At 62.2% G+C, this 57,671-nt stretch carries 50 protein-coding genes, 3 tRNA genes and 4 pseudogenes (2 of these 57 only partly in view); 23 read left to right on the top strand and 34 right to left on the bottom strand.

The features are described from left to right. The 6 genes from aceE to ABH922_RS12905 all read left to right on the top strand — a co-directional run. Positions 1-1,219 carry the end of a pyruvate dehydrogenase (acetyl-transferring), homodimeric type gene (gene aceE, locus ABH922_RS12880; protein ID WP_424807290.1) on the top strand. It extends 1,637 nt beyond the left edge of the window, so only the last 1,219 of its 2,856 coding nucleotides appear in the window; its start codon lies off the left edge, out of view; its stop codon occupies positions 1,217-1,219. An 87-nt stretch (positions 1,220-1,306) separates the two neighbouring features. After that, a complete protein-coding gene (locus ABH922_RS12885) occupies positions 1,307-2,596 on the top strand; it encodes a PucR family transcriptional regulator (protein ID WP_424807291.1) in 1,290 nt (429 codons plus the stop codon). A 163-nt stretch (positions 2,597-2,759) separates the two neighbouring features. Continuing rightward, a complete protein-coding gene (locus ABH922_RS12890; protein ID WP_424807292.1) occupies positions 2,760-3,671 on the top strand; it encodes an ACP S-malonyltransferase in 912 nt (303 codons plus the stop codon). Positions 3,672-3,756: 85 nt separating this feature from the next. Next, positions 3,757-4,032 (top strand): meromycolate extension acyl carrier protein AcpM, encoded by a 276-nt coding sequence (acpM, locus tag ABH922_RS12895; RefSeq protein ID WP_003941649.1) that lies wholly within the window; start codon positions 3,757-3,759, stop codon positions 4,030-4,032. Between the two features lie 7 nt (positions 4,033-4,039). After that, positions 4,040-5,290 (top strand): KasA/KasB family beta-ketoacyl-ACP synthase, encoded by a 1,251-nt coding sequence (locus tag ABH922_RS12900; protein WP_424807293.1) that lies wholly within the window; start codon positions 4,040-4,042, stop codon positions 5,288-5,290. A 111-nt stretch (positions 5,291-5,401) separates the two neighbouring features. Beyond that, complete coding sequence (locus ABH922_RS12905) at positions 5,402-6,835, top strand: acyl-CoA carboxylase subunit beta (protein ID WP_424807294.1); 1,434 nt, start codon at positions 5,402-5,404, stop codon at positions 6,833-6,835. Between the two features lie 75 nt (positions 6,836-6,910). Here the strand turns inward: ABH922_RS12905 and ABH922_RS12910 are convergent, their stop codons facing one another. From ABH922_RS12910 to ABH922_RS12930, 5 genes are all read right to left on the bottom strand, one after another. Further along, positions 6,911-8,290: a condensation domain-containing protein gene (locus ABH922_RS12910; protein ID WP_424807295.1), complete on the bottom strand. Its 1,380-nt coding sequence runs from the start codon at positions 8,288-8,290 to the stop codon at positions 6,911-6,913. Further along, positions 8,290-9,735 carry a condensation domain-containing protein gene (locus ABH922_RS12915; protein ID WP_424807296.1) on the bottom strand — a complete coding sequence of 482 codons (1,446 nt, stop codon included), beginning with the start codon at positions 9,733-9,735 and terminating at the stop codon, positions 8,290-8,292. The genes ABH922_RS12910 and ABH922_RS12915 overlap by 1 nt, the downstream gene beginning before the upstream one ends. Positions 9,736-10,066: 331 nt before the next feature. Further along, positions 10,067-11,293 (bottom strand): hypothetical protein, encoded by a 1,227-nt coding sequence (locus ABH922_RS12920; RefSeq protein ID WP_424807297.1) that lies wholly within the window; start codon positions 11,291-11,293, stop codon positions 10,067-10,069. A gap of 151 nt (positions 11,294-11,444) precedes the next feature. Continuing rightward, the gene (locus ABH922_RS12925; protein ID WP_424807298.1) at positions 11,445-12,794 is read right to left on the bottom strand and encodes a hypothetical protein; all 1,350 of its coding nucleotides are present in this window, start codon (positions 12,792-12,794) and stop codon (positions 11,445-11,447) included. Next, positions 12,791-14,104, bottom strand: coding sequence for a glycosyltransferase (locus tag ABH922_RS12930; protein WP_424807299.1), 1,314 nt, complete (start codon positions 14,102-14,104; stop codon positions 12,791-12,793). The genes ABH922_RS12925 and ABH922_RS12930 overlap by 4 nt, the downstream gene beginning before the upstream one ends. Positions 14,105-14,236: 132 nt before the next feature. Between ABH922_RS12930 and ABH922_RS12935 the strand changes: the two are divergent. Next, positions 14,237-14,431: pseudogene (locus tag ABH922_RS12935) on the top strand (glycosyltransferase); the annotation flags it as partial. A 273-nt stretch (positions 14,432-14,704) separates the two neighbouring features. After that, complete coding sequence (locus tag ABH922_RS12940; protein ID WP_424809662.1) at positions 14,705-15,520, top strand: glycosyltransferase; 816 nt, start codon at positions 14,705-14,707, stop codon at positions 15,518-15,520. On the opposite strand, the gene ABH922_RS12945 is transcribed toward ABH922_RS12940, so the two are convergent. Continuing rightward, on the bottom strand, positions 15,510-16,385 hold the full coding sequence (locus tag ABH922_RS12945; protein WP_424807300.1) for a glycosyltransferase family 2 protein: 876 nt from the start codon (positions 16,383-16,385) through the stop codon (positions 15,510-15,512). The genes ABH922_RS12940 and ABH922_RS12945 overlap by 11 nt on opposite strands. A 14-nt stretch (positions 16,386-16,399) precedes the next feature. After that, positions 16,400-17,233 carry an ABC transporter permease gene (locus tag ABH922_RS12950; protein ID WP_424807301.1) on the bottom strand — a complete coding sequence of 278 codons (834 nt, stop codon included), beginning with the start codon at positions 17,231-17,233 and terminating at the stop codon, positions 16,400-16,402. A 579-nt stretch (positions 17,234-17,812) separates the two neighbouring features. Between ABH922_RS12950 and ABH922_RS12955 the strand changes: the two genes are divergently transcribed. Then, positions 17,813-19,288 (top strand): condensation domain-containing protein, encoded by a 1,476-nt coding sequence (locus tag ABH922_RS12955; RefSeq protein WP_424807302.1) that lies wholly within the window; start codon positions 17,813-17,815, stop codon positions 19,286-19,288. A gap of 42 nt (positions 19,289-19,330) precedes the next feature. Here the strand turns inward: ABH922_RS12955 and ABH922_RS12960 are convergent, their stop codons facing one another. From ABH922_RS12960 to ABH922_RS13015, 12 genes and pseudogenes are all read right to left on the bottom strand, one after another. Next, entirely contained in the window at positions 19,331-19,840 is a 510-nt protein-coding gene (locus tag ABH922_RS12960) for a DUF3145 domain-containing protein (RefSeq protein ID WP_424807303.1), read from the bottom strand. Between the two features lie 129 nt (positions 19,841-19,969). Next, positions 19,970-20,800 (bottom strand): serine hydrolase domain-containing protein, encoded by an 831-nt coding sequence (locus ABH922_RS12965; RefSeq protein ID WP_424807304.1) that lies wholly within the window; start codon positions 20,798-20,800, stop codon positions 19,970-19,972. Between the two features lie 37 nt (positions 20,801-20,837). Continuing rightward, positions 20,838-21,266: a hypothetical protein gene (locus ABH922_RS12970; RefSeq protein ID WP_424807305.1), complete on the bottom strand. Its 429-nt coding sequence runs from the start codon at positions 21,264-21,266 to the stop codon at positions 20,838-20,840. 255 nt (positions 21,267-21,521) lie between these two features. After that, a complete protein-coding gene (locus tag ABH922_RS12975) occupies positions 21,522-22,193 on the bottom strand; it encodes a response regulator transcription factor (RefSeq protein WP_424807306.1) in 672 nt (223 codons plus the stop codon). Further along, positions 22,190-23,383 carry a sensor histidine kinase gene (locus ABH922_RS12980; RefSeq protein WP_424807307.1) on the bottom strand — a complete coding sequence of 398 codons (1,194 nt, stop codon included), beginning with the start codon at positions 23,381-23,383 and terminating at the stop codon, positions 22,190-22,192. Before ABH922_RS12980 ends, ABH922_RS12975 begins: the two co-directional genes overlap by 4 nt. A gap of 19 nt (positions 23,384-23,402) precedes the next feature. Continuing rightward, a pseudogene (locus ABH922_RS12985) lies at positions 23,403-25,620 on the bottom strand (MMPL family transporter). A 100-nt stretch (positions 25,621-25,720) separates the two neighbouring features. Beyond that, positions 25,721-26,699: pseudogene (locus ABH922_RS12990) on the bottom strand (carbohydrate kinase family protein). Between the two features lie 132 nt (positions 26,700-26,831). Continuing rightward, positions 26,832-27,926, bottom strand: coding sequence for an ABC transporter ATP-binding protein (locus ABH922_RS12995; protein ID WP_424807308.1), 1,095 nt, complete (start codon positions 27,924-27,926; stop codon positions 26,832-26,834). Between the two features lie 31 nt (positions 27,927-27,957). Further along, positions 27,958-28,824 (bottom strand): carbohydrate ABC transporter permease, encoded by an 867-nt coding sequence (locus ABH922_RS13000; protein WP_424807309.1) that lies wholly within the window; start codon positions 28,822-28,824, stop codon positions 27,958-27,960. Then, positions 28,824-29,775, bottom strand: a pseudogene (locus ABH922_RS13005) (carbohydrate ABC transporter permease). The gene ABH922_RS13000 and the pseudogene ABH922_RS13005 overlap by 1 nt, the downstream one beginning before the upstream one ends. Further along, complete coding sequence (locus tag ABH922_RS13010; protein ID WP_424807310.1) at positions 29,772-31,124, bottom strand: ABC transporter substrate-binding protein; 1,353 nt, start codon at positions 31,122-31,124, stop codon at positions 29,772-29,774. Before ABH922_RS13010 ends, ABH922_RS13005 begins: the two are co-directional and overlap by 4 nt. A gap of 34 nt (positions 31,125-31,158) precedes the next feature. Further along, positions 31,159-32,172, bottom strand: coding sequence for a sugar-binding transcriptional regulator (locus ABH922_RS13015; RefSeq protein ID WP_424807311.1), 1,014 nt, complete (start codon positions 32,170-32,172; stop codon positions 31,159-31,161). Between the two features lie 172 nt (positions 32,173-32,344). On the opposite strand from ABH922_RS13015, the gene ABH922_RS13020 reads away from it, so the two are divergent. Both ABH922_RS13020 and ABH922_RS13025 read left to right on the top strand, forming a co-directional pair. After that, positions 32,345-33,355, top strand: a complete 1,011-nt coding sequence (locus ABH922_RS13020; protein ID WP_424809663.1) for an NAD(P)-dependent alcohol dehydrogenase — start codon at positions 32,345-32,347, stop codon at positions 33,353-33,355. A 7-nt stretch (positions 33,356-33,362) separates the two neighbouring features. Next, complete coding sequence (locus ABH922_RS13025) at positions 33,363-34,835, top strand: mannitol dehydrogenase family protein (protein ID WP_424807312.1); 1,473 nt, start codon at positions 33,363-33,365, stop codon at positions 34,833-34,835. 208 nt (positions 34,836-35,043) lie between these two features. Here the strand turns inward: ABH922_RS13025 and ABH922_RS13030 are convergent, their stop codons facing one another. Beyond that, positions 35,044-35,553 (bottom strand): cutinase family protein, encoded by a 510-nt coding sequence (locus tag ABH922_RS13030; protein WP_424807313.1) that lies wholly within the window; start codon positions 35,551-35,553, stop codon positions 35,044-35,046. Between the two features lie 716 nt (positions 35,554-36,269). Here ABH922_RS13030 and ABH922_RS13035 point away from each other — a divergent pair. Then, positions 36,270-36,635: a VOC family protein gene (locus ABH922_RS13035; protein ID WP_424809664.1), complete on the top strand. Its 366-nt coding sequence runs from the start codon at positions 36,270-36,272 to the stop codon at positions 36,633-36,635. Positions 36,636-37,130: 495 nt separating this feature from the next. On the opposite strand, the gene ABH922_RS13040 is transcribed toward ABH922_RS13035, so the two are convergent. Next, positions 37,131-37,204, bottom strand: a tRNA-Ile gene (locus ABH922_RS13040). Between the two features lie 178 nt (positions 37,205-37,382). Between ABH922_RS13040 and ABH922_RS13045 the strand changes: the two genes are divergently transcribed. Both ABH922_RS13045 and ABH922_RS13050 read left to right on the top strand, forming a co-directional pair. Next, positions 37,383-37,580 carry a hypothetical protein gene (locus ABH922_RS13045; protein ID WP_424807314.1) on the top strand — a complete coding sequence of 66 codons (198 nt, stop codon included), beginning with the start codon at positions 37,383-37,385 and terminating at the stop codon, positions 37,578-37,580. A gap of 251 nt (positions 37,581-37,831) precedes the next feature. Further along, positions 37,832-38,797 carry a helix-turn-helix domain-containing protein gene (locus ABH922_RS13050; RefSeq protein ID WP_424807315.1) on the top strand — a complete coding sequence of 322 codons (966 nt, stop codon included), beginning with the start codon at positions 37,832-37,834 and terminating at the stop codon, positions 38,795-38,797. Positions 38,798-38,833: 36 nt separating this feature from the next. Here the strand turns inward: ABH922_RS13050 and styD are convergent, their stop codons facing one another. The 3 genes from styD to ABH922_RS13065 all read right to left on the bottom strand — a co-directional run bounded on the left by styD (position 38,834) and on the right by ABH922_RS13065 (position 41,999). Next, positions 38,834-40,318 carry a phenylacetaldehyde dehydrogenase StyD gene (styD, locus tag ABH922_RS13055; RefSeq protein ID WP_424807316.1) on the bottom strand — a complete coding sequence of 495 codons (1,485 nt, stop codon included), beginning with the start codon at positions 40,316-40,318 and terminating at the stop codon, positions 38,834-38,836. A gap of 25 nt (positions 40,319-40,343) precedes the next feature. Continuing rightward, positions 40,344-41,456, bottom strand: coding sequence for an NDMA-dependent alcohol dehydrogenase (locus ABH922_RS13060; protein ID WP_424807317.1), 1,113 nt, complete (start codon positions 41,454-41,456; stop codon positions 40,344-40,346). Between the two features lie 366 nt (positions 41,457-41,822). After that, positions 41,823-41,999 (bottom strand): hypothetical protein, encoded by a 177-nt coding sequence (locus ABH922_RS13065; RefSeq protein ID WP_424807318.1) that lies wholly within the window; start codon positions 41,997-41,999, stop codon positions 41,823-41,825. Between the two features lie 47 nt (positions 42,000-42,046). On the opposite strand from ABH922_RS13065, the gene ABH922_RS13070 reads away from it, so the two are divergent. Continuing rightward, the gene (locus ABH922_RS13070; RefSeq protein ID WP_424807319.1) at positions 42,047-42,544 is read left to right on the top strand and encodes a nucleoside deaminase; all 498 of its coding nucleotides are present in this window, start codon (positions 42,047-42,049) and stop codon (positions 42,542-42,544) included. Positions 42,545-42,694: 150 nt separating this feature from the next. Beyond that, the gene (locus tag ABH922_RS13075) at positions 42,695-43,882 is read left to right on the top strand and encodes a serine hydrolase domain-containing protein (protein ID WP_424807320.1); all 1,188 of its coding nucleotides are present in this window, start codon (positions 42,695-42,697) and stop codon (positions 43,880-43,882) included. A 75-nt stretch (positions 43,883-43,957) separates the two neighbouring features. On the opposite strand, the gene ABH922_RS13080 is transcribed toward ABH922_RS13075, so the two are convergent. Together ABH922_RS13080 and ABH922_RS13085 are read right to left on the bottom strand one after the other, a co-directional pair. Beyond that, positions 43,958-44,030, bottom strand: a tRNA-Asn gene (locus ABH922_RS13080). A 170-nt stretch (positions 44,031-44,200) separates the two neighbouring features. After that, positions 44,201-44,273: transfer RNA gene (locus tag ABH922_RS13085), tRNA-Asn, on the bottom strand. 136 nt (positions 44,274-44,409) lie between these two features. On the opposite strand from ABH922_RS13085, the gene ABH922_RS13090 reads away from it, so the two are divergent. Then, entirely contained in the window at positions 44,410-44,664 is a 255-nt protein-coding gene (locus ABH922_RS13090) for a hypothetical protein (protein WP_424807321.1), read from the top strand. Here the strand turns inward: ABH922_RS13090 and dnaG are convergent. From dnaG to ABH922_RS13105, 3 genes are read right to left on the bottom strand one after another with little or no spacing between them, the layout of a single operon-like run. Further along, positions 44,661-46,574: a DNA primase gene (gene dnaG / locus ABH922_RS13095; protein ID WP_424807322.1), complete on the bottom strand. Its 1,914-nt coding sequence runs from the start codon at positions 46,572-46,574 to the stop codon at positions 44,661-44,663. The two genes, ABH922_RS13090 and dnaG, sit on opposite strands and share 4 nt — an antisense overlap. Positions 46,575-46,615: 41 nt before the next feature. Continuing rightward, entirely contained in the window at positions 46,616-47,911 is a 1,296-nt protein-coding gene (locus ABH922_RS13100) for a deoxyguanosinetriphosphate triphosphohydrolase (protein ID WP_424807323.1), read from the bottom strand. Positions 47,912-47,920: 9 nt separating this feature from the next. After that, positions 47,921-48,613 (bottom strand): YdcF family protein, encoded by a 693-nt coding sequence (locus ABH922_RS13105; protein WP_424807324.1) that lies wholly within the window; start codon positions 48,611-48,613, stop codon positions 47,921-47,923. Positions 48,614-48,682: 69 nt separating this feature from the next. On the opposite strand from ABH922_RS13105, the gene ABH922_RS13110 reads away from it, so the two are divergent. Together ABH922_RS13110 and ABH922_RS13115 are read left to right on the top strand one after the other, a co-directional pair. Beyond that, positions 48,683-50,737: a TPM domain-containing protein gene (locus tag ABH922_RS13110; RefSeq protein WP_424807325.1), complete on the top strand. Its 2,055-nt coding sequence runs from the start codon at positions 48,683-48,685 to the stop codon at positions 50,735-50,737. Between the two features lie 99 nt (positions 50,738-50,836). Continuing rightward, on the top strand, positions 50,837-51,574 hold the full coding sequence (locus ABH922_RS13115; protein WP_424807326.1) for a polyprenol monophosphomannose synthase: 738 nt from the start codon (positions 50,837-50,839) through the stop codon (positions 51,572-51,574). On the opposite strand, the gene ABH922_RS13120 is transcribed toward ABH922_RS13115, so the two are convergent. Further along, positions 51,549-52,355, bottom strand: coding sequence for a helix-turn-helix domain-containing protein (locus ABH922_RS13120; protein ID WP_424807327.1), 807 nt, complete (start codon positions 52,353-52,355; stop codon positions 51,549-51,551). The two genes, ABH922_RS13115 and ABH922_RS13120, sit on opposite strands and share 26 nt — an antisense overlap. A gap of 138 nt (positions 52,356-52,493) precedes the next feature. On the opposite strand from ABH922_RS13120, the gene ABH922_RS13125 reads away from it, so the two are divergent. Next, complete coding sequence (locus ABH922_RS13125) at positions 52,494-52,859, top strand: nuclear transport factor 2 family protein (RefSeq protein WP_166811486.1); 366 nt, start codon at positions 52,494-52,496, stop codon at positions 52,857-52,859. Positions 52,860-52,907: 48 nt separating this feature from the next. After that, the gene (locus ABH922_RS13130) at positions 52,908-53,372 is read left to right on the top strand and encodes a MepB family protein (RefSeq protein ID WP_424807328.1); all 465 of its coding nucleotides are present in this window, start codon (positions 52,908-52,910) and stop codon (positions 53,370-53,372) included. Here ABH922_RS13130 and ABH922_RS13135 read toward each other — a convergent pair. Both ABH922_RS13135 and ABH922_RS13140 read right to left on the bottom strand, forming a co-directional pair. Continuing rightward, positions 53,360-53,941 (bottom strand): dihydrofolate reductase family protein, encoded by a 582-nt coding sequence (locus ABH922_RS13135; RefSeq protein ID WP_424807329.1) that lies wholly within the window; start codon positions 53,939-53,941, stop codon positions 53,360-53,362. The genes ABH922_RS13130 and ABH922_RS13135 overlap by 13 nt on opposite strands. Positions 53,942-54,033: 92 nt before the next feature. Continuing rightward, positions 54,034-55,425, bottom strand: coding sequence for a glycine--tRNA ligase (locus tag ABH922_RS13140; protein ID WP_424809665.1), 1,392 nt, complete (start codon positions 55,423-55,425; stop codon positions 54,034-54,036). A 197-nt stretch (positions 55,426-55,622) separates the two neighbouring features. On the opposite strand from ABH922_RS13140, the gene ABH922_RS13145 reads away from it, so the two are divergent. Together ABH922_RS13145 and ABH922_RS13150 are read left to right on the top strand one after the other, a co-directional pair. Next, positions 55,623-56,006, top strand: a complete 384-nt coding sequence (locus tag ABH922_RS13145; protein ID WP_424807330.1) for an ArsR/SmtB family transcription factor — start codon at positions 55,623-55,625, stop codon at positions 56,004-56,006. Positions 56,007-56,016: 10 nt separating this feature from the next. Then, positions 56,017-56,448, top strand: coding sequence for a Fur family transcriptional regulator (locus ABH922_RS13150; RefSeq protein ID WP_424807331.1), 432 nt, complete (start codon positions 56,017-56,019; stop codon positions 56,446-56,448). A 64-nt stretch (positions 56,449-56,512) separates the two neighbouring features. Here ABH922_RS13150 and ABH922_RS13155 read toward each other — a convergent pair whose 3' ends face one another. Both ABH922_RS13155 and ABH922_RS13160 read right to left on the bottom strand, forming a co-directional pair. Continuing rightward, positions 56,513-56,911 (bottom strand): YbjN domain-containing protein, encoded by a 399-nt coding sequence (locus ABH922_RS13155; RefSeq protein WP_424807332.1) that lies wholly within the window; start codon positions 56,909-56,911, stop codon positions 56,513-56,515. 11 nt (positions 56,912-56,922) lie between these two features. Further along, positions 56,923-57,671 carry the 3' portion of an isoprenyl transferase gene (locus ABH922_RS13160; RefSeq protein ID WP_424807333.1) on the bottom strand. 70 nt of this gene lie beyond the right edge of the window, so 749 of the gene's 819 nt are visible here — the last part of the coding sequence; the start codon falls outside the window, past its right edge — the gene reads right to left on this strand; it ends in the stop codon at positions 56,923-56,925.

A 57,671-nucleotide genomic window follows, 5' to 3' on the forward strand; every position in this document is an offset into this window, starting at 1 on the left:
GGCGATCGTGCGCATCCTCAAGGAACTTCTCCGTGACAAGGAGATCGGCAAGCGCATCGTGCCGATCATCCCGGACGAGGCTCGCACGTTCGGTATGGACTCGTGGTTCCCGTCGCTGAAGATCTACAACCGCAACGGACAGTTGTACACGTCCGTCGACGCCGATCTGATGCTCGCGTACAAGGAGAGCCCGGTCGGGCAGATCCTGCACGAGGGCATCAACGAGGCCGGTTCGACGTCCTCGTTCACCGCTGTCGGCACCTCGTACGCGACACACGGTCAGCCGATGATCCCGCTGTACATCTTCTACTCGATGTTCGGTTTCCAGCGCACCGGTGACGGCCTGTGGGCTGCAGCGGACCAGATGGCTCGTGGATTCGTCCTCGGCGCCACCGCCGGCCGCACCACCCTCACCGGTGAGGGACTTCAGCACGCAGACGGTCACTCGCTGCTGCTCGCGTCGACCAACCCGGCTGCGGTCACCTACGACGCGGCGTTCTCCTACGAGTTGGCGCACATCGTCAAGGACGGCCTGCGTCGCATGTACGGCGGCACCGAAGGTGTCGACGGTTTCGGTGGCGAGAACATCTTTTACTACCTCACCATCTACAACGAGCCGTACGTGCAGCCCGCCGAGCCTGCCGGGCTCGACGTCGAGGGACTGCTCAAGGGCATCTACCTGTACCAGCCCAGCACTGTCGCCGGTCCGAAGGCCCAGATCCTGGTCTCCGGTGTGGCGATGCCCGAGGGTCTACGTGCACAGAAGCTCCTCGCCGAGGAGTGGGGCGTGTCCGCAGACGTCTGGTCGGTCACCTCGTGGGGCGAACTCCGCCGCGAAGGCGTCGAATGCGAGCGGCAGGCACTGCTCAACCCGGGTCAGGATGCTCCGGTTCCGTACGTGACCACCGCGCTTTCGGCAGCAGAAGGTCCTGTCGTCGCGGCGTCCGACTGGATGCGTGCCGTCTCGGATCAGATCCGCCAGTGGGTTCCGGGTGACTACACCACTCTCGGAACGGACGGCTTCGGATTCTCCGACACCCGCACCGCGGCCCGCCGATTCTTCAACGTCGACGCCGAGTCCATCGCTGTCGCCGTGTTGATCGGTCTCGCGAAGGAAGGTTCGATCGAGCGGAGCACTGCCGTCGAGGCGGCCACTCGTTACCGAATCGACGACGTCTCCGCTGCACCGGAGCAGACCGGAGACACCGGCAGCGCTTAGTGTCACCTGCTGCCACCGATGACCTGCGCCCACTGCCGCCGAGTGTCGACCCGACATTCGGCCAGGCGGTGGGCGTAGGTTTTTCTCATGCCCGAACCTGATTCCGATGCTCCCGCTGCCGGGCAACCACCCCGCTCCCCGTCGGTCGGTCTGCGGGCAGTGCTCGCACAGCGTAAACCGGTCCGCGATCCCCTTCCGGAGGCGCTGTTACGGCGGGTGAAACAGTTCTCCGGGCGACTGTCCACCGAGGCGGTGACGGTCATGGAGGAACAGCTTCCGTTCTTCGACACCTTGGATGCGTCCCAGCGGGCCGATGTCCAACTGCTGGTGCAGACGTCGATCGTCAATTTCCTCGAGTGGCTTCGCAAACTCGATTCGGAGGACAATTTCGGCTTCGAATCGTTTCCGGTCATCCCACAGGACCTGGCGAGACAACTGACTTTGCGGCAAACCGTCGACATGGTCCGGGTGGCCATGGAGTTCGTCGAGAAGTGGTTGCCCGCGCTGGCTCGAAACGATCAGCAACTCGTCGCGTTGACGGAGGCTGTTCTGAGATACGGCCGCGAACTCGGTTTCGCGGCTGCCTCGGTGTACGCGAGCGCGGCCGAGTCTCGCGGCGCTTTGGATACTCGGCTCGAAGCCCTCGTCGTCGACGCCGTCGTCCGCGGCGACACCGGATCGGACATGCTTTCTCGCGCAGCGACCTTGAACTGGGACGCGACCGCACCGGCGACGGTCATCGTCGGATCGCCGCCGCCGGACGAGCGGGTGTCGGTGGGTGCCACCGTCCACGCGACCGCAACTGCCCACGGTCGGGCGATTCTCGCGGTGGTGCAGGGCCCACGCTTGGTGATGATCGTCAGCGGCGAGCTGGCAACCACAACCGAGGGCAGCCCGTTCGTCGAGGCGCTGATGAAGAGTTTCGCCGACGAACCAGTGGTGATCGGTCCTACGACGCCATCGCTGAGCGCCGCCCATGTCAGTGCGACGGAGGCGTTGGCCGGCATCCAGGCCGTCGCGGGTTGGCGTGGCGCTCCCCGGCCGGTGCACGCGTCCGAACTCCTACCCGAACGCGCGCTGCTCGGCGACGACGCTGCCGTGGATTCTCTGCACACGCATCTGGTCGAGCCGCTGGCGGAATCCGGGTCGGCTCTGACGGACACTTTGGACACGTATCTCGACTCTGGAGGTGCGGTTGAGACTTGCGCACGCCTTCTGTTTGTTCATCCAAATACGGTCCGCTACCGCTTGAAGAGAATTGCAGAAATCACCGGGCGTGATCCTACGAATCCCCGGGATGCGTATGTGCTGCGCATCGCAGCCACTCTGGGCAGATTAGCTCAGATCAGCAAGAAGTTGGACGCTCCGTTCACATGAGTCACAGTTCTTTCATCCCGAGAGACGGGTGTGTAACTTTTCGGCGTCCATTTTCGATGTGCCGGCGCGACGTGGGAATTTGTAGGAACCCTACAAAGCAATGAGGCAGAGTTCATGCCGCTCGACATCTCGTATCAGGAGCGCGCAGGTGTTCTCTTAGTAAGTGATTTCGTTGCTCGCCCCCGGACAGGGCTCCCAGACTTCAGGCATGCTCACCTCATGGCTGGCACTACCCGGCGCGGGCGCTCGACTGGCTCAGTGGTCGGACGCCTCCGGGCTCGATCTCGAACGGCTCGGCACCACCGCCACGGCGGAGGAAATCACCGACACCGCGATCACACAGCCCCTGGTGGTTGCCGCGGCACTACTGGCATTCGAGGAAATCCACAGGCGTGGTCTACTCGGCGCCGATACCGTGATTGCCGGGCATTCCGTGGGAGAACTTGCCGCGGCCGCCGCCGCCGGAGTCATCTCGGCCGACACTGCCGTTGCCTTGGCGGCAGTTCGTGGCGCTCAGATGGCCAAGGCCTGCGCCCTGGAACCAACGGGAATGTCAGCAGTTCTCGGTGGGGACGAAGACGTTGTTCTCGCGCGCCTGGAAGAACTCGGCCTCGAGGCTGCAAACCGCAACGCGGCCGGGCAGATCGTGGCGGCCGGTCTTCTCAGCGCGCTCGCCGAACTCGCAGCCGATCCGCCGGAGAAAGCGCGGGTGCGAGCACTCCCGGTCGCCGGCGCGTTCCACACCCGCTACATGGCGCCCGCTCAAGACGCCGTCGCTGCTGCAGCTGCCCAGATCACCCCGTCCGACCCCACTCTGACCCTGCTGTCCAACGCGGACGGAAAGCCGGTCGAATCAGGATCGGATGCACTCACCAAGCTTGCCGCTCAGGTCACTCGACCTGTCCGGTGGGATCTCTGTTCTGCGTATCTACGCACCGCCGAGGTATCCGCAGTGGTCGAACTCCCCCCTGCCGGCGCACTCGTCGGCATCGCAAAGCGCGAATTGCGTGGCACACCGACGCTCGCGCTCAAGAACCCGGAGGATCTCTCCGCACTGTCCGAGTTGCTGAACTAGCTCGGACACACCGACCCGCTCAGCGCCCCTATGCTGAGCAGGTTTGCTCGTCCCACCTCAATCGATCAAGAAGGGAGCCACACCAGTGGCCCACACTCAGGAAGAAATCATCGCGGAACTCGGCCAGATCGTGGAGGAGGTCACCGGTATCGAGCCTTCCGAGGTCACCGTCGACAAGTCCTTCGTCGACGACCTCGATATCGATTCCCTGTCCATGGTCGAGATCGCGGTCCAGACCGAAGACAAGTACGGCGTGAAGGTTCCGGACGAGGATCTCGCCGGCCTGCGCACCGTCGGCGACATTGTCGCCTACATCCAGAAGCTCGAAGCCGAAGGCGCCGAAGCCAAGAACGCAGAGTGAGCCGACCGTGACTTCCGCTTCTACCCGCAAAGGGAAATTCCCCGACATCGTCGTCACGAGCCTCGCGACGTCGACCTCGGTGGCTGGTGATGTGGATGGCACGTGGAAGGCCCTGCTCGCCGGCGAAAGCGGCATCGGATTCCTCGATGATCCGTTCATCGACGAGTTCGACCTTCCGATTCGCATCGGCGGGCATTTGAAAGTATCCCCCGACGAGGGTTTGTCCCGGGTCGAGATCCGGCGGATGAGTTGGGTTGAGCGGCTTGCTCTTTCCCTGGGCCGGACGGTGTGGAACAACGCCGGTAGTCCCGAGGTGGATCAGGATCGACTGGGAGTGGTCATCGGCACCGGACTCGGTGGCGGTGACACTCTCATCGACGCTGTCGACAAACTTCGAAACGGCGGCTACCGCAAGGTATCTCCGTTCTCGGTGCAAATGGTGATGCCCAACGGTCCGGCTGCCACAGTCGGACTCGAACTCGGCGCTCGCGGTGGAGTCATCACACCGGTGTCTGCCTGTTCGTCAGGTTCGGAGGCAATCGCGCACGCACACCGCATGTTGGTCATGGGTGATGTGGACATGGTGGTTGCCGGTGGCGTCGAGAGTTTCATCGATGCAGTTCCGATCGCCAGCTTCGCGATGATGCGTGCGATGAGTACGAACAACGACAACCCGGCGATGGCATCTCGTCCGTTCGACAAGGACCGCGACGGGTTCGTCTTCGGTGAGGCAGGCGCACTGATGATCCTCGAAACCGAGGAGCACGCCAAGGCCCGCGGAGCGACGATCCACGCGCGTCTGCTCGGGTCAGGCATCACCTCGGACGGGTACCACATCGTGGCACCTCATCCCGAGGGCCTGGGCGCGGCGCGAGCCATGACCAGAGCGATCGAGATGGCCGGACTCACCAAGTCCGACATCAAACACATCAACGCCCACGCCACCGCGACGCCGATCGGCGACATCGCGGAGGCCAAGGCCATCAACGCCGCGGTCGGCAATCATGCTGCGGTGTACGGACCGAAATCGGCTCTCGGCCATTCGATCGGCGCCGTCGGGGCGCTGGAGTCCGTACTGACGGTTCTGGCTCTACGTGATGGAATCATTCCGGCAACCCTCAACGTGGACAGCCAGGATCCAGAGATCGATCTCGATGTCGTCAAGGGTGAACCCCGGACCGGCAATTTCGATTTCGCACTGAACAACTCGTTCGGTTTCGGCGGACACAATGTCGCGCTGGCGTTCGGTCGGGCGTAAGCCGCACCGCCGCCGTGCACATCTGTCCACCGGTGCCGTTGCCATCGCGCAGCGGCACCGGCGGGCCCGCCGATCTCCCACTCCGCAAGGCTTGCACTGAAGGAGGACGCGATGACCATCTTGGCCCCCGTGACTACGTCCGAAACCTCGACCGACCCTCGCGATCCACTTGTTCGCCTGGAGCGCTTGTTCGATCCGGGAACAACCGTCGCACTTCATCCTCGAGACAAGTCCGGTGTGCTGGCCGCTGTCGGCAACATCGACGGAGTCCGCACTTTCGCCTACTGCTCGGACGCCACCGTGATGGGCGGCGCAATGGGAGTCGACGGCTGTCGACATCTCGTCCAGGCCATCGACATCGCCATCGAGGAACAGACGCCGATTGTCGGGCTGTGGCACTCTGGTGGCGCGCGTCTGGCCGAAGGTGTCGAGGCTTTGCACGCCGTCGGCCTTGTCTTCGAGGCGATGGTCCGCGCGTCAGGTCGCATCCCCCAGATTTCTGTTGTTCTCGGTTTCGCCGCAGGTGGCGCAGCGTACGGCCCGGCTCTGACCGACGTGGTCATCATGGCTCCGGAGGGCCGGGTGTTCGTCACCGGCCCCGACGTGGTGCGCAGTGTCACCGGCGAACAGGTCGACATGGCCTCGCTCGGTGGCCCGGACACGCACAGCAAGAAGTCCGGGGTCGCCCACATCGCGGCTCTCGACGAAGCCGATGCACTGCGTCGCGCCCGTCGGCTCGTCTCGATGCTGTGCGAGCAGGGCGAATTCGACCAGCGGGCCGCCGAACTCGGCGATACCGACCTTCGGGCACTGATGCCGGAGTCGGCAAGACGCGCGTACGACGTGCGCCCGATCGTTCACGAGATCCTCGACAATGTCGAGGGTGAGTCGAGTTTCGAAGAGCTGCAGGCAAACTACGCTCGCAGCATCGTCACCGGATTCGGGCGCATGGCCGGTCGGACGGTCGGTGTCATCGCGAACAATCCTCTGCGACTGGGCGGTTGCCTCAACTCCGAAAGCGCGGAGAAGGCAGCCAGATTCGTTCGGCTCAGCAATGCTTTCGGTGTTCCCCTCGTCGTGATCGTCGATGTTCCCGGTTATCTTCCCGGCGTGTCGATGGAATGGGAAGGCGTTGTCCGGCGCGGCGCGAAACTTCTTCACGCATTCGCCGAGGCAACAGTTCCTCGCGTGACGGTGGTGACGCGAAAGATCTACGGCGGCGCCTACATCGCCATGAACTCACGAGCTCTGGGCGCCACGGCCGTCTTCGCCTGGCCGGATTCCCAAGTGGCCGTGATGGGCGCGAAGGCAGCAGTGGGCATTCTGCACAAGCGGGCCCTCGCCGCGGCTCCCGACGAGGAACGTGAAGAACTGCACGAGCGGCTGGCGATCGAACACGAGGCGATCGCAGGCGGCGTCGACAGAGCAGTGGAAATCGGCGTGGTCGACGAAGAAATCGACCCGGCCAAGACCCGCAGCGTCGTCGTTGCTGCCCTCGCGGCGGCGCCGTCGGTTCGTGGCCGGCACAAGAATATTCCGCTGTAGCCTCATGAGGTGATTTCGCCGGAACCGGTCGAGGGTCGAGCGCGTCGCACCGCCACCGAACGGCAAAGTCCTGATTCACACAGGCGGGCTGCATTCTCGCAGGCCCTCGACGACGACATCCAGATACTTGTGCACGGTCGCGGCGGCGGGGGCGGGAAACCTCGTACGCACGGCAAGACCCTTGTGAGTGCGCGTGAACCAGAACTGGACATCGTCGGCCCTGGAAATTCGACTGAGTTGTTGCGGATTGGTCGGCAACGCCCCCGTCCCGGTAGTCCGAGATCCTCCAGGCATGATGCGATAGTCGGCGTACGAGACCGAGAAGATGTCTCGGCGTGTAGGCGACATCTCGGAACCCATGCTGCGCAACACTTGCCTCGATGACAGAGAAGACAACAGAATCGCTTTGCGCAGTGCATCATTGACCGATTGAGCGGTGCTGTGTACGTCATCGCTACTTGTCACGGTGATGGGCGCATTCGCCACCAACCAGCCGAACGTGTGATTGTGCCGAGGTTCTCGTCGGGTATGGACCGGAAACAACAGGCGAGTATCCGCCGTTCCGGTCAGTCTGGTTGTGGCCAAACCGACCGATGCGAGAATCGAGCTGAAGGACGAGTGGCGGTGATCGGAGCTGTTCTGGTCGAATCTATCGGCTTCTTCCGCGTCCAGGAGCAATCGAGTATCGGTGCCCTGAGTCGGTATCTCACCGGTCGGCAACCGCAGGTCCAACGGGAAATGGGGAGTATCACCTCCGCACTCGCGAAGGAAGGACCGCCATCCGGCTATACGTGGGTCGTCGGGCTCCGGGTCCGGAGTGGCCGATTCCCGAAAACAGTAATTCAGAAAACTACCGGGCTCAGGCAAGGGATCGGGCGTGGGCGGCGATGCGCCCACCTGCGTGTACTGACGGTACAGCGCATTTATCTCGGCGATCGCGATACTCATCGACCATCCATCGCAGATGGAATGGTCGAATCCACAGATCACCGTCGACTGGTCCTCGCGACTGATCGCGCCGAGAAAATATGCCGGAAAGGCAAAAGGGTTGCAGCACCTGTCCAAACGCTCGCCCAACAGTCCTCGTACCAGCTCGGGCGTTGGTGCGTCGACCACTGCCACCTCTCGAAGTCTCAGACTGCTCACGTCCGCGACGTCCACGAACAATGTCGCGGGCTGATTCAAACCTTCGACTTCGGAGAACGAGCAGGACAGGGCATCGTGACGGGCCGCCCATGTCTCGAAACTGGATCCGAGCGCTTCTTCGTCGACAGCGCCGCGAATATCGAAAGTCGCTGCGAGCCAGGTGGTGTCACCTCTACTCCCGGTGAGGTGAAGATACTGGTTGGAGATGGGCGGAACCGGATATGTCGACCCCGAAGCGATCTCCGTGGGGGTCCACTGCAGGATGCGGCCGGGGCGGGCGTCGAAGCGATCGAGATAGGTGACGCGCATCAGGCCGTTTCCCTCTCCTGCGGAACCAATGCCTGCCCTTCGACTCGGTAAGCCGAATCGGTAGACGACGGCGCGGTCACCTCGCCCCGGACCGCGAATTTCTCCATCTCGTGCCGCAACCGGCCGGCGAACTGATGGATGTGACGAGTGGTGCGGGAGTCGCCCGGATGGCGGATCGCAACGTTGAGCCCTTCTGGCGTTCGTATCAGCCAGATGTACACTTCGTTGCTCGAATGATCGCGACTGCGCAGGCCACGGGCCTGCCAACTCGGCCACTGCTCAGCACCGGGCACATAGCGGATATCCATGTAGGAAAGAACAAAAGGAAGGTCCTGAGGGCAGCCGATCAGTTCGCACACCCTCGAGTACGGCAAGGCTGCTGCCGGGCGAACGCGGCGCATCTCGTTGCCGGCGAGCTCGGTGAGATCGCTGACCGACGCTGTCGCCGAGATCGGAATTCTGACCGGCACCAGACCGATGAACCATCCGAGCGCTGCAGCCCACCGAACTTCGGTTCGGGTATGTTGTGGCACGATGACCCTGAATTCACTTGCATCAGTGAGATCCCCGGTCACCTTCGCTGCGCACGCGAGTATCGCAGCGAGGAATCCTTGGTTGCTACGTCTACTTGCCTCCGCGAAGCGGTCCGCCCCCGACGAGCTCAAGAACCAGGCGGACACGCTCTGTTGGGGTATCCGAAGGCCGGCGATCGGCTCGGGCAGCGCGGGAAAAAGCGGCACCTCGTCGTTGTCGTAGAACTCACGCCACGTCTGCACGGCAGTATGCGATTCGTCCAGGTTTTCCAGCAGATCTCGTTCCGCGACGCCGAAGTCGATGTAGCTTCCGGCCTCCGGCAGTACCGGTAGGCTCCCCTCCGTCACCGACAGGTAAATGGTCTGCAACTCGTGCGCCGTCAGCGCTATCGAGTATCCGTCCAGTAGCGCGTGATCGGCAGCGAAGACGACGGTGAAATGGCCGGCACACTCGATCGTCGCAAAGAGATACGCCGGCCAGACGAGGGTATTCGTTGACCGATCGAGTAAGTGCTGCAGATGCGCGAAGACGGACATCGACGATTCGAGGTATCCGATGTCTTCCGAGCTGATACGCACCCCACCCCGTTCCGCCGTCCGACGAACGATTGTCTGCCGCTCTTTCGCGACGTGTGTTCGCAACACTTCGTGACGGTCGATCCAATGATCGAGCGCGCAGGCCCATGCCTGCCGGTCGAGTCGGCCGCGAACACGAAACGACGTACCCAACCAGGTGGGTTCGTCACCTCCCGTCACCTGGCGCAACTCAGCGTGGTTGACATGTGCTTCGTGAATACCACTGACCGGACGCTCGTCCGCGGGCCAGTGTGCGGGTGATGTCACCGTCCGGGGAGTCCACTCCGTGAGAATCCCGGGTGGAAACGGATAATCGGCAAGTTCGGTGAATTCCATGTAGAGAACCGATCTCTCGCGGTGGCTGTCATTTTGATCCTGAAATAATGTCGAACATCGGCTACCGGGAGCGAAATATTTTGCCAATTCCAAGTAGATAGCAGCCCGAAGCCGAGCACAACCCTCCGAAACCACATGTGACGAGCAACATAAGTCTTTGTCCGACGTAATGAAAGAATACTTTTACGTGATCAATTTTCCTACGACAGCCGATCCATGAATCAATATCTCAGTCATGTCGTGAACACGATCCCATCTCCGTTCCGGACGTGGACACCGCACTGATCAATTGAACCGCTCTTGCGGGAATCGCGCTGCACCGAATACATTCTCACCACCGAGTCGACGACAATCCCCACTCGGCAAGTTCGCGCTTCACATGTTTTTCGAGATGGATCGCGTCACCGAAGTAGTCGGGGTGGATTCCGAATATCGACAATGTGATCTTGTCCCCGTATCCCACGGCCCACGCGGCAATTGCCGGACCCTGCCTGCGCCGGTCGGACGCGGAGTTTCCTTGCATGATCGCTCGAATCGCGAAGGATTGCGCGACGTGTCCGCCGAGCGTCGTCGCCGATTGCGGCGCGTCACCGAGGTTCGACACCGTGGCGTCCGGGCCCTCGACCGACCGCATCATCTTCCCGATGATCTTTCTCGGCAGGAGTCGGACGACCGCTTGCAGGTTGTCGGCGACCATGTCGTTGCCTGCCTTCGAATACTCGATCAGGGCATGTTTGCTCAGTGCCCGTATTCCGCCAAGCCCTCGCTCGGCACCGATCTCGTCGGGCACCCTGATCCACACCCCTCCCGAAGCATTGGCACTGTCTTCGCCGTCTTCACGCTTGTTCACCGCGATACAGACTCGTAGACCTCCATCCGAGATCGGAAGCCCAGTTCGTTGAACGACGCCCCCGATGATCGCTATGAGAAGACTGTTCGAAGTGCCGCCGTGTTGCCGCGCGACCGCGGTCCATTCGTGGGCGTCGACGTCGAGAATAGCCAGGGTCGTCTGGGGAGTACCACTGCCCGAGAGCGGTGCGTCGATTCGCTTGGCAGCCACCGCCTTCTTCTTCGTACCGTGCCGCTGACGCCACATCGCCGTAGCGATGATCCGGCCGGCCCGGGCCGCCTCCGTCAACTGGGAGATCGCGTCGGTGAGGTCCTCGAGCACTCCCCGGACATCGGTGACCTCTTCCGAGGTGGGAATCGAGCTCGACGATGTGCCCGTCCGGGCCGCGTCCAGTGCGTTGTACAACCCCTGGCCGTCCGTGATCATGTGCGAGACGAGTAGAGACAAGACGAACCGTCCGGACTCGGTGTGTGCACACTCGAGATGCCACCCGTGGCCGATAATGGGCTCGAGATTCGATGTTCGCAGCCGCTCTTCCGCCCAAGCCGATACCTCGTCGTCCCGAATCGGGTCCGGCTCGGTATATACCTCTGGCGTTTTCTCGGCTTTGACCCATCGATGCCGCGCAAAGGGAACCCACACCTGGTGCACACGTCTGTTCAAGGCCCCGCTTGCCAACTGATCACGTAATTGCGCGACCACGTCCATACCCGGATTGCCAGGATATATCCACAAATACTGTATGGGCGCCGACAGCCCGAAGTATTGTTCTGCCATCAAATACGATTCATCTGCCCCGGCTACTCGATTCATTCAATCCTCAATTCGAAGATGAAACAGTAAATTCTCCCGACAGCTGTCAGCAGATCAGATGTGAGACATTCCACGACTCGAGCTCTCGCGACAATATTTTTCCCAGTTCGGCTGAACTACCGAAATGTAATTCGTCAAAAGCAACCACGGTAATCGTGACAGTGTCACCCACTTCGACTAGCCACGATTGCAAGCCGTCGCCGAATCGGTAGCGCGCAACGGGGTCCACATTCTGCGCTATTCCTCGAAAAGCGACTCGGTACGCGTTTTGGCCGCCGATCGTTGCCAACTCGGCGGAATACCGGCCCAGATTGGACGTCACGGCGTCCGGCATTCCCGATCCAGCGGTGGCATATTTCACGAGAACCGGGTCAGGCAACATGAGAATCAGCGGTTGCAGGTGAACTACCGCGGGCCGTCGTCCCGATGACAGTTGAACAAATGCGTGCTTGCATTTACTACGAATGCCACTCAAATCCCCACCGGCTACGGGCTCGTCGACCAGAACGACGGACACACCGGCGGTCGCGTTGGCTCGTTCGTCGTCTTCGGTGCGTTGACTGACCGGAACACCGACTTTCACCGGTGTACCCAGGGGCGCATATCCGGCCCGACGAAGCGCCCCTGAGATCACGGCAATGAACAGCGAATTGGGTGTTCCGCCGTGCAGCTGGGCTGCGGACGACCAGAGCGAACTGTCCACCGAGATGGTCGCCCATTTGTAGTCGACATCGGGAGATCGCTCATGAGGTGGCGACTTCGTCGATGCCGCCACCTCATTCCCGACTTCATTTCCATGTCCGAGAACTGATGTCACGCAAACTTTTCCGAGACCGGCTACCGCGTTCGCCACCTGTCGAACTGCATCGAATCCGTCGGCGAGCAGATTCGACGAGGGCGCGCCGGTAACTCGCGCACCGTCGTTCACGGGATTGCCGAACGGCCGCGGTACGCTGCCCGTCACCGCATCCAATGCCGCTGACATCATGGCTTTACCGTCCGTCACCATGTGGAGCGCGGTCAACGACAGAATGAAGCCACCGTCGACAACATGTGCGCCGCGAAGCCGCCACGCTCGACCGGATTCCGAATCCAGTGGTACTGAATATAATTCGTCATCCATCCAGGCGGACGCGTCGGACACATCGACCAAGTCACTGTCGACGACTACATCACACGCCTCCGAAGACATGATCCACGACGGCCTGGCGAATGGAATCGGCGATCGCACCAGACGTCGATGAAGTGGGCTTGCCCGGAGCCTCGAGGCCATGTTCTCCAACGCAGATCGATCCGGCGCTGTCCTGAACATCCATTGCACCTGCAGTACGACGGACCACCCCAATGCCGTGCTCACGAATCGGTACAGGAAGTCCGACGGCTGAAGGCGATTCACGTGACGACCTTCGGCGCAGCAGTGGCGTCCCGATTTACCTTGCCTGCGGCCGCGCGGAACTCGATGACATCGGCCGCTGCGGATACCGCTGCCGCCGATGTGGTCAAGGTCGCCCCGAATTCTCGTACCCGGTGGCGACAGTCCTCGTCCAGTATGCCGCTCAGACCCGATCGCAGCCGGACCGAATCGAGTCCGCGCAACGGTGTCGTGACGCCGATGCCGATCCTCGTCAATTGCGCACCCCAGAAGGGTTGATCCGAACCGACCGAGCAGATCATCGTCGGGCATCCGGCACGAATGCCGGCGGCCGTGGTTCCGGCGCCCCCATGATGAACTGCGGCCCGGCATCGCGGCAGGATCCGACTGTGGTCGACCGAACCGACCAGTTTCACGTGCGGATATCGACGCGCATCGAAGTCGTTCCACCCGGCACTGACCAGGGCCCGCACTCCGAGATCATCACACACGTCGGCGATCACCGATGTCAGCGCCGCCGGGTCGGGCACTGGCATGCTGCCGAACCCGAAGTACACCGGAGGCGTTCCGTCCTCGATCCACGAGGCAACGCCCGGATCCAGATCACGATCTTCACCGATGTCGTGTCGTTGCTCGGCATCGAGATCCAAAAATCCGACAAAGGGACGCTTCTCCCCCCATTCGGTGCCAAGCTCCGGCACGAACGTTTGATCGTAGGCCTGGATTTGGATGCCGCCGGACTCGACTATCCGCTCCGGCAACGGTTTTGTCGCCGGAGCGAGGCCCAGTTCCGACCGGAGTCGATTCTCTCGGGCCCGAGTCAGGCGCCAGAAGACTCTGTCGAACACGGCCCAACTCATCCGATTGAGCCAGTGGGGCAACGCCAATGCGGCCCCGGGTACCGGGGATACGTACCGGTTCGCAACGACAGGTGCATGGTGCAACGTCACGAACGGCACACCCTGGGCCTCGGCGAAGTTGAAAGCAACCTGTTCCGTGGTGAATCCGGTGACTATCGCGTCCGCATCGGCGCAGATCTCCCGCATCTCGCCGACTATCTGCGCCCATCCGAAGTCACGAATTTCGGTCAGGGCACGCAGACGCTGAAGTAGCGAACCCGTGCGCGCCCGGACGCGCACCAGGTCCGAGTTCATGTGCGCCCGCGTGTCGTAACCGAACGACCGCGAATCCAATCGCAACCTCGAGGCGAATTCGAGCAGGTTCGGTGGCGACCCGAACACCACGTGGTGTCCCCGTCGTCTCAACTCGGCCCCGATCACCGCGGCAGGCTGCACGTCACCCCGAGTGCCGTTGAAAGCGAAAACAATCCTCATGGAATTTTCCAATCAGGTGCTAATGTTGAATCGCGCGGACCCTGGAGGCTTCATCGTAAACCTGACGAATAATCACGGTAACGTCCATATGTTTCGATTACATGACAACCTCGAAGGAATGTGATGTAAGTCATGAAATTTACGTTAGCTTTCACTGGATCCCGCGGCGATATTCAACCTGCAATCGCACTTGGCATCGAATTATCCGATCGAGGGCACGACGTCATACTGGCCGTACCCCCAAATCTTGTCGATTTCACCCGTGCATCGGGCCTGAATGTCCACCCGTACGGGGTGGACACCAATGTGTTGCTGTCGTCCGATCTGGTGGGAGTCGAACTCAAATCATCTAATCCTGTGAGACGACTCAAAGCAGTGACCGAGATGACTGTTCGCGACGGCCGATTGATGCAATCTCAATTGCTGGCACTGACAGAATCAGCAGATGCGGTCATCGGCGGAAGTGCCGGTCAAGAACGCAGCCTCAATGTTGCCGAATTTCGAATGATTCCATATATTCCGATACATTATTGTCCGCTTCGCATCAACAGTTCGGTATTTTTCTTTCAGCAATTGACTCGGCGGTTCCCTCGAGGCGCGATGACTCGGGCGAGCTGGTTCGTGCTCGAACAGGCGTTGTGGCGAGCCGGCAGGAGCGGCGAGGCTGTACTACGCGCCGAACTGAAGCTTCCGCCCACTACCGCGTCGACGGCCACGACCGTCGGTCGACAAGGTGTACCCGAAATTCAAGCCTACGATCGGGTACTGTTCCCGGACCTCGTCGACGAGTGGGGGCAGCGCAGGCCGTTGGTCGGCTTCCTCAACCTGTCGTCCGGGACCCGCACCCTGATGGACGTCGAGGCTATCGAGCCCGTCCTCGACGCGTGGCTCGACGCCGGTTCCGCACCTGTCTACGTCGGATTCGGAAGTATGCATATCGACAACCCGGACGCCGTGGTCGGCGCGATCACCTATGCTGCAGGTCAACTCGGTATGCGAGTGCTCGTTGCGATGGGATGGAGCGACCTCGACATCAGGAGTGACGATCGGGTCATGATCGTGCGGGCCGTCGATCACGAGAAGGTGCTGCCTCGTTGTCGGGCTGCCGTCCACCACGGCGGGGCCGGGTCCACGGCTGCGAGTCTTCGCGCCGGGATCGCTACTCTCGTGTGTTGGATCGGTGCCGATCAGCCACTGTGGGGAGCACGGATCGAACACCTGGGCGCCGGAATCAGCGTCCGGTTGGCGGACATGTCCGCGAACTCCTGGAGGTCCGCCCTCGCGCGCGTGCTGTCAACCGAGTGCGAGGCTACCGCCAAACGGATGTCGAAGGATATGACCAGTGCCGAGAATGCCGTCGCTCATTCCGCCGATATCGCAGAATCAGTCGTCGTTCGGCGACGCGTCACGGGATGACGCGATTCACCCTGCTCACTCGAAAGTTTCGGAGCGCGAATTCGTGGGATTCCGAGTCGAAGCCTCTGATGAGAACGAGCCGCGCCGAGTGTATTGCCACAATAACCGGAATATATAAAATTCCCGCCAGTGCCAGATATCCGTACCTTCGATGCAAAAGCAGAGTGCGCGGTAAGAAACTCATATAGTTTACAAATGAGAAGATTCCAGTTTCCATCCTTCTCGACGATACGCCGACGGTAATCGACGGAATAAATGCAATTCGACCTCCTATCCGTTTGATACACAAACCAGTATCCACATCTTCGAATATATCCCTTCTCATACTCACCAAATCTCGAACAGCGAGCCACGAGTCGCGCCGCAGAATCATATTCGAGCCATAGAGCACCGGCACCTCCTTGACCTCGCTCTTTCGATGTATCACGGGAGTGCGCATTCCCAGATATTTCTTGAGCCTGTCGACGATATCGACGTAGGGAAGTCCGTACACCTCTCCCTTTCCGCACGCAGCCGCCCAGTGAACATCGGTATCACGGGCAAAGAACTCGACGATAGTGCGGGCCCATCCCGGCGGTACCATGGAGTCGGAATCTATACGGGCTATGAGCAGGCCCACCGCAGCGTTCAAGCCTGCGTTACGCGCAAAGACCAACCCCTGTTCACCCTCGCTGATCATCCTCACCTCGGGGTGGCGATCGACGAACCCCGCGACAACCGATGCGGTAGCGTCGGTCGAGTTGTTGTCGACCACCACAATCTCGACAATGTGATCGAGCTGCCGGGTCAGTCGGTCCAGGCATTCACCGATGACATCTTCCTCGTTGTACGTCGGTACCACTACGGAAAGACATTTCGTTTCCACGGCGCATCCCTTTCTCAAGCCCTACGCGTGTAGACACGCAGAGTCACCGGCGCGAACACGGCCAGAACAGCGGTAGCGCCGAACAACGACCAGCCGATCTGACCACTGAAACCTCCGTCGTTCGCGAGGGCTCGAACGGCTGAGACAAGATGTGAAACCGGATTGAGATTTGCGCCCGCCTGCATCCATCCGGGCATGGTCGCGACTGGAACAAGTGCGTTCGACATGAATGTCAACGGGATGAGAACGAGCATCGAAATACCTTGCACAGTGGAAGCTTTGTCCATCAGTACACCCATCAACGCGAAGATCCAGCTGAGCGCGAAGGCCACAACGACGACGAGAAGACCGGCGACGAACAGTCCTGGCACGCTTCCGGGGCGATATCCCATAACCAGGCCGACGACGACAGTCATGAAGACCGCGATGACGTACCGAACCATATTGGCCAGCAACGCGCCTGCGAGCGGTGCGATACGTGCAATGGGCAAGGATCTGAAGCGGTCGTAGACCCCTTTGTTCATGTCTTCCCGCAACTGGACACCTGTCGACACGGATGCGGCGATCGCCACCTGAACCAACAGTCCTGGAATCAATGTCGGCAAGTAGGCACCGGTTGTACCTGAGATGGCGCCACCGAAAATACTCGAGAACATGACCGCGAAGACGACGGGCAAGGCGAAGACGTCGAAGAGTTGTTGAGGTGTATGACGAAGTTTCAGCAGTCCACGCAACGCAAGGGTGCCGGATTGCGAAATCGACTGGGCCACATCGACGCGATGGGGCACCACTCGATCGCGCGGTCGAGATATATCGAATATCGGTTTTGCTGCGATCGCATGCGCCATGCCGAAACCTTCCTGATCTCTCGATTCGTCACGGAAAGTCGCTTCGCTGCGGTTCTCTTCGCTGGACCTGGCCTGCGACGTCAGCTACCACGCGCGCATTCCACTTCGGTCGACCGGCGTGTCCGCCGAGCGCCCGGCCTGATCGCCCCTCCCCCACTGCGAGGCTCGAAACGCCGGCCAGTGCATGTGTCTGTCCCCCCACTTCTGAATCTCCAGCGGCGACGGACGGTCTCCCGTGGTGACGCTGCCAGGAGCATATGCTCGGCTCTGCTCGCTGACAAGCGGCCGGCAATCTACGTGTGCGCGTTATTTCATTGAGCGACAAGGTATCCGTGCCACCTCGCAGGCGATCTTACGTCGGGGCCATGTGTCGTTCATCCACCCGAAATGTCAGGACTGGTGCCACTGTTACCTGAGCGACAATGATGCGCAGACATGACGAAGATTACGTCCAGTCCTCGGATCCAGCCTGTCGTGCGACGTCGCCAGGTGTAGCGTTGACCCCATATTTTCAACAGGGACAACGCAATACGGTGTCGCCGGCTGTCTCCGGATCGGTATGTCGAAAGCAGGGCAGTCATGATCATCACGTCGATACGTAATTGGAAGCCGGATCCCGGAACCCTGTTGGAGTGGCAACCCACACACCGGGCACGGATCATCGCAGACGCCGCACCTGCCGACTCGATACCTCCGACATTCCTGCAGGAGAATCACGTTCAGGGATACCTGGCCAAGAAAAGCCGAGGCGAGAGCCACCGAGCATTCCTCGGAGTCGCATCCGAAGTCGACGGCGATCTCGATGTCGTTGCCTTGACCCGAGCACTGACCCGCTTCGTACACCGACACGACGTACTTCACACCTTCTTCAGTGCCGACGGCGGTATCCCGGTGGTGCACAGAGTAGACCGTTCGGCAATCGATTTCGAGGCGGCCGATGCGGGAGACCTCACCGATTCCGTAGATTTCCAGGCTTACATCCTTGCCCGATTCGAGAGTGAGGCAACATCAGTCAGGTGGCCGGGCTTCGCATTCGGAGCGGTGCTCAGACCAGGTGGATTCACGCTGTACTACGGATGTGATCACGCGTTCACCGACGGCGCGTCGCAAGCACTCGCCTTCTCCGAACTGGCAGACCTCTACCAATCAGAAATATCCGCCACCACACCGAGTCCGTACACGACCGCGCTCACCGACGGTTTCAGTGTCTACGCACGGGCGGAACACGAACGTGCCGCCGCGTACGACACCGAATCTCCCGAGGTTCGTGAATGGCTGACGATATTTGCGGACAACGGCAACAAGATGCCGTCGTTTTCGCTCGATCTGGGCCTCACGCCTGGTCAGACGGCGCCCGTCCGGCCCGTCGAACTGGACCTGCTCGACGCTCCGTCGACGGTCTCGTTCGACGCCGTGTGCAAGGCTGCCGGCGGAAAGCTGATCAGTGGGATATACGCGGCCGTCTCGATCGCCGACTACGAGCTCGCCGGGAGGTCCGACTACTACGGGATGAGTGTGTTGAGCAGTCGCGGGCTGGGTAATTTCCACCTCTCCCAAGGATGGATGTGCAGTTTTGCGCCGGTGGCGTTCCACGTCGGGGCGACGTCGACGTTCACCGAACTGGTAGCGGCCGCGCATGCCGGTCATCTTCGTGCCAAACGGCTGGCCGACGTACCCATTCGGTCCGTGTTGTTGGCGCTACTCGAGGCAGGAGTAGCCGGGCATGATGTGGCCGCAAGTCCTAACATGTTGTCGTATATCGATTTTCGATGGTTCCCGGGTGTCGGGACGCCACCGTACGAGGGAGCGATGGAGTTCACCGGCGAAGGTGAAACGTCGAACGCATCGATGTGGTTCAACCGCGACGCACGGCATCTCTATCTCGGCAGCCAAACGCCTGACACCGCCGCAGCACGGACCCAACTCGAGGTATACCACCAGCATCTCAAACGCATCTTCACGACCGTGGCGGCCCACGGAGAGTACCGACTCTCACCGGCCGCGGCCACCGAGGAGCTACACGGTCTCGATCGACAGACGATCTCAGGCCCCTGACCCGTTCGGCATCCGTCTGCACGACGGTGCCGAACGGACCACTCAGCCGACCCGTCGATGCAGCCACGTGACTTCGGCACCTTCGCCGGAGCTACGGTACGGCTCGAGTTCCGCGTCCCACGGGGTACCCATCGCGTGGTCGATCTGTGTGGCGATGTCACCGCCGGAGTCGAGGATCGATTTCAGGCGCATCTCCCCCACCACGACATCGCCGTTGGCGCTGGTGGATCCGCGCCACAGCCCCAGGGCCGGACAGTGCGAGTACCGTTCACCGTCGACGCCGTAGCTCGGGTCCTCGGTCACCTCGAAGCGGAGCATGGGCCATACTTTCAGCGAATCGACCAGTCGGGCACCGGTTCCGACGCTACCTACCCACTCGGCACTCGCCCGCAAGTGCCCACCGTAGGCAGGCTGAGCCGTCCACTTGAGTTTGGCAGGTCTGTCCAACGTGGAGGACAGAGCCCAATCCACGTGTGGGCACAGCGCCGCGGGCGACGAGTGGATGTAGACCACACCAGTCGTCACGTCCGCGAATTGATCTGTTTCGCGCACTACGAGCCTCCTGCTTCGACGAGGGACGTCTTCCCCAACGACCTCTGCCGATTCAGTGCAGCCTGCTCGGTTGACCAGTGTGCCTTGTGTTGCCTGTGTTGCGCCAGTGGTTCCGTGTAAAAATGTTCATTAACGGGACATTTCCAAAACGACACTGTCGGACAATCCAGACCATAACGGCTTAGCCCAGTCCCCGAACGCGCGATCGGTCAACACTACCGTGGCGACAGCGAGCGCTGGGTCGACCCACAGGAACGTTCCGGTCTGGCCGAAATGGCCGAACGTTGCCGCCGAATTGCCATCGCCCGTCCAGTGCGGGCTCTTGTCACCTCGGATCTCGAAGCCCAGACCCCAGTCGTTGGGGCGCTGCGATCCGTAACCGGGGAGTACACCGTCGAGACCTGCGAACTGCACGGATCTCGCCTGCTGGAACAACTGCGGCGAGATCAGAGTGGGCGTGAGGAGCTCCGCCGCAAACCTCGACAGATCCACCGCCGAGGCCTGAGCACCGTGTCCGGCCGGGCCCACCAATGCCGCTGTACCCATCGACAGCGGCTCGAATACCGCACCGCGCAGATAGTCGGCGAAGTCGATTCCGGTCTGCTCGGTGAGAAAGTCTGCGAGGACTTCGAACCCTGCGCTCGAATAGATTCTCTTCGCACCGACCGCGGCCTGCACCCGGTGTTCCGCGAACGCCAGCCCCGACGCATGTGCGAGCAGATGCCGTACCGTCGACCCGTCCGGTCCGGCAGCCTGATCCAACTCGACTGCCCCTTCCTCGACGGCAACCAGAATCGCGTAGGCGCACAACAGTTTCGTCACCGATGCCAACGGGTATACCCGTTCCTGGTCGCCGACGACAGCGTGAATACGTTCGTCGAGAGCCGAAGACCCTCCGTTGAGGACGACTGCTGCCGCGTTGTCGACGGGCCACTGTTCTACCATCTCGAGGCTGTGCATCCGATCAGGATACGGCTACGGCCGTCGGCGTCGTCGATCACCAGTCGGCTTCGGTGTACCGGATCACACCTCGGATATTCTTGCCGTCCAGCATGTCCTGGTAGCCGTCGTTCACATCGTCGAGCGAGTACGTCCGGGTGATCATGGCATCGAGTTCGAGCGTGCCCACCCTGTACATCGACAGCACCTTCGGCACGCGCTGCCGCCACCGACGATACCGGCACACGCTGCCGCCGCCGAAGATAGTGTCGCGCAAATCCTTCTGCAACATCGACGTCAGGAACAGATTCAGCTTCACGTCCATGCCGATGAGATGGCCCATCGCGGTGACGACGCATCGTCCGGCCTTCGCCGTCGAGATCATCGCCTCCTCGACGTATTCACCTTTCATCTCACCGGCGGGTGATGATCGTTTCTGCGCCACTCGTGCACCGTCACGTACGGGTAGGACGTTCCGAGTAGGCACATCGGGACGACCTTCTCGCCGCATGCCTGAATTCGACAGCTGCCGTCACCGGTCGACTGGCCGCGGAACAGGCCCATGCCGAGGTCACAGAGGTTCTGACGGCCGGACGAACATGCCGGACAGCGGCCGCACGCCGGAACGAACGAGAGCTGACAAGTGACCACAGCCACAATCGAGGAGTATCGAAACGTGCTCGCCTGCACGAGTCGAGGACGCGACTGTGCGATCCCTCCACACGAGGCGACCGCCGTATGATTAGTCCGGTCGTCGACCGGGCACGACAAGTCCGCACTGATATGCCAGGACGACCAATTGTGCACGATCTCGCGCACCGAGCTTGGTCATCGCTCGGTTGACGTGGGTTTTGGCGGTGACAGCGCTGATCACCAACTCGGCCGCGATCTCGTCGTTGGTACGTCCCATCGCCACCAGCACAACTACTTCCCGTTCACGCGGAGTCAACTGCTCGAACACCGCCACCGAGGTATCGGACGTCGGATTGGCGAGGAATCTTGCGATCAGCGCGCGTGTTGCCAGCGGCGACAACAACGATTCGCCGCGGGCAACGGTTCGAACGGCGTCCACCAATGCATCCGCCCTGATGCCTTTTCCGATGAATCCGCCTGCCCCCGCCCGGATGGCCTGAGCGACATGTTCGTCCACTTCGAACGTCGTCAGGATCAGAACGTGAACGTCGACGAGATCAGGGTGTTCGGAGATCATCGCGGTGCCCTCCACACCACTCGTCCCTGGCATCCTGATATCCATGAGAACGACATGGGGTCGATGCTCGAGCGCGGCTCGAAACGCGGCGGCGCCGTCTTCGACTTCCGCCACCACCTCCATGTCGTCTTCGGAACCGATCAGCAACGCCAGAGTTTCCCGAAACAACGCCTGATCGTCGGCAACCACCACCCGTATCGTCACCGGTTCTCCTCGTCCCAGGTTTCCGAGGTCACGGGCAGTTGAGCGACAACCCGGAATCCTCCGTCCGCATCGGGGCCCGCCGTGATGTCGCCCCCGAGTGCCTGCGCCCGCTCCCGCATCCCCCGCAACCCGAAACCCGAACCAGCAGAGGCCGACACCGCCCTCCCCCGGTTCTCGACCACCACGGTGAGGACGGCGCCCTCGTACGTCAGCGAAACGGTCACCGGTCCCGGTAACGCGTGCCTGCCGGCATTCGACAACGCCTCCTGAACAATGCGGTAGGCCGTCAGATCCACCGCCGGACCGAGCGGCCGTGGCTCGCCGCTCACTCGCACCGCCACCGTCATTCCGGCGCCGGTGAACTGGCCGATCAACTCGGTGAGATCACGCAGACCTGGTGCCGGTTCTGTCGAATCATCACCGTCGGGGCCTCGCAGCAAACCGACCGTCGCTCGAATCTCGTCCAGGGCAGCAGCCGACGTCTGTTCTACACCTCGCAACGCCGCCACTGCCTTGTGGGGATCTCGATCGATCAGATGTGACGCGACCCCCACCTGGAGATTCACCAATGCGATGTGGTGCGCCACCACATCGTGCAGATCCCGTGCAATGCGCATGCGCTCTTCGACGACGCGATGACGCGCTTCCTCTTCCCGTAGCCGCTCGGCTTGTTCCGCACGTTCGACGAGAGACTGTAGATACGCGCGGCGCGAGTATGTTTCGGCACCCGCGAACGCGGCGAGCAGCGGCCAGGACATCAGAACGATTCCGTCCAGCAACGGCTTGTCACGATCACCGATGAGCAACGACGTCGTCGCCAACGCCGCTGCCACCGCGACGGCGGTGACAGCGGTCCGCCGACGATCGTTCTCACTCGCGATGTGGAACAGACACACGATCACCGACAGTCCGAGTCCGGTGTTCGACAGCGATGCTGCCCCTATCATCACCATCGAGACCGCTACCGCCACCACCAGTGCCGCCCATGGATGTTTACGTCGCTGAACCACGGCGACGAATTCGACGAGCGCGAGTACCACTCCCCCCGCGGTCAGGTCGCGCGCGCCCCTACCGTCCAGGTCGATCCGTTGCGTTCCGACTGCGATCGCCAGCACCACTACCCCCAGACCTACGTCCACGATCCGAGGGTGATTCGTTCGCCATCGACTCCAGGCGGAAGTTGCCGTCACCGATCAACCGTATCCGGCGTCAGCGCGAGCTCGTCAGGACGGTTTCGGTTCGACGCTCGGGCTGATCGCCCAGCATCGTCGTCAATTGCTCGCCTTCGACGTCGACGTTCGGCACGAGACGGTCGAGCCACGTCGGGAACCACCAGGCGCGGTCACCGAGCAACGACATCACCGCCGGGACGACCGTCATTCGAATCACGAAGGCGTCGAACAGGACGGCGACCGCAAGTCCTAGGCCGATCTGCATGATGAAGGCCTCGCCGCCGAAGATGAAACCCGCGAACACCGCAATCATGATCAGCGCCGCCGCAGTCACCACGCGCGCGCCGTGATCGAAGCCCGTGACCACGGACTCGTCGGGTCCCGCGCCGTGGACGTAGGACTCTCGCATGCGGGTCACCAGGAATACCTGATAGTCCATGGCGAGGCCGAATACGATGCCGACCATGAATATCGGCAGCATGGCCACGATCGCACCGGTCTGACCTTCGATGCCGAGCAACCCGGCGAACCAACCCCACTGGAAGATGGCAACGAGTACCCCGAACGTGGCCCCGATCGAGAGCAGGAACCCGAGGGTCGCCTTGAGCGGTACCAGGATCGACCGGTAACACCAGCATCAGGAGCACGAAGGCAAGGCCAACCACCAGGGCGAGATAGGGAACCAGTGCGTCGGAAAGTCGCTTCGAGACGTCGATGGTGATGGCGGTCTGTCCTGTCACCGACATGGCCGCTCCAGTGCGCTCCTTCAGCGCGTTTGCCGAATCTCTGAGGTCCGCGACCAGGGTCTGGGTAGCCTCCGATTCAGGGCCACCGGCCGGGATCACGGTCATGATCGCGGTGTCGCCCGCCGCATTGGGCACCGGTGGGCTCGCTGCAACGACGCCGGCGAGCCCACTGACCGTTTCCTGCGTCGCTGCCAGCGCCGACGCGGGATCAGGGGCCAGAGCGACATCCACGACCACCATCAGTGGTCCGTTGAAACCGGCACCGAAGCCCTCGGTGAGACGATCGGTCGCCCGGGCAACGGTGGTGTCCGGCGCGGGCGGGCTTGCCAGACTCAGCTTGATCCCCACAGCCGGGATCGCCAGGAGGCCGAGGCCGAGCACCGCAGCTACGAGAACCGGGATACGATGTGCGATAACCCATCGTGCCCAACGTGTTCCGCCACGAACAGTTGGCTTCTGCTCCGTCAGAGCCATTCCGGAGGCAAGTAGCCGTCGATCGGATCGAGTCAGCACGCGAGATCCCGCGAATCCGAGCGTGGCAGGAAGCAGGGTCAGCGAGATCACCACGGCGACCGCGACGGCGAAAGCCGCCGCCAATCCCATGGTCGTCAGGAACGGGATGTTCACGACAAACAATCCTGCCAGCGCGATCACGACTGTCAGACCGGCGAATACCACTGCCGAACCGGCTGTTCCACCGGCCCGTCCGGCAGCGATCTCGGGTTCGTGACCGTCACGCAGTTCTGCTCGATAGCGTGAGACGATGAACAGCGAATAGTCGATCGCTACGGCGAGTCCGAGCATCAGCGCGAGAATAGTGGTGCTGGAGCCTAATTCGATGAATCCGGTGGCAATGGTGATGGTACTGACGGCGATACCGATTCCGACCAGCGCACTGATCAGAGGAAGCCCGGCGGCGACGAGTGAGCCGAAGGTGACGGTCAGCACCACTGCTGCGATAGCGACGCCGATGATTTCACCGAGCGATTCGGCGCCCGTTTCGACCAGCACGCTGCCTGACACGTCGACCGCAAGTCCGGACTTCGACGCCTCGGCAACCGCGTTCTTCACCATCTCCCGTGAGCTGTCCGGAAGGTCGATCGGATTCTGCGTGTACGAGACCTGCAGGTATCCGATGGTTCCGTCCGGAGATACGCCGCCGCCGGTGTAGGGGTCGGAGACCTCAGCCACTTCCGGATCCTGACCGAGGGTGGACACCAGGGTCTTCACGGACTGCTGCACGCCCGGATCTGTCAGCGTGGTTCCGCTCGGCGATTCGAACACGACGCGAGCACCGGCTCCACCTGCGGCGGCCTCGGGAAAGCGCTCGGCCAGAAGATCTTGGGCAGCTTGCGATTCGGTACCCGGAATGGAGAAGGCATCGACGGTGGGCCCGGACAGCGTCGCCGCTCCGATTCCGCCCAGTACGAGCGTCACCAGCCAGAAACCCACCATCGCCAGTCGCCGCCGAAACGCGAATCGCGCGAGTTTGTACAGAAAAATCGACATGACACGACTCTGCCGGTCGAGCACCCCGTCGCACATCGTGCATACGTCGTCGATTCCAGGTACTGCGTTCGTAGTACGCGGCGCTCCCTCGATACCGCGGCTACCCCATGTCGGCCGACGTCGGCGGATCGGCGCCGGGACGGGAGACAGTGATCGCGGCAGCCCGGGCGGCGTAGGTCAAGGCGTCGCGCCAGTCGTTCTCGCCAAATCCTCGCACCGACTGCGGATCGAGTGCCCCGTGTGCGTCGAGATAGGCGAGCAGAGCGCCGTGGGCGGTGTCGCCGGCTCCGATCGTGTCGGACACCGTCACCGTCGGAGCCGGCACCGACACCTCGAATGCGTCGGTGATCACCGTCAGTCCGTCGCCGCCGCGGGGTGAGCAGGATTGCCCCCACTCCGTCACGTCCGTCGGTGGAACCGAGCCATTCACGTCCGTCGGTGGAACCGAGCCATTCACGTCTGTCGGTGGAACCGAGCCATTCACGTCCGTCGGTGGAACCGAGCCATGCTGCGTCGTCGTCGCTGACCTTGAGGATGTCGATCGAGGGCAGCCAATTGCGAAACCGTCGACGATAGCCTTCCTGATCGCCGATGACGGCAGATCGAATATTGGGGTCCACCATGGTCAGTCGACCTTGATCGTGCGCTTCGTGTAGAAGTGCTTCGTATGCGGACGCGCCGGGTTCCAACACCAAGGACAAGGTGCCGAAGGAGAAGGCCTGCGCGTCGGGTAATTCCGGGCGGACGAATTCGCGGTCTGCCGTCCCTTCGAGATAGAAGCTGTACCGCGCGCTCCCGTCCGACGAAAGGTTGACCACCGCGAGAGTGGTCGGTTCCGGACCGCGCTGCACATCGGCGACGTCGACATTTGCCGCTGTCAACGACGCGATCATGCGGTCACCGAACACGTCGTCGGACAGCCTGGAGACGAACGAGGTCTTCGTGCCGAGCCGCCCCAGCGCCACGGCCACGTTGAACGGTCCGCCGCCCAGCTTGGGTGCGAAGTTCTCACCCACCGGAACCAGATCGACCAGGCCTTCGCCGCATACCGCCACGGCATGCTCGTAATGCGCATTCATGAGTGAACACTATCGTGACCGTGTCCGAGTGGATTGCTCGCTTGCACCTGAATTCTCGCCTCTCGTGAACACGTGGAAGTGACCTGCCCGACGCGGAGGGGGACGACATCGGGCAGGTCACGCTTGCGTGGGTCAGACGCCGACGCGTTGTCCGGTAGCCGGGTCGAACAGATGAACGGGACCGTCCACTCGTTCGAACCCCAATGTCTGGCCATGTTGGAGTTTCGACCGACCACCGGTACGAGCCACCAACGCGATCGGCTCGGATTCGGTACCGGGTACGTGTGCGTAGATGTACGACTCGTTGCCGAGTTCTTCCACCAGGTCGATCTGTGCCGCAATTCCTTTTCCTGCCTCGACAACCCGGAACTGTTCGGGACGAATCCCCACCGTCACACTGTCGAGGCCGGCAGCGGCGATCGCCGTCAACTGCTCACGTTCGAGGGGAACGTCCACCGATCCGAACCGAACCCCGCCCCTGCTCACCGGTGCCGTCACCAGATTCATGCCCGGCGAGCCGATGAACCCGGCGACAAACGCATTGGCTGGGTGATCGTAGAGTTCGGTGGGCGAGGCGAACTGTTGCAGCTTTCCGTCTTTGAGAACAGCGACCCTGTCCCCCATGGTCATGGCCTCCACCTGATCGTGGGTGACGTAGACGGTGGTGGTACCGAGCCGCCGTTGCAGAGCCGCAATCTGCGTACGGGTCTGAACCCGAAGCTTGGCGTCGAGGTTCGACAGCGGCTCGTCCATGCAGAACACCTGCGGATTGCGGACGATGGCGCGGCCCATCGCCACACGTTGACGCTGGCCACCGGACAGCTTCGCCGGTTTACGGTCGAGATAGTCCGTGAGGTCGAGCAGTTTCGCCGCCTCGGCCACCTTCTTCTTCCGCTCCTCTACCGGGACGCCGCGCATCTTGAGCGCGAAGCCCATGTTCTCCCCGACCGTCTTGTTCGGGTAGAGAGCGTAGTTCTGGAACACCATCGCGATGTCGCGGTCTTTGGACGGCACCCCGGTCATGTCCTTGTCGTTGATGGTGATCGCCCCCGAGTCGATGTCCTCGAGGCCGGCCAACATGCGCAGTGCTGTGGACTTACCGGAGCCGGAAGGTCCGACCAGGACGACGAATTCACCGTCCTCGATATCGAGATCGAGAGAATCGACTGCCAGTGTTCCGGCACCTTCGTAGATGCACGATGCTTTTCGGTAGGAAATCCGAGCCATGACGTAACTCCTGAAAGAGAAGGGGAGGCGATTACTTGATCGCGCCGAAGGACAGGCCGCGCACGAGCTTGTTCTGAGCGAACCAGCCGGCCAGAATGACGGGAAGTGCGGCCATGGTCGCCGCTGCGGACAATCGGGCCCAGTACAAGCCCTCGCCGGTGATGAAGCCGACCAAGAACACCGGAATCGTCTGCGCCTGAACAGCTGTCAAGTTGACGGCGAAGAAGAATTCGTTCCAGGAGAAGATGACGCAAATCAGGGCTGTTGCCGCGATACCCGGTGATATCAGGGGCAGAATCACCTCACGGACCGACGTCCACAGGCTCGCACCGTCCATACTCGCGGCCTCGAGCAACTCACCGGGTACTTCGAGGAAGAACGAGCGCATCATCCACACCGCGATCGGCAGATTCATCGACGTGTACAAGATGACGAGTGCCCAGATGTTGTCGAGCAGACCGATGTCGTTGACGATCACGTACAGCGGCACGATCGCCGCAACGACGGGGAGCATCTTGGTGCTGATGAAGAAGAACAGAACGTCCTTGGTTTTCTTGACCGGTCGCAACGACAGCGCGAAGGCCGCAGGTATGCCGAGCAGCAGTACGAGAATCGTCGACATCGCGGTGGCGAACGCCGAGTTCGCCAGCGTCGTACCCAAGCCCGAGTCGAGGACGGCCCGAAACTGCTCGAGGGTGGGTGTGAAGAAGAGCTTCGGCGGATCGGTGTAGGCGTCGGCTTCGGTCTTGAAGGCCGTCAGGACCATCCACAACACCGGGAAGAAGAACCCGAGTGCCACGATCCAGGCCACCACCGACCACGGACTGAACTTGTTCTTCTTCTTTTTCTTCACGACGGGCTGATCGATGGTCGTGGGTTCGGTTGTCGCGGTGCTCATCACGCCGCCTCCTCGTTGCCGGTGAAGCTCTTGAAGATCAATCGGAGCGCGAGAGTCGAGACGATCATCGTCGCGACCACGGTCACGACACCCATCGCCGCGGCTTGCCCGACGTCGAAGCCGAGGAATGCGCGCTGGTAGATGTAGAAGGGCAGGTTCGAGCTCGCCACCCCCCGGCCCACCCGAAGTCATCATGTACACCGCGTCGAAGGTGTTGACCAGGTAGATCGCCCCGAGAACGGCTCCGAGTTCGATGAAGCGACGCAGGTGCGGCAGCGTAAGTTCGCGGAACATCGCCAATGGTGTCGCTCCGTCCACTCGCGCCGCTTCGAGAATGTCACGGGGCATCGACTGCAGGCCGGCGAGGATGAGCAGCATCATGAACGGTGTCCACTGCCAGATCAGGTTGACCATCACCGCTGCGAGGGGGAACTTGCTCACCCAGTCGACCTGACCGACCCCGAACGGAGAGAGCACGAAGTTCACGATTCCGAAGACGGGGTCGAACATCGTCGTCTTCCACAGCAGCGCTCCGGCGACGGGGGTGATGAGGAAAGGTGTGATCAGCAGGGTTCGCACGATGCCGCGCCCGAGGAATGCCCGATCGAGAAGTAGCGCCAACGCCAGGCCCAAGATCACCGAGATGACGACGGTTCCCACGATCATGATCACCGTGTTGAGGGCGACTTCGCGGAACTGACTGTCCTTGAAGACGTCGACGTAGTTGTTGAACCAGTTGAAGTGCCGCGAGCCCGGTCGCACGAGGTTCCACGACTGCGTCGAGTAGTAGAGAGTGAAGAGGAACGGGATCTGCGTGACGACGATGGCGAAGATCAAGGCCGGTAGCAGCGGACCTCGGCGGCGCCACCCTTCGGCACGGGAGATCTTCTTCTCGACGCGGACGGGCGGAACGTCGTCCACCTGGTTTCTGTTTTCGGCAACCGTAGTCATCGATTCTCCTGATAGGTCTTGCCGACCACCTCGGCGTACTGCTGCGACTGATCGAGCGCATCCTTCACGCTCTTTTGACCTGCGATAGCGGCACTGATCTGCTGACTGACACGAGTGCCGAGGTCCTGGAACTCGGGAATCGTGAGGAACTGAACTCCGGTGTACGGAACCGGTTGCACTGTGGAATTTTTCGGGTCCGCGTTGTTGATGGACTCGAGCGTGATCGGGCCGAACGCCTTGGCTGCCTCCTGATACTGCGGAATCTGGTACGTGGAAAGTCGGCTTCCCGGTGGAACTCTCGACCAACCGAGCTCGGTTCCCACCTTCTCGATGTACTCCTTGTCGGTCATCCACGAGACGAATTTCCACGCGTCGTCCTTGTTCTTCGCGGACTGTGGGATGCCGAGTGCCCAGGTGTACAACCATCCAGGGTTCGACTTCTCCGCCATGGGCGCGGTGACGTAGCCGATCTTTCCGACCACTTTCGACGACGCCGGGTCCTCGAGAACCGACACCGCGGAGGTGGAGTCGTACCACATCGCCGAGTTGCCCTGGGCGAACTGTGTCGCGCACTCACCGAAACCGCTTGTCGCAGCTCCCGGCTCACCGTGTTCACGCACCGTGTCGACGTAGAACTGAACTGCTTTCTCCACCTCGGGACTGGTCAGCTGCGCATTCCAGTTCTCGTCGTACCAGCGCCCGCCGAAGGTGTTGATCACGGTGTTCAACGGTGCAAGCACCTCGCCCCAACCCGGCTTGCCGCGAAGGCAGATTCCCGACATCTTCGCGCTCGGATTGTCGAACTTGGCAGCCCAGTCGGCGACCTCCTGCCAGGTCGGGTCCTCGGGGACGGTGATGCCGGCCTGATCGAAGAGGTCTTTGCGATACATCAGCACGGACGACTCACCGTAAAACGGTACCGAATACATACTGCCGTCGTACGAGAGCGAGTCCTTGATCGAGGGGATGAAGTCGTTTTCGTCGTAACCCGGTGTCTTGTCGGCATATTCGGAGAGGTTTGCCAGCCATCCGTTCTCCGCCCATTGGGGTGTCTCGTAGTTGCTGATCATCACCACGTCGAATTCACCGCCACCGGTAGCCGTCGATGCCGTGATCTTCGCTCGTGCCTGATTTTCGGAGAGACTGATGAACTTGAGTTTGAGTCCGGGATTCTCGGCTTCGAATTGCGGGGCCAAACTGATCGCATCCTGCATCTGCGAGTTCGAGACCATGGCAATGGTGACAGTTCGTTCGCCGGAACCACCGAGTGCGCCTGCACCCGCACATCCCGACACCAGGAGGCAGAGCGCTGTCACCGCAGCCCCCCACACTCGTCTTCCTGCTTTCACGGCATACCTTCCTTCACACCTGCATGTCAGTCGGTTACTCGACTGTCGCGCCGGCATCGAGTAACCACTGGCCGCACTCGACATCGGTGACGAGTACGTTTGCCAGCCCTCCGCGCAATGCGCCCAGAACGGCCTGGCGTTTGTGTGTTCCCCCCGAAACCAGAATGGTCTGATCACAGGATTTGACTGCTTCGAGGGATACCGACACGGTTCGCGCGGGTAGTCGTCCCTCGACGGGATCACCGTTGATCGTGTAGAACCGGCCCCCGATCTCGCCGACGGCACCAAGATGCTCGAGTTCGTCGAGCATGGTGGCATCGACAAAGCTTCCGGCAAACAACGTCGTCGCGGTAGAGACCGCGCCGACTCCGAAAACCATGATGTCGGAATCACTTCCGGATTTCAGCGCTTTGGAGATGACCGAGTCGTTGCGCATCGACTCCACAGTTGCCGGGTCGGCGTAGAGCGGCGCATTGAGACGAACAGGGTTGGCCTGAAGCTGTTGCGCGCACCGGCCGATGGTGAAATCGACTCCGGTCTGGTAATCGGTCACCGTCATCGAGCCGTCCAGTTGTACCACAGCGGAGCACTTCGCGGCCTTGTCCGGCAATGAACTTGCCACCGAAACAGTTTCGGGGCCCCATGTGAATCCCAGAGTGCTCGACGGCTGAATACGACGTACCAGCACTTCTGCTGCCCGACGCCCGAGTGCATCGTAGTCCGGTTCGTCGGATTCGGAATTCGCCTCGGGCACCACCACGACCTCCGAGAGCCCGAAGCGATCTTCGAGCTTTGCCTCCAACTCGGTGTCCACGGTCCCTTCGACGCCGGCCGGAACCGCGATCTCGACCCGAACCAAACCCTGTGAGCGAGCACGGGCCAACAACCGACCGGCGGTCGGTCGGGAAATACCCAGTTTGGCGGCGATCTCCGCTTGCGTTGCGCCCTGCAGGTGGTACATCGTGGCCGCCCTGAGTGCGAGCCGGACGTCCTCCGACGCCGGGGTGCGCACCGGTTTCGGCCTCGCCACACTTGCAGGCTGGTTCACGCGCGCTCCTCACATCATGGGTGGTCCGACGAAACTGTTCCGTCGGCGGTGTCGTGCCGAGCAACACCAGCGTGATCAAATGTTCACTAGGTGTTCTTCTGCTCATTAAGCTAACATCTGCAGTGTGACCCACACAACACCTTTCGTCGATTCCGCCGAATTACCCCGCATGATCAGGGCAAATGTCCTGATTGGTACCGGTTCGATGCGGATGACAGAACGCCCGATCCCCACTCCCCTTCCCGGCGAGGTACTCGTGCGCGTACACGCCGTAGGCGTATGCGGATCCGACGCGCACTATTTCCGCGAGGGCCGCATCGGGCCGCACGTCGTTACCGGGCCGCTGATTCTCGGGCACGAAGCCTCCGGGCGAATTGCCGCCGTCGGCGCCGGCGTGGACCCTGACCGGATCGGCCAGCGGGTCTCGATCGAACCGCAGAAACCGGATCCGACCAGCACCGAATCCAAGGCCGGGCACTACAATCTGTGCCCGCACATGGAGTTCTACGCCACGCCGCCGGTGGACGGCGCACTCACCGACTACGTGACCATCGGAGCTGATTTCGCACATCGGATCGCCGACTCGGTGTCCTACGAGGCCGCTGCCCTGTTCGAGCCGCTGTCCGTCGCGATCGCGTCCGCCCGCAAGGCCGGTGTCACAGCGGGATCGCGAGTACTCGTCGCCGGCGCCGGGCCGGTCGGCATGCTGACCGCCCAGGTGGCGAGGGCGTTCGGTGCCACCGAAGTCGTCGTCTCCGACGTCGACCCACTACGACGCGAACGTGCGCTCGACTTCGGCGCGACCAGCGTCGTGGATCCGACAATCAGCAACGTCCGCGAACTTGCCGTCAACGCATTCATCGACGCATCGGGAGCAACAGCCGCCGTCATCGACGGTATTCACGCGGTTCGCCCAGCGGGTACCGTCGTTCTGGTGGGGATGGGTGCCGACGAGATTCCGCTGCCGGTGCCGATCATCCAGAACCGGGAGCTGGTACTGACCGGAGTCTACCGCTACGCGAACACCTGGCCGACCGCAGCCGCACTGGTCGCGGCCGGGCGGGTCGACCTGGATTCGATGGTCACCGGTCGGTACACCCTCGAACAATCCAGCGAGGCACTCGAGGCCGATCGAATTCCCGGCAGTATCAAAGCCGTTGTCATGGTCACCGAAGGAGACTGAACCCGTCATGGAGCTCACCACGAAAACCCTGTCCGAGTTCGACTCCGCACTCGAAGTACCGACGTACGACCGCAGTAGGATCACCACTGGCATAGTTCATTTCGGGGTCGGCGGATTCCATCGTGCGCATCAGGCGATGTACATCGACGCGCTACTTCGCGAAGGCGACGGCTTCGACTGGGGCATCTGCGGAGTCGGCGTCATGCCATCCGATCAGCGCATGAAGGAAGCCCTCGACGCCCAGGACGGCCTGTACACGCTCGCCCTCAAGCACGCCGACGGAAGCCTCGAGGCGCGCGTCATCGGCTCGATAGTGGAATATCTGTTCGCTCCCGACGATCCGCAGACGGTGATCGAGAAACTGGCAGCGGAGACGACGAGAATCGTTTCCCTCACAGTCACCGAAGGTGGCTACAACATCTCGCACACCACGGGAACCTTCGACGTCGACAATCCCGACGTCGTGCACGATCTGACGCCGAATGCCCTCCCTCGCACAACCTTCGGACTTGTCTGCGCGGCTCTGGCGCTACGCCGGTCCCGCGGGATCACCCCGTTCACCATCATGAGCTGCGACAACATCGAAGGAAACGGCGCTGTCGCACGGCGAGCCTTCCGTGCCTTCGCGGCGCTGAAGGATCCCGAACTGGCCGAGTGGATCGATTCCGAGGCCGCGTTCCCCAATTCCATGGTGGACCGCATCACCCCCGTCACCACTCCAGAGGTGATCGCCGAAATCTCCTCGACGTTCGGCGTCGACGATCAGTGGCCGGTGGCCGCCGAACCATTCACGGCATGGTTCCTCGAGGACGAGTTCACCCTGGGTAGACCGACATTGGAGAAGGTCGGCGTCAACGTCGTACCCGATGTTCGCCCCTATGAGCTGATGAAACTGCGACTGCTCAACGCCGGCCATCAGGGTCTGGCCTACTTCGGCTACCTGGCCGGGTACCGCCTCGTACACGAAGCGTGCCAGGACGAACTGCTGTCCGGGTTCCTCCTCGACTACATGAATCTCGAAGCAACCCCGACCCTCGATCCGGTTCCCGGCGTCGACCTCGATCAGTACAAGAAAACTCTGATCGAACGCTTCTCGAATCCCCAGGTGCGGGACACCATCACCCGGCTCTGCGCCGAATCGTCGGACCGTATCCCCAAGTGGGTGCTGCCCGTCATCCGCGAACAGCTCGCTTCCGGCGGACCGATCGATCTGTCCACAGCGATCGTCGCGAGCTGGGCGCGGTACGCCGAAGCCGTGGACGAGAACGGCGATCCGATCATCGTCGTCGATCAGTTGGCGGACACTCTGGTTCCCCTGGCGCAGAAGCAGTCCGAAGACCCTCTGGCCTTCATCGGCTATCGGAAGGTGTTCGGTGACTTGGTGGATGATCGTCGCTTCGTGACAAGTTTCCGCAAGTCATTCGACTCTCTTCACGCCGTCGGTGCCCGTCGAACCGTCGAAGAAGTTCGAGGGCTGTGACACCGAACTTCGGGGCCGACGGGTGGACTCGAGATGCACGACGGAAGTCGATCGGGGAAAGTGGGCCGCGCGCTCGAGGAGTCGACAAGGCTCGCAGCGAGGTGCTCGACGGAGGCTGTCGGCATTCGGTCCACTCGGCGTCCGGAAACAGAGTTTCCCCACCGCGGCGAAACTCGTCAGCGCGTCATCGAGATCAATTCCGAACTGATCAACCGAAATACGTGGTGTGCGTTTCCAGGTAGCCGATGATCGAACCGACCGGGTCGTCGGTGCGCCAGTCGCAGACGCCGTCCGCCGAGATACATTTGGTTTCGACGGGAACCGTGAACTTCTGGCGCTCACCCGTCATGGTCGCGCCGAGAGCTTCCGGCAACACGACCTTGGTCTCCACACCGGTACCGAATTGTCGCGGGTCGGAATACAACACCCCGGACAATCGGGCATTTTGCGGCTCCGAGAGTACGTCACCGACAATTCTCGCCCCTTGCGAATATCCGATGACCAAAGTGTCGTCGGGCGCATTCACCAGCGCCGCGCGGAGAGCCACCGTTCCAGCTGCAACCGACTGGTCGTAGGTCGGCCGCACCACCGATGCCGGATACTGCACCTGTGTGACGGTGTCTCCTGGCTGAATCTCCGGTGCCTGAAGCACCCTTCCGCCGTTACCTGTTCCGTCCACTACGATGACATTTCGCGCGTGAGCCGGTGCCGCCGCCATGAGCGGTACCGAAACAGCGACAAAAACTAGAACAAAGACAGACGAAATTCGCATCACAGCCCCCGGCGACGTAGAGAAGTGAAGAATACATGGAGCATCTGGATCCACCTAGGTCCGAATATTGCACTGCCGGAACAAATTCCGACTAATACACCAATTCGAATAGAGAATTCTTACTGCCAACTTCACAAATACCGTCAACCGCCGCTTCGCCACGCGCCGGCAACCATAGTTCCAGCACATGCACTCTTGAAACCTTCGGCCCGCACCCGACATTTCGAAGCGCTCGCCAACGTCACACTGATTACATGAGCCGAAGCGCCCTTTCGACATCAACTACAGTACAAGAAAATTCAGGATCATCGACTGCGAAGAATTCCACCCGGGGCACATGCTCTGCACACAGTGTTCGCGCACAACATGTTTGAATCGATCAATGGACACAACGGCCCGAGTCGATCGTGCAGACGCGCTCGTGTGCGGTGATCACGGTCAGTGCGGACCCCAGCAATTCGGCTTCGACCACAATCGCGAATCCTCTCCGAGTCGACATTGCACGCCTGACGATTCGGGACCACCATCCTCTTTTCGCGAGTCTACGTTTGTCAGCGCCGTCGTCTCGATCGCGCGTCCTGGACAATTGGCCATATCTCGTCTGGACTAATCACCGAATTCGGATGAAGATGAAGCAGTCCACCCTCGCCGAAGGAGCCGCAATGCAGCCGACCGGAGTAACAGCAAATCTCGCGGTACCCGACATAGCCGAAGCCCGCGCGTTCTACGGCGACTTCCTCGGCCTGAGCGTCGAGGCCTTCAACCTCGGATGGGTGGCAAACCTTCAATCCCCCGACGGTCGCGCCGCCATCCAACTGGTCACCCGCGACGCGACCGCTTCCGTCGACTCGGCCATCTCCGTCCACATCGGCGAACAGATCGAGGAGGCGTACGCGGAAGCACAACGGCGGGGCTTGGACATAGTCCATCCGCTGACCACCGAAGCATGGGGAGTGCGCCGATTCTTCGTACGTGCTCCCGATGGGACGGTGGTCAACATCGTCAGCCACCAGGACCGGGACAGCTGACGGTCGAATCGTAGATCCACCGACCGTCCGGTTCTCCGGCGAGGGAACGGAATTCGGTCCCGGTGATCCAGTCACCACGTGAGGCGACAAAATTTTCCGCTCCTGCCGAAAGCTCCGTCGACAGTTCACTGTCCATTGCGGGTGTGGATCATCGAGCATCTCGACGACCACCGATGTAGACCTGGCGCTCCAGCCGAACGACGGAAGGTCTAACTCGGCGAATGCGCCTCGCGCCTGGATCCCGAAGCGATGCTCGTCAGACTTTGTCGCAGAAGCCGCGCGAACCCGTGAAAGTACGCGGCCGCCTTCGCCGGTGCAGGCCCGCTACCCGGTCGCAGGTGAGGCAGATGCACCATCGAGTGCGACGACCCTTGTCGTTCGCAGCAAAACCGCGCCGCAGAGGCCTGATGCGGAATGGGGGCAATATGTGGGGCACGGTAGGGCCATCGCACTTCCGGAGTTTTACGAAAGCACCTCTGAACCGTGGTTTCTATGTGGGGCGGGCGGGGCTCGAACCCGCGACCAATGGATTATGAGTCCACGGCTCTAACCGACTGAGCTACCGCCCCATCCGAGATGTAGATGACCTCGGCGTGTCCGAATGTTACCGGCACCACCTGTCCGCCACACAATCGGGTGGTGATCATCGCGCCGACCTGCGGATTCGGTGATCGATCCAGCATTGTCGAGTCGGTGCCCGACAACCCGATACCGTAGAAGCGCACACTACTCGAAGAGGATCGTCATATGAAGCTTGCACTGACCGAATTCAAGAACTCCAAGGCCACCATTCGCATCAACATGTCGGACGGCGCGAAGCTCAACGGCACCGTGACCGATTTCAGTGAAGACACGTTGGTTTTCAACTCCCCCAACGGCGTCTACTACATCAACCCGCGACACATCATCCGGCTCTTCGAGCCGACTGACCGCACTGCCAAATAGCTGGTCACCGACCGGCAGGAGAGCACCCTTGCGCTTTCCTGCCGGTCGACCCATACTGATACCTACCGATCATTCGGTAATAGATCGGCGAAGGAAGTAGTTCGGACGGCACAGACCAACAGCGTGCGCCTGCAGCGCGAGTCAGGAGTCCCGTCCACGATCGCCCCGGATGGAGTCACCGTGCGCATCACAGAACCCGATCGGATCTCGGTAACTTACGCACGCACACGTATTCGGACGAGAGGGTAGTCGTGACAACCGCCGACACCTGCCCTGCCAACTCCCCACAAGGCTCCTCGGGCACAGAGAAGTTCGGCCGCTGGCGCGAGGCGGTATCCGCGGCGTTCGTGCCGCTCGACGCCATCCCCAACGGCACGGACAACTCACGATTCTCCGGTGGACTGAAATCCGGAGCATTGGGCTCACTTCACCTGAGCGAGGTTTCCGGACGAGCAGTCGATGTTCGTCGCACCCCGGCGACCATTCGCCGCGCCGACCCCGGAATGATCAAGGTCGGCCTTCAACTGCGTGGCCACGGAATTGTCTCCCAACGCGACCGTGAAGCGGTTCTGGCGCCGGGCGATTTCACGGTCTACGACACCAGCGAGCCGTATACGTTGCACTTCGAGGGCGACTTCAGCATGTTCGTACTCATGTTCTCCCGATCGGCATTGAAACTCTCCCCCGCAGATCTGACGGCCGTATCGGCGCGCAGGGTGGTCGGCACCACGGGCATGGGATCGTTGGTCTCACCGTTCCTACTCGAGCTCAGCGTGGGACTGTCCGGGAACACTCTGCCCAGCACTCCGATTCTCGAGGACGCCGTTCTCGACCTCGTCAGCGCTGCCCTCGACGAACACGCACCGCACCGGGCGTCGTCACCTGGAGCGGTTATCGTCGCGTCGGCCAAGTCCTACATCGACGCACACCTGGCCGACCCGAATCTGAATACTTCGTCGATAGCTGCCGCGCAACATATTTCGACAAGGTACCTGCAGAAGCTGTTCGAAGACGACCACACGAGCGTTGCCGGTTGGATCAGGTCACGCCGGCTCGATCGTTGCCGCCGCGACCTGCAGGACCGACGAATGTCCGGTGAAAGCATCGGCGCGATCTGCGCCCGCCACGGATTGCTCGATTCCTCGCACTTCTCGCGGCTCTTCAAACACGCGTACGGACTCTCCCCGCGAGCGTTCCGCGAGTTGCACAGCGAATAGCCGCCTGTTTCCGTATCGAAACAGGCGGCTCATCCATCAGAGAACGATCGTGACGACCTTCTCCTCTGTGTTCGCTTCGATTCCGGCCCAGCCCAGCTCACGGCCGGTTCCGCTGGTCTTCATACCGCCCCACGGCAGTGCCGGGTCGATCGCCGCCCAGCCGTTGACCCACACCGCTCCGGACCGTACTCGCGCCGCCAGGCTGTGCGCGTGCGAGACGGCGCGGGTCCAGATACTGGCCGCCAACCCGTACACGGTGCCGTTGGCAATGGCGATGGCCTCGTCGACCGTATCGAACGGGATGACCGTACCCACCGGACCGAATATCTCCTCTTGCGCGATCTTCATGTCGTTGTTCGCATCCGCGAAGATGGTGGGTTCGACGAAGAAGCCCGGCAGATCCGGGCGACCGCCGCCGGCCGCCAGGCGCGCTCCGCCGTCGCGTCCGGCCTGGATGTAGCCGAGCACCGAGTCACGCTGCTTCGCGTTGACGAGCGCTCCCATCGTGGTCGAGGGATCGAACGGGTCGCCAAGGACCTGCGCCGCTGCGGCGCCCGCCAAACCGTCGACAACATCGTTGTACCGCGAACGGTGCACCAACACACGAGTTCCCGCCGCACACACCTGACCCTGGTTGAAGAACAGACCCATGGCGGTTCCGTTGATCGCCGCCTCGAGATCGGCGTCCGCGAGAATGATCTGCGGCGACTTTCCGCCGAGTTCCAAAGTGGTGCGCTTGAAGGTATCCGCAGCACGCTTGGCGATGATCTTCCCGACCCGCGGACTACCGGTGAAGCTGATCTTGTCCACGTCGGGGTGTGCCACCAGCGCGTCGCCGGCGATTTCACCAAGTCCGGGAACGACGTTGACGACGCCGGCCGGAATTCCGGCTTCCACGATCAGACGAACGAGATGCAGGATGGACAGCGGCGCATCCTCCGGCGGCTTGACCACCAGCGCGTTTCCGGCGGCCAGCGCGGGCGCAAGCTTCCATGCCGCGATCATCAAGGGCGTGTTCCACGCAACGATCGCGCCGATGACGCCGACCGGTTCGCGCACCGTGTACGAGTGCGTCGGCTGACCGAAGTACCCGGCCGTCGGGATGGTCGTTCCCTGAATCTTGTCGGCCCAGCCCGCGAAGTGCCGGAATGTGGCTGCCGCATTGGGAATGTCGAGCATCGCCGGTTGCCCGACGGGCTTGCCCACGTCGAGGGCTTCGAGGCCGGCCAGCAGGTCGCCGTCGCGTTCGATCAGATCGGCCACGACACCCAGGAGCTTGCCTCGCACGACGCCGGGAGTCGCGCCCCACTCTCCGTCGAGCTGTCCTCGTGCAGCGCGCACCGCCGCGTCGACGTCGGCCGCTGTGGCCGAGGCTATCTCGGCAAGTGGCTGCGCGGTGGTCGGATTGATGTCGGTGAACGTGCCGCCGTCGGAGGCGTCGCGCCACTGCCCGCCGATGCAGAGCTGGGTGGCTGTACCGCTGGGCAGCGACGGCGACGCGGTGTCTGACAGTGCAGTCATGGAACTCTCCTCGTCGAAAGGGTGATCAGTACAGGATCAGGCCGCGAACGTTTTCCGCTCGCCGCATGGCCTCGTACCCGTCGTTGACCTGGTCGAGGGAGTACGTGCGGGTGATCATCTCGTCGAGCTCGAGATCGCCCTCCATGTACAGGCGGAGCAGATGCGGAATGTCGAAGCGAATGTTGGCGTTGCCGAACCAGGCACCCTTGAGGGTCTTGCGGAGTGCCGTCAGATCGAACAGGCTCATCGACACGTCGGTCGCGGTGACGTCGCCGACCGAAACATGCACGCAGGTTCCACCTTTGGCGACCAGGCTCATGGCGGGCCCGATCAATGCGCCGTCCGCGACGTCGACGGTGATGATGACCTTGTCGGCCAGGTGACCCCACGTCAGATCCTGCAGCATCGGCAGCGCCTCGTCGATGCCGGCGGCGGTGTGGGTCGCGCCGAAGATCGACGCCTGCTCCCGCTTGAACGGTGACGGATCGACCACGACGACGTGGCGAGCACCGGCGAGGGCTGCGCCCTGCACCGCGCCGCAACCGACACCGCCCATTCCGAGAATGACGACTGTTTCACCGGCGGACACTCCGGCCGCATAGACGGCCGAACCCCATCCGGTGGTGACACCGCAGCCGACCAGTGCAGCCTTGTCCAGCGGAATGTCCTTGGTGATCTTCACGCATGATGCTTCGTTGACGACGGTCTGCGGCGCGAAAGTACCGAGAAGGCACTGAATTCCGGCGTCCTGCCCGCGCACGTGGTGGCGGGCGGTGCCGTCGCCGATCTGGTAGCCCTCGAGCAGGTGAGCGCCCAGATCGCAGATGCTGGACTGGCCCGTGGCGCACGCGCGACAGCGTCCACAGGCGGGAATGAAGCCCAGTGCGACGTGATCACCCACCTCGACGCTGGTGACGCCCGGCCCGATTTCGGTGACGATTCCGGCACCCTCGTGGCCACCGATGAACGGCAGGAGGCCGACAGGAACACTGCCGTCTCGAACGTGCTCGTCGGAATGGCACATCCCGGAGGCGGCCAGTTCGACCTTGACCTCACCGTGCTTGGGTGCGTCGAGCACAAGATCCTCGATCCGCCAGGGCTGTCCGGCTTCCCACAGAACCGCTGCTTGCAAACTCATGATGGCCTTTCCTCGTGCCTACGCTGTGAACCGGCGCTGCGAACGAGTCGAGCGCCTGTGCTCTGTGTCATAAGCCTGCCCAGTTGTGGCCGGAGATACTTGTTCGTCTGCGCATACTTCATGTCGATTTGCGCACCAGGGTCGATCCGTTCACGCACGTGCCACAACTCGATCACACGCCAATCGCCCCACAGCCTGAGGCGGCGAGTCGATCGACTCCGGCAATCAGCGGATGAAGTTGTCCACTAGATTTTTTCAAGGAAGCAGTCGTGCAGCGGGCGCCCGCAACCAGGTACGGCACACGGTGACACCTTCGGCCACGTGGACGCCGGATCGGAGTCCGCGGAATCGTGCCGCCGTACTGATCTACTCGCGCACACCCACACCGTCGTGCTCGTTGAGCCAGGTCAACTGACTGGCGTGGGCACGAAATGCATCGAGCTTGCCTTCGATGACGTCACTGATGTCGACGTACTCGGCCGGTGAGAACTCGACGCCGGCCATCGTGTCCATCGCCTGATCACGACCGGCCGAGAGCGTCACCGGCCGAACCGGAGGTGACGCTCTGTGCCTTCGACTATCATTCGGGAATGCTCTCACCGCACGATGCGATCGGTGCGGCCCTCGACGTTGCTCGCGAGGGCATGCGGTACGGCGAAATGCCCATCGGCGCCGTGGTATTCGATGATCAGCAGATTCTCGGACGCGCATACACACGAGAACATGCACTTCGCCGAAGAATAGTCCATGCAGATCTTCTGGCCCTCACCCAGGCCGACAAGGCCCTCGGATTCACCCGAGCGTCCGGCGAGCTGACATTGGCTGTCAACCTGGAACCGTGCTTGATGTGTATGGGCGCGGCCATCACGTTGGGTGTCACGCGGGTCTGGTTCGCCCGCGAATCACCGAACGACGGCGCGGCAGAATTACTCGGTACCTGGAACCCTCCCGTCGCGCAGTCGTACTTCGCTAAACCTAGCGAGATACTCGGCGGAATCCGACGCGATGAATCCTCTCGGCTCTTCGCCGAATACTCGATCGGCACCGGTCCGACCGGATTGCGCAAGTGGGCCGAAAGCCTCGGCTGACGTTCGGCTCTACCCGGCGCTGCCCGATGTGATCGAGCCTGTTCAGCCGGTGAAACTCACCGTGAGCGAAAGGGTTAAGCGGCGCGGATATTGTTGCGATCCTGATGACAGGGCGGCAGAGTGGCCGTCCGCACGACGTCAGGAGAACCGATGACTGCCACGACAACTCGTTCCGAACTTGCCGCCGATCTCGATCGCGCGCTGCAGGACGCCACCGCAGACGGCGCTGTCGCCGGCGCAACGCTGGCGGTCGCAGATCTGTCCGGCGAGCTGTATTCGGGTGCCGCCGGAAAGAAGTCACTGGCCCATGACGCTCCGGCACTGCCCGACTCGACGTTTTGGATCGCCTCGTTCACCAAACTCTTCACTGCCATCGCGGCATTGCAGTTGGTCGAGCAGGACGTGCTCTCACTCGACGATCTCGCAAGCAGGTATGTCCCCGCGATCGGGGACCTCGAGGTGGTCGAGCGCAACGGTGACGGGTTCACGCTACGAGATCCGGCAACCCAGGTCACTGTTCGTCAACTACTCAACCACACCGCCGGCGGCTCCTATTCGTTCTTCAATGCCTTGAACCGGGACTACTCGGCCGCCGAGAATATTCCAGGGATTCTCGCGCTGAGCAACGACACCCTGTTCGCGCCCCTCGTCCACGATCCGGGCACCGACTTCGAATACGGGGCCAACATCGACCTGCTCGGTCGGGTTCTCGAAGAAGCCGCTGGCACACCGTTGGCTGAGCTGTATCGGACCGGCATCATCGAACCGCTCGGGCTCACGGACACCTCGGCGACACCGAGTGCTGCCCAGCGCGATCGCGCACTTCGATTCCACGGCCGCGGTGAAGACGGAAAGCTGGCACCATTGGATCTCGAGATTCCCACCGACGGCGACTTCTACCCGGGTGGGCATGCCCTGTTCAGTACCGCATCCGACTACCTGAAGGTCCTGCGGGCGTTACTCGGAAAGGGCGAACTGAACGGCGTCCGAATCCTCTCGGAAGAATCCGTGGCGGCCGGTCTGAGCAATCAACTCGGTGACATCCGCTGGCACCCGATCACCTCCGCGGATCCGACTCTGACCCTGGACGTCGATCCGCTCGCCGGGCACGAAGGGACGTGGGGTTACTTCGGTCTGATCAACCTCACCGACGGCCCCAACGAGCGCAGTGTCGGCAGCAGCTTCTGGGCCGGTCTCGCCAACTCGTACTGGTGGCTCGACGTCGAACGCGGCCTGGCCGGTGTTGTTGCCACACAGACTCTTCCGTTTGCCGATCCGCACGTACTGGCATTGCAAGGAGCCGCCGAGGCAGCACTGATCCGTGCACAGGCCGACTGACGGAACCGTCAGGGTTCGATCTCACGGACGTAGAAAGCCCCGTACCCGATTTCTCGGGTACGGGGCTCTTCTGCGCTCCCCCGACTGGACTCGAACCAGTAACCGTCCGATTAACAGTCGGAAGCTCTGCCAATTGAGCTACAGGGGATTACCTTGCATGCCTCGCCCATTACGGCGTTGCCTGACAAACTCTAGCGAACCTCGGACCGAAGTACCAAAATAGGGGGTAAAAGCCCGAAACGAGACACCCGGCGGTCACCGACTCGGAACACGAGAAAGCCCCGCACCGAATTGTTTCGGTGCGGGGCTTTCTCTGCGCTCCCCCGGCTGGACTCGAACCAGCAACCGTCCGATTAACAGTCGGAAGCTCTGCCAATTGAGCTACAGGGGATTACCTTGCATGCATTGCCGGTGTCGGCGTTGCCTGGGAAACTGTAGCGAATGCCGCGCCCAAGTACCAAATCGCCTGCCCAGCGAGTCATCAGGCAGGATGGAGTCACGACGATCGGTGCTGGAGGGAAGCAGGAATGATGCGTTTGTTGATCGGTGTTGCCGCTGGGTACGTCCTGGGAACAAAGGCGGGGCGCGCGCGGTACGAACAGATCAGCCGCGCAGCCAAGGCCGTGGCCGCCAGTCCGGCCACCAAAAAGGTGCTCGACGTGTCTCGGCAGAAGCTGGCCGACTCGCTGAGTACGCAACCGAAGCTCGAGCCGATGCGCCCGATCAACGAGGAGACCACCATCCTGGTCCCCCAGGATCAACTCAAGAAGCGTCGGTCCTAGACACTGTTGTCGCCGACAGCCTGCTCACGCAACTGTCGGCGATACTGCTCCAGGGCAACCAGGTCGCCGAACAGCGACGTGTACTCGTCCGGCGAAGCCGCGGGTGAGACGCGCTGCAACTTGGACTTGAGGTCGGCCACCTGCTCACCCACCCAGGCTTCCTGGAGCCTGGCCAGCACCCCGTTGACGTAGCGCGGAACGGTGTCCTCGTCACACGGCATCGGCTCGACGGCCAGTTCCGATACGACAGACGCAACCGTGACGTCGTCGACGCCCTTCGACACGACGTCTATCCACTCGGCACCGCCCAGTCCCTTGCTGGTCCCGCCTGCGTCCGCCATGGCCTGCCTGATCATCACGTAGGCAGGATGGGTGAACGAGTCGGACGGTAGGGAGTCGAAGATGCTCCCCGCCACGCCGGGGTGTTGCAACGCCGCCTTGAGGACCGCGCGCTGGGTAGTCAACGCCGGATCGTTCGGCCGCGGCCGAACGACACCGACCGGCAGCGCCGGAGCGTCGTCGGGCTCGAAAGCCTGTCGACGCTTGGGCGCGGGTGACGATCCTCTCGTCGATGCCCGCTTGCGGGCTTCGTCACGAACTCGTCGACGTACCGACGGGATATCGTCCCAACCGACCCAACCGCACAGCAGATTCGCGTAACTGTCCCGAAGAGTCGATTCCTTGATCTGCGCGACCACCGGCACAGTTCGCCGCAACGCCTCGACGCGGCCTTCGGCGGTGTCGAGGTCGTGTTCGGTCAGGATCGACTTCACGACGAACTCGAACATCGGTGTTCGCCTGGCCACCAGATCGCGCACAGCCGTGTCGCCCGACTTCAACCGGAGATCACACGGGTCCATGCCGTCCGGGGCAACCGCAACGAAGGTTTGGCCTGCCATCTTCTGATCGCCCTCGAAGGCCTTCATCGCGGCGGCCTGTCCGGCGGCATCACCGTCGAAGGTGTAGATGATCTCGCCGCGGAAGTAACTGTCGTCCATGAGGAGACGGCGAAGCATCGCCAGGTGCTCCTCACCGAACGCGGTACCGCAGGAGGCGACGGCGGTCTTCACCCCGGCCAGATGCATCGCCATGACGTCCGTATAGCCCTCGACCACGACAGCCTGATGCCCCTTGGCGATATCACGCTTGGCGAGATCGAGACCGAACAGAACCTGAGACTTCTTGTACAGGATGGTTTCCGGGGTGTTGACGTACTTGCCCGGCATGGTGTCGTCGTCGAACAACTTGCGGGCACCGAACCCGATGACGTCACCGGAGACGCTGCGGATGGGCCACAACAGTCTGCGGTGAAACCGATCGATCGGACCACGCCGCCCTTCCTTCGACAGACCGGCAGCTTCGAGTTCCTTGAATTCGAAACCCTTCGACATCAGGTGCTTGGTGAGGGTGTCCCAGCCTTCTGGTGCATAGCCGCATCCGAACTGCAGCGCGGCCGCACCGTCGAAGTTGCGTTCGGTGAGATAGTCGCGCGCAGCTTGCGCATCCGGTTCCCTAAGACGCGCCGCGTAGAACTCCTGCGCGGCCGCATTCGCGGCGATCAATCTGGCACGGGTACCACGGTCACGCTGTACCGACGGTCCGCCGCCCTCGTACGAGATCGTGTAGTTCAGTCGATCCGCGAGCTGCTCGACGGCCTCGACGAAACTGATGTGGTCCATCTTCTGCAGAAACGAGTAGACGTCGCCACCTTCACCGCAGCCGAAGCAGTGGTAGAGCCCGTGGTTGGGTCGAACGTGGAAGGACGGCGACTTCTCGTCGTGGAACGGGCACAGCCCCTTGATCGAGTCGCCACCTGCTCGCTTGAGGGACACGTACTCCCCGACGATGTCCTCAATACGAGTGCGTTCGCGAATGGCCGCGATGTCCCTGTCAGAAATTCGGCCCGCCACCCGACCAGTCTAGGTGGTGATCGAAGGTCGCCGGACCCAGGTCAACCCCAACTGGCCTGCGCTCCCAGGCTTGCCTTGTCGACGCGTTCGAGGCGGCTCTCGGTGTACGACGCGATCTGATCGACCACTACCCGCACTCGTGCCGCGTCGTCGTCGGCCCGCTCCCACGCGGGAAGCAGAATCGGGTCGAGTCCTGCCGGCGCGGTCGCCAGCAGCCATTGCGCAACACGATGTACTCGATCACGCTGACGTGCCTGACGGGCTTTGTGGCCGGCGTCGGACATCACGTAGTACAGCGCGACGGTCTTGAGCAGCGCCACTTCGGATGCGACCGTGTCCGGGACGACGATATCGGCGTCGTAACGGGTCAGTGGGCGTTCGCCGTACACCCGCCGAGTCCCGGCGATGGCTGCTGTCGCGAATCGGCCGACCAACTCGCTGGTGAGATTCTTGAGCGCCACCGAACTGGTGAGCGTTCCGTCGTAACTGCCGACTTCCCGAACCACCGGCAGCTCCGAGAGCCGTTGGGCAGCCTCGATCAGTTCGTCGACCACCAGTCCTCGAAACTCCGAGGCGCCGAGTTCCGCCAGCGCACGCTGCTCGGCTGGATCAGCCAGGGAGCGAAGGTCGATGCGGCCCGCGATGACCCCGTCCTCGACGTCGTGCACCGAGTAGGCGACGTCGTCGGCCCAGTCCATGGACTGGGCTTCGAGGCATTTCCTGCGTTCCGGTGCACCTTCGCGCACCCAGGCCAGGACATCGGCGTCGTCGTCGTACGCCCCGAATTTCGCGCCGGGTGACGGCCGAGTCCACGGGTACTTGATCGCCGCGTCCAATGCGGCTCGGGTGAGGTTGAGTCCGGCACTCGCCCCGTCGGGGGTCAGGATTTTCGGTTCCAGGCTGGTGAGGATACGGAGGTTCTGCGCGTTTCCTTCGAACCCGCCGCAGGACTGCGCCACCTCGTCGAGGGCTCGTTCCCCGTTGTGCCCGTACGGCGGATGACCGATGTCGTGGGCCAATCCGGCGAGATCGACAAGATCGGGATCACATCCGAGCCCGTCCGCTATCCCTCGACCGATCTGCGCCACTTCCATCGAGTGCGTCAGCCGGGTTCGCGGGGTGTCACCGTCACGAGGCCCCACCACCTGGGTCTTGTCGGCCAACCGCCGAAGCGCTGCCGAATGCTGGACACGGGCACGGTCCCTCGAGAAAGCCGAACGGTGCTGTGCTGCCGGAATCTGCGAATCCGGGAGGCCGGCTCGTTTGGGCGCCTCGGTGACGATGCGCTCGAGATCGTGTTCGGTGTACGTATGGCCGATCGTGGTGTCCGTGCTCATCGAAGGTCTCTACTGCCCTGCCGTGTAGGGAAAGTCTGCGGAAAAATGGGTGAGTTGGTACCAGAGCAGCGCACCGGTCTCCCGGGCGATGCCGTGAAGTTGCGATTCGCGGGTGAACACGGCCGGACCTTGGCGGGTGGGCGCCGTCCACGCCGCGAGTCCGGTGTCACGGGCCATGGTGCGGGTGCGCAGCGAATGCCAGGGATCACTGACCAGAACTGCCGAGTTGATGCCCTGCGTCGACATCTGCGCACTGACCGCGTCGATACTGAGCAGCGTGTCCGAACCTGTCTCGACCGCAGTGATCGAGCTCGACGGGACGCCGCGATCGCTGAGATACATCTTCCCGGACGCCGCCTCCGTGTACTGGTCGCCTTCCTGCTTTCCGCCGACCGTGATGATCTGTGGTGCAACTCCGCGCTTGTACAGCTTGTACGCCTGTTCCAACCTCGCCTCGAACACCGACGACGGCGTCCCGGAGTACTGCGCAGCACCGAGGACCACGATCGCGTCGGCCGGCGTGGTGTCGTCGATACGCGCCACCTGCCACACCCGGAACGCCGTGCCGCCGACGAGGACGACCGCGATGAGAACGGCGCCTGCGACCAGTCGTCGGACCCACCTGGCCAACGCCGAAACGAAGCCGCCGCCAGTTCGGGAGGGCCTCGAGTCGTAGGAGCTGTCACCTGTTGCGGGTTTCACTCCCACAATTGTGCCGGCCGAACACCGGCACCTCCGGTGCGGACGCGCCGCAACCGATAGATTTGCGTCATGGCCTTCGCAGCACACATCGAGCAGACTCGTCCGAGACGTCACGGTCCGGCGACGACACCTACCGTCAAGCGCTCCGGGACTCTCGCGGCAACTGCCGCGATCTTCGCGTTGCTGGCGCTGCTCTTGTGCCCGGCGATCGCCTCGGCCGACGCACCGATGGTGCTTCCCAACCAGATCACCGACACGTCGGGAGTCCTCGATCCGGGCCAGGAAAGCGATATCCAGACTGCACTGGACCAGCTCAAGGAAGACCACAACATCAATCTGTGGGTGGCGTTCGTCCCCAACTTCAACCAGATGGGTGGCCAAGCCTGGGCCGAGCAAACCGCTGTCAAGTCCACACTCAGCGGTAACGCGGTTCTGCTCGCGGTGGCAACCACCGAGACTGCTTACTACTTGGACGTGCCTGCCGAATTGACCGCCATCACACAATCGGACATCGACTCGATCAAGTCGTCCGCGATAGAACCTGCGCTGGACGAGAACGACTGGACCGGCGCCGCGATAGCCGCCGCCGGAGCCCTCGGTGACGCCGCGTCCAAGAGCGGCGGCATGTCAGCGGGAACCCTGCTCGTCGCAGGCGGGGTCGTGGTCGTCGGCACCGGCGGGGTCGTCTTGTATTCCCGCAAACGAAAGAACGATCGAAGCAAAGCCGACGCCGACGCGGCCAAGAACATCGCTCCCGACGACATCGCCGGTCTGAACGCGCTCGCATTGCCCACTCTCGACGATCGCGCACGAGCAATCCTGGTCGAAACCGACAATGCGATCGCATCGAGCCGCGAAGAACTCGAACTGGCTCGCAGCGAGTTCGGGGACAGCGCGGTCGCCGCATTCACCACGGCATTCGACAAGGCCCAGTCGACGCTGGCTCAGGCCTTCGCGATCAGGCAACGCCTCGACGACACAATCCCCGAAACGCCCGATCAGCAACGTCAGATGTTGATCGACATCATTTCCTCGTGCGGCCGAGCCGATCAGGAACTCGAAGCCCGAGTCGAGGAATTCGACGGACTGCGCGACCTGTTGATCAACGCACCTGCCCGCCTGGACGCACTGACTCAGAGCGTGGTGGCGTTGAGCGTGCGGTTGCCCGAGTCCGAGCAGATCTTGACCACGTTGAAGGGGCAGTTCCCGGCACCGACGCTGGCCTCGGTGGTCAACAACGTCTCGATGGCCGGTGAACGAGTGACGCTGGCCGAGAAGTCGATCGAGGAGGGCCGCGACGCCGTCGCACTGCCCGCCGGAAGACAGGGTCCGGCCGTCGTCGCGATCCGAACCGCCGAAGCCGCACTCGATCAGGCCAGGAAGCTGCTCGACGGCGTCGATCACGCCGCCGACGACATCCGCAACGCCATCGCCACACTGCCCGCCGCCATGGAAGACGTTCAGCACGGCATCACTGCCGCTGACGCGTTGGCAGGCCGCGGCGGACCGGAATTGGCCCAGGCGAAGGCCGCCGCTCAGTCGGCACTGGCGAAAGCACAGGCGTCCAAGGACACCGATCCGTTGACCGCGTTCAACGAGGTGGTTGCGGCCGACGCCCAGCTCGATGCCGTCCTCGCGCAGGCACAGGAAGAAAAGCAGCAGTTCGAGCGTGCCCAGCAGCGCCTGGCGCAGGACATCCTGGCTGCACAGGCACAGGTCACCGCCGCGGGCGACTTCATCAGTACCCGGCGAGGAGCCGTCGGAGCCGAGGCCCGAACACGCTTCGCGGAGGCACAGCGGCACCTGCAGGCTGCCCAGCAACTTCAGCCGACGGAACCCTCCACGGCTTTGCAACACGCCCAAGCCGCCACGGCACTGGCAACCCAGTCTCTACGTTCGGCACAGAGTGACGTGCGCCGCTGGGAAGACAGCCAACGGCCCCGAGGCGGTGGCGGGGATGCCACCGGGGCAATCCTGGGTGGCATCCTGATCAACAGCGTTCTCCGTGGTGGCGGTGGCCCCCGTTCGTACGGCGGGCCGAGTAGCAGCGGACGCTCCGGCGGCGGGTTCAGCGGTGGCGGTGGACGCACCAGCAGAGGTGGAGGTGGCGGCGGGCGATTCTGAACAACTCGCCTCTCGGGGTAAAATCCGTACTTTGTTCGCGACCGCACTCGTCGTACGCTTCATCCGGCAAGTCGGGATCACAGATCATACGAAGGTGTTATGGAAAGCGTCGCCCCGCAGATAACCGTCGTTGTACCCACGTACAACGAGCGTGAGAACCTGCCAAAGCTCGTCGATCGCCTCGCCGCGTTGAAGATCTCGAACCTGCACGTACTCGTGGTGGACGACAATTCCCCCGACGGCACCGGTGACGTCGCCGACAAGTTGGGTGTCGACGGCCCGATTCCGGTCGGAGTGCTGCACCGCACCGCCAAGGACGGCCTCGGTCGCGCCTATGTGGCCGGGATGACGCGGGCACTCGCGGAGAACGCCGACATCGTGATCCAGATGGATGCGGATCTCTCGCACCCGTCCGAGGCCATTCCGGCGATGATCGAGATACTCACCACTACCGACGCCGCCGTGGTCCTCGGATCGCGCTACGTCGACGGCGGCGCGGTGGCCGGCGACTGGCCGTGGCACCGTAAGGCTCTCTCGGCGTGGGCGAACTTCTACGTCAACGCGATTCTTCGCCTGCACGTCAAGGATGCCACTGCCGGCTTCAAGGCCTGGCATGCGAAGACCCTACGTGCCATCGACGTGGAGTCGGTGCAGAGCAACGGCTACGCCTTCCAGGTCGAGATGAATTACCGAGTTGTTCAGCGCGGCATGAAGATCGCCGAAACTCCCATCCGCTTCGAGGAGCGCACCGAAGGTGTCTCCAAGATGAGTCTCTCGGTTCAGTTGGAGTCGGCGCTGGTGCCGTGGAAGCTCAAGTTCGGCAAGAAGTCTCTGTGACCTGTGCGGCCGATCGGAAGTAGTCGGCCGTCTGCATGTCCGACGGGTAGAACGATTCGATCGCGATCTCTGCGAGCGTGACGTCGCGCGGCGTACCGAACACGGTGGTGGTGCTGAACATCGCCAGTTCGGTGTCGCCGGCGCGTACCCGCAACGGAACCAGCAGGGAATTCGCGCGGTCGTCGTGCCACTCCCCTCCACTCGGATACGTGCGCAACTCGTCGAGCAGCGACGACAATTGTTCGTCGGCACTGACTTCCACTTCCCGAGCCAGCCGTGCGAGCAGGTGGGCACGCCACTGCGCGAGGTTCACGATCCGCGGCGCCATGCCCTCGGGATGCAGGCTCAGTCGCAATACGTTGACCGGTGGTTCCAGGAGGAATGCAGCGACGCCCTCGGTCAGGATCCCCACGGCGCGGTTCCCGGCGACCATCTCCCACTGCTGATCGACCACCACGGCCGGATACGGATCATGAGCTTCGATGATGCGATCGATGGCCTCACTCACCGCTGACATCGGCGCTTCCGCCAACGATTTCTGCGTGCACTCCGGCGCATGACCGCTTGCCAGCAGAAGCGTGTTCTGTTGTCGTAGAGGAACATCCAGACATTCGGACAGGTGAAGAATCACGTCCCGGCTGGGTTTGGAGCGGCCGGTTTCGATGAAGCTCAGATGCCTTGTCGACACTCCTGCCGCTGCCGAGAGACTTAGCTGAGTGAGCCTTCGCCGCTCCCGCCATCTTTTGAGTTCGGTGCCCACGTCCATCGTCTCGAAGGTCATTCTCTCAAGTTGGCGACCCGAGGTAGCCGAGGCCATGACCTCCGAGGTAATCGACCCGAAACAGTTTCGGAGGAACAGTGGTCTCAGCCGGCGCGACCGCCGGATCTTCACCACCGGACACTGATCAAGGGAGCGACCATGAGCGACTTCGACGCAATCGCCGACGCCTATATCGACATGTGGAACGAAACCGATACCACCGCCCGTAAAGCACGGATCGAGCAACTGTTCGCACCCGACGGTCGCTACACCGATCCGCTCGCGGACGTCACCGGACACGATCAGATCGACGCGATGATCAACGCTGTGCAGCAACAATTTCCGGGCATGCACTTCACCCTCATCGGACCGGTGGATGCGCATCACCGACAGGCTCGATTCGGCTGGGCTCTCGGCCCGGCGGGGGCCGGGTCACTGATCGACGGGTTCGACGTACTCGAACGCGACGACGACGGCCGGGTGACGCTCGTCCTCGGGTTTCTCGACAAGGTGCCTACGGTCTGAAGCGGGACTACCACCGACAGCGTTCGTCACGAAGGTTGTCGGTGGTCCGTGGCATCATCGGCCCCGATGAACGCCGACGGATTTACCTGGTCCACACCGATTCCCGAGCCCGAGGGTGCGGAATACAGCGCTCACACGCTGACCGTCAACGGCCTCCCCACCGTCTATCGAACCGCCAAGACGACGCCGACCAAGCTCGGTCAGTTCGTCACACTGTGGCGCCGTTCCGAGGCCGGGCCCATCCGCCCCTTCGACACCGGAGACGGCGTGATGCAGTTCGTGGTGAAGGTCTACGACGAAGAGCATGTGGGGCACTTCGTCTTTCCCACCGAAACCCTCGTCGAACACGACATCGTGTCGACGAACTTCTCAGGTGGTAAGCGCGCCATCCGGGTCTATGCGCCCTGGGTTACGCCGACCAGCACGCAAGCAGTCAGAACTCAGCGCTGGCAGAGCCGGCATTTCGGCGAGTTCCCCGATGTGTTCAGCTCAGCTGCTGTTCAGCTCAACTGATACGTCGCGATGATGACGCCTGTTGTCGTAGGGGCACTTTCGGTGAGGGTGAACTGAGCGAGCGCAGCTCCGTCGGGGAACAATCTGCGCCCGGTTCCGAGAACCAGCGGATGAATCAGCAGAGTGTAGGTGTCGACGAGACGCCGTTCGGCCAAAGACGTGATCAAGTCGCCGCTGCCCAGAATCACCAGATCCGGGCCCTCGCTTTCCTTGAGCGTGGCGACCGCGTCGGCGGCATCACCTTTCAACAAGGTCGAGTTCTTCCACGGCAGCGGTTCACCCAAAGTTCTTGACGCTACGTACTTCTGCGTGTTGTCGAGCACCTCGGTGAACGGATTGTCGGTCTGAAACGGCCAGTAGGAGGCGAAGTTCTCGTAGGTTCGACGTCCGAAGAGCAACTCCGATTTCTTCGCCATCCCCTCCCCCATTTTCTGTGCCATGGCGGAATCGTTGAAGGGCGCCGCCCATCCACCGTGCTCGAATCCGCCACGACGGTCTTCGTCCGGCCCACCAGGTGCCTGCATGACACCGTCGAGAGTCACGCTGTTGGTCACGCTGAGTTTTCTCATAGCTTCGATCCTGCGCCTGAAGATCCGTCAAGGATAGAGAAAACGGGCGGTCCTTCTCGAGTGAGAAGGACCGCCCGTCAGCTTCGAACGAATCAGGAACCGATCAGCCGCGCGGCCAGGTAGCTCTCCACCTGATCGAGTGCGACGCGTTCCTGCGCCATGGAGTCACGCTCACGCACCGTCACCGCTTGATCTTCGAGAGTGTCGAAGTCGACCGTGATGCAGAACGGCGTGCCGATCTCGTCCTGGCGACGGTAACGGCGGCCGATGGCGCCGGCGTCGTCGAATTCGACATTCCAGTTCTGACGTAGCTGCGCCGCAAGGTCTTTCGCCTTGGGCGTGAGGTCAGCGTTGCGCGAGAGCGGCAACACGGCAGCCTTGACCGGTGCGAGTCGACGATCCAGACGCAGCACGGTGCGCTTGTCGACGCCGCCCTTGGCGTTGGGTGCTTCGTCCTCGGTGTACGCATCGACCAGGAAGGCCATGAGCGAACGGGTGAGACCGGCTGCCGGTTCGATGACATACGGCGTGTAACGCTCACCGGTCGTCTGATCGTAGTAGTTGAGCTCGGTACCCGAGTGCTTCGAGTGGGTAGAGAGGTCGAAATCAGTGCGGTTCGCGATGCCCTCGAGCTCGCCCCACTCGCTGCCCTGGAAGTGGAAGCGGTACTCGATGTCGGTGGTGCCCTTCGAGTAGTGCGACAGCTTCTCCGGCGCATGCTCGTACAGACGCAGGTTGTCGGGATCGATACCGAGGCCGGTGTACCACGCCAACCGGTAATCGATCCAATACTGGTGCCACTTGTCGTCCTCGCCGGGCTTGACGAAGAATTCCATCTCCATCTGCTCGAACTCACGGGTACGGAAGATGAAGTTGCCCGGCGTGATCTCGTTGCGGAAGCTCTTGCCGATCTGGCCGATGCCGAACGGCGGCTTCTTACGCGAGGTGGTCAGCACGTTGGCGAAGTTGACGAAGATACCCTGCGCGGTTTCGGGACGCAGGTAGTGCATGCCCTCTTCGCTCTCGACTGGACCGAGATACGTCTTGAGCATCATGTTGAAGTCGCGGGGCTCGGTCCACTGACCGACGGTCCCGCAGTCGGGGCAGCCGATCAAATCCATGGTGACGTCGTCCGGGTTGTCGAGCTTCTTCTTCTCGGCGTACGCCTCCTGCAGGTGATCCTGACGGTGGCGCTTGTGACAGTTGAGGCACTCGACGAGCGGGTCGTTGAACACGCCGACATGGCCGGACGCGACCCAGACCTCGCGGGGCAGAATCACCGAGGAGTCGAGACCGACGACATCGTCGCGACTGGTGACCATGTTGCGCCACCACTGACGCTTGATGTTCTCCTTCAGCTCCACACCCAACGGGCCGTAGTCCCACGCGGACTTGGTACCTCCGTAGATCTCACCGCACGGGTAGACCAGGCCTCGCCGCTTGGCGAGATTGACGACGGCTTCGATCTTGGACTTGGGTGCCACTCGATTGCTCTCCATCTGGGTAATAGATGCATGGTTTCGTGCGTTTTTCGCAGCACCAGCCTATCCGGCAGGCATGTCGGACTTCCCTTCGAGGTTGACATGCGTACTTGTGCATATCAAAATGAAAGTGATTTGCAATAATGTGATTGCATGGCTATGCACGAACATCACGATCACCCATCTGAAGGAGTTTCGCTGTGAGCATTGCGGACACGGGCGATCTCCACAACGAATCGGACCAGACTGATCTGGCCCACGCCCACGACCCGTTCGAGGCCACCCCACCGGCCCCGATACCACCCAAGGACACGCTCGCCGCAGCGGGGGAAATCCTGCGAGCTCTGGCAGCGCCGGTACGCATCGCGATCGTCTTGCAACTGCATCAGTCCGAGCGGTGCGTGCACGAACTGGTCGGCGCACTCGGCGTCACCCAGCCACTGATCAGCCAACACCTTCGAGTCCTCAAGGCAGCCGGCGTCGTACGCGGTGAACGCAACGGCCGCGAAGTTCTCTACCGCCTCGTCGACGACCATCTCGCTCACATCGTCGTGGACGCGGTAGCCCACGCAGAAGAAGGATGAGTAACCCCTGATGAACACACCGACGAGCACGACGGACCGACGCAAATCCGCCATGGTGGGTGTGCGATCGACCAAACAGCGCAGCGCCATCTCCGCGCTGCTCGACGACATCGACGAGTTCAAGTCCGCGCAGGAACTGCATGACGAACTACGCAAGCGCGGTGAAGGCATCGGCCTGACCACGGTCTACCGCACCCTGCAAGCACTCTCCGACGCGGGAACCATCGACGTACTTCGCACCGACACCGGCGAGTCCGTGTACCGGCGGTGTTCGTCCGGGCACCACCATCACCTGGTGTGCCGGGAGTGCGGATTCACGGTCGAGGTGGAGGGCCCGACGGTGGAACAGTGGTCGCAGTCCATCGCCGACGAGAACGGATTCACCGAAGTGAGCCACACCGTCGAAATTTTCGGGACCTGCCGGGACTGCGCCGAAGAGTGACCAACTAGCGACACTTTCCATAACACGGCCAGGGCTAGGGAATCAGGCCCTGACGCGGCCAGGGCTAGGGAATCAGGCCCTGACGCGCGGAATCCGCACCGCCGAGCACCAGCAACAGAATGGTGGTCAGGGCCTCGTCGTCCAATCCCGCCGCCGGGAAGGTGTACCGCAGGATGACATCGGCCAGACTACCGTGTGCGAATACCGCGATCGAACCGAACTGGATGGTGCGGTTGCGGTCGGCGACCTTACGGTGAAGTGCCGCGCTGACCGGACGATCCCACGCCAGCACACAGGTCATGGCGATCACGTCGAGCCCGTCGGAGAGGTTCATGGCCTGGATCGAACACAGTGCGCCCGCGTACTGAAATCCCAATGAACCGTCCGGAGCCACGTCGACCGACGCGAAATGCGCCAAGGAGGCAGCGGCTCGCTGTTGTAGTAGCGCGGCGTTGTCGGTCATGTCCTCACCTGTCATTTGACGCCACCGAATCTACGGTCGCGTGAAGCGTATTCGACGCAGGCGGCCCACAGGTCACGCCGATCGAAATCGGGAAACAGCTTCTCCTGGTACACCATTTCGGCGTAAGCCGACTGCCAGAGCAGGAAGTTCGACGTCCGCTGCTCACCGGAGGGACGCAGAAACAGGTCGACGTCCGGCATGTCAGGCTCGTCGAGATACTTGGCAACCGTTGCCTCGGTGATCTTTTCAGGGTTGATCTCACCGGCCGCGACTCGCCTGGCAATCTCCTTGACCGCGTCCGCGATCTCGGCGCGGCCACCGTAGTTCACGCACATCGTCAGATTCATCACGGTGTTGTGCTTGGTGAGTTCCTCGGCGATCTCGAGTTCCTTGATGACACTCGCCCACAGTCGAGGTCGCCGACCGGCCCACCGCACCCGGACGCCCATCTCGTGCATCTCGTCACGCCGACGGCGAATGACGTCGCGATTGAAACCCATCAGGAAGCGAACTTCTTCGGGGCTACGCTTCCAGTTCTCGGTGGAGAACGCGTAGGCGGACAGCCACTCGACGCCCATCTCTATGCAGCCGCACACGGCATCCATCAGGACCGCTTCGCCGCGCTCGTGGCCGGCGGTTCGCGGGAGTCCACGTTCCTGGGCCCAACGTCCGTTACCGTCCATCACCAACGCCACGTGGCGCGGGACGAGTTCGGTCTGCAGGATCGGCGGGGTTGCTCCGGACGGGTGTGGGTCCGGTG

The sequence above is a fragment of the Rhodococcus sp. 27YEA15 genome (genome assembly GCF_049739425.1).
Lineage (GTDB): Bacteria > Actinomycetota > Actinomycetes > Mycobacteriales > Mycobacteriaceae > Rhodococcus_F.

What these genes read in the sequence shown, in the direction of transcription:
- ABH922_RS13100 (WP_424807323.1), bottom strand. Translation starts at nt 47,911, where the DNA reads ATGAGCACGGACACCACGATCGGCCATACGTACACCGAACACGATCTC.
- ABH922_RS12905 (WP_424807294.1), top strand. Translation starts at nt 5,402, where the DNA reads ATGACCATCTTGGCCCCCGTGACTACGTCCGAAACCTCGACCGACCCT.
- ABH922_RS13150 (WP_424807331.1), top strand. Translation starts at nt 56,017, where the DNA reads ATGAACACACCGACGAGCACGACGGACCGACGCAAATCCGCCATGGTG.
- ABH922_RS12940 (WP_424809662.1), top strand. Translation starts at nt 14,705, where the DNA reads ATGACTCGGGCGAGCTGGTTCGTGCTCGAACAGGCGTTGTGGCGAGCC.
- ABH922_RS13110 (WP_424807325.1), top strand. Translation starts at nt 48,683, where the DNA reads ATGGCCTTCGCAGCACACATCGAGCAGACTCGTCCGAGACGTCACGGT.
- ABH922_RS13070 (WP_424807319.1), top strand. Translation starts at nt 42,047, where the DNA reads ATGCTCTCACCGCACGATGCGATCGGTGCGGCCCTCGACGTTGCTCGC.
- ABH922_RS13155 (WP_424807332.1), bottom strand. Translation starts at nt 56,911, where the DNA reads ATGACCGACAACGCCGCGCTACTACAACAGCGAGCCGCTGCCTCCTTG.
- ABH922_RS12915 (WP_424807296.1), bottom strand. Translation starts at nt 9,735, where the DNA reads ATGGAATTCACCGAACTTGCCGATTATCCGTTTCCACCCGGGATTCTC.
- ABH922_RS12955 (WP_424807302.1), top strand. Translation starts at nt 17,813, where the DNA reads ATGATCATCACGTCGATACGTAATTGGAAGCCGGATCCCGGAACCCTG.
- styD (WP_424807316.1), bottom strand. Translation starts at nt 40,318, where the DNA reads ATGACTGCACTGTCAGACACCGCGTCGCCGTCGCTGCCCAGCGGTACA.
- ABH922_RS13115 (WP_424807326.1), top strand. Translation starts at nt 50,837, where the DNA reads ATGGAAAGCGTCGCCCCGCAGATAACCGTCGTTGTACCCACGTACAAC.
- ABH922_RS13060 (WP_424807317.1), bottom strand. Translation starts at nt 41,456, where the DNA reads ATGAGTTTGCAAGCAGCGGTTCTGTGGGAAGCCGGACAGCCCTGGCGG.
- ABH922_RS12995 (WP_424807308.1), bottom strand. Translation starts at nt 27,926, where the DNA reads ATGGCTCGGATTTCCTACCGAAAAGCATCGTGCATCTACGAAGGTGCC.
- ABH922_RS12910 (WP_424807295.1), bottom strand. Translation starts at nt 8,290, where the DNA reads ATGCGCGTCACCTATCTCGATCGCTTCGACGCCCGCCCCGGCCGCATC.
- ABH922_RS13090 (WP_424807321.1), top strand. Translation starts at nt 44,410, where the DNA reads ATGATGCGTTTGTTGATCGGTGTTGCCGCTGGGTACGTCCTGGGAACA.
- ABH922_RS13035 (WP_424809664.1), top strand. Translation starts at nt 36,270, where the DNA reads ATGCAGCCGACCGGAGTAACAGCAAATCTCGCGGTACCCGACATAGCC.
- ABH922_RS12965 (WP_424807304.1), bottom strand. Translation starts at nt 20,800, where the DNA reads ATGCACAGCCTCGAGATGGTAGAACAGTGGCCCGTCGACAACGCGGCA.
- ABH922_RS12930 (WP_424807299.1), bottom strand. Translation starts at nt 14,104, where the DNA reads ATGAGGATTGTTTTCGCTTTCAACGGCACTCGGGGTGACGTGCAGCCT.
- ABH922_RS13025 (WP_424807312.1), top strand. Translation starts at nt 33,363, where the DNA reads ATGGAGCTCACCACGAAAACCCTGTCCGAGTTCGACTCCGCACTCGAA.
- ABH922_RS12920 (WP_424807297.1), bottom strand. Translation starts at nt 11,293, where the DNA reads ATGGACGTGGTCGCGCAATTACGTGATCAGTTGGCAAGCGGGGCCTTG.
- ABH922_RS13125 (WP_166811486.1), top strand. Translation starts at nt 52,494, where the DNA reads ATGAGCGACTTCGACGCAATCGCCGACGCCTATATCGACATGTGGAAC.
- ABH922_RS13045 (WP_424807314.1), top strand. Translation starts at nt 37,383, where the DNA reads ATGAAGCTTGCACTGACCGAATTCAAGAACTCCAAGGCCACCATTCGC.
- ABH922_RS12885 (WP_424807291.1), top strand. Translation starts at nt 1,307, where the DNA reads ATGCCCGAACCTGATTCCGATGCTCCCGCTGCCGGGCAACCACCCCGC.
- ABH922_RS12950 (WP_424807301.1), bottom strand. Translation starts at nt 17,233, where the DNA reads ATGGCGCATGCGATCGCAGCAAAACCGATATTCGATATATCTCGACCG.
- ABH922_RS13075 (WP_424807320.1), top strand. Translation starts at nt 42,695, where the DNA reads ATGACTGCCACGACAACTCGTTCCGAACTTGCCGCCGATCTCGATCGC.
- ABH922_RS13030 (WP_424807313.1), bottom strand. Translation starts at nt 35,553, where the DNA reads ATGGCGGCGGCACCGGCTCACGCGCGAAATGTCATCGTAGTGGACGGA.
- ABH922_RS13135 (WP_424807329.1), bottom strand. Translation starts at nt 53,941, where the DNA reads ATGAGAAAACTCAGCGTGACCAACAGCGTGACTCTCGACGGTGTCATG.
- ABH922_RS13000 (WP_424807309.1), bottom strand. Translation starts at nt 28,824, where the DNA reads ATGAGCACCGCGACAACCGAACCCACGACCATCGATCAGCCCGTCGTG.
- ABH922_RS13120 (WP_424807327.1), bottom strand. Translation starts at nt 52,355, where the DNA reads ATGACCTTCGAGACGATGGACGTGGGCACCGAACTCAAAAGATGGCGG.